Consider the following 56,539-nt stretch of genomic DNA (forward strand, 5'->3'; position numbering starts at 1 on the left):
CCGCCTCCCCCGCCCCCGCCCGCTCCGCGCGGGAAATCCAAGGACCCGGCCATCGGGTTCACTCGCGCCGGCGCCCTGTGGTTGTTTCTGATCGCCGGGTTCCTGATCCTGATCTTGTTGCTGATCTTCATAGCCCAGAACACGACGTCGACCCCGATTACGTTCCTGGCCTGGCACTGGAGCCTGCCGCTGGGCGTGTCGATCCTGCTGGCGGCGGTGGTGGGCGGCCTGATCACCGTCGCCGCGGGCACCGCGCGGATCATTCAGCTGCGCCGCGCGGCCAAGAAGCGCCCCGCCGCGCGGCCGGTCTAACTCGGCAGTTTGGCCAGCTCGGCCAGCCCACGCGAGATCAGCGGGGCCACCACCTCGGGCTGCTGGTCCGACGTGTCGTCCTTGCCCTGAGCCAGCTCCGCCATCCGCCGCCGGAAGTCGATGCCGGCCGCGATGATGGCGAGCTTGAAGTACGCCAGCGCAATGTAGAACTCCCAGTGCGCCAGCGGCAGGCCGGCCACCAGCGAGTAGCGGTCCGCCAGCTCGTCGGCGGTCGGCACCAGCGGTGAGGTCCAGGCCGCCTGGGCGTTGACGATCAGGTCCAGCGCCGGGTCGCGGTACACGCACATCAGCGCCGCGTCGGAGAGCGGGTCGCCCAGCGTCGAAAGCTCCCAGTCCACCACGGCGCGCACCCGCGTCGGATCGTCGAGGTCCAGGATGGCGTTGTCGATCCGGTAATCGCCGTGCACGATCGAGGTGCGGCCCTGCTGCGGAATGGCTTGGCGCAGACCGGAATGCAGCCGCTCGACGTCGGCGTCGCGGGGGTCGTCGGGCAGCCGTACCAGCTCCCACTGCGAACCCCAGCGTCGCACCTGGCGCTCCAGATAGCCGCTGGGTTTGCCGAAGTCGGCCAGCCCCACCGCGTTCGGATCGATGCTGTGCAGCTCGACGAGCACCCGGATCAGCGAGTCGACGCAGCCGTCGATCACGGTGTGGCTGAACGCTTCGAGCTGCTGGCGCCGCCGCACCACCTGCCCCGCCACGAATTCGACGATCTGGAACGGCGCGCCCAGCACGGAATCGTCCTGGCACAGCGCGATCGCGCGCGCCACCGGCACCGGTGTGTCCTGCAGCGCGGCGACCACCTTGTACTCGCGCGCCATGTCGTGCGCCGACGGCGTCAGCCCGTGCAGCGGCGGGCGCCGCACCAGCCAGTCCGCCGCGTCGTCGTAGACCCGGAACGTCAGGTTCGAGCGGCCACCGGAGATGAACTCGGCCCGCAACTCGCCCTCGCGTTCGATGCCGAGCGAGCGCAGATACCGGTCCAGCGAGCCCAGGTCGAGCCCTTCGAGTCGGTCAGCGGAAGTCACCGGACTTGTTTACCACCGCGTACGGCGACCACTCACCGCTGGTTCCGCGGCAACAGGTCCCACACGTGCTCGGTGCAGTTGACGCCGGCCACGCTCGCCTGGCCAGACCGCGAGAACAACAACCGCGTCACCGAGGCGTAGTCGACGGGAAACGACAACAGCCGGGCGGTACCGAGGATCTCGTGCAGCAGCACGTTGATCACTCCGCCGTGGCTGAACACCGCGACGGTGTCCTGAGGGTCGGCGGCGCAGACCAGGTCGTCGACGGCGGCGCGGACGCGCGCACGAAACGCGTCCTCGTCGACCGCGCTGGGCAGGTGTCCCTGCGCGAGCCGCGCCCATTCCTCGGGCCGTTCCTCGCGGACCTGTTCCACGGGGATGTACAGCGGGAGGTCGCGGTCGTATTCGGCGAAGCGATCGTCGATCTCGACGGCAAGCCGCCGCGCCGCGGCCACCGGCGCGGCGGTCTGAACGGCGCGGCGCTGCGGGCTGCTCACCACCCGCGAGATGGGGAACCTGGCGAGCGCCTCGGGCAATCGCTCGACCTGCTGGCGCCCCTGCTCCGACAGCTCCGGGTCGGAGCCCTCGCCGTGTTCGCTGCGCAGCGGCAGCGCGTGCCGGACCAAAAGCACTTGCATCTTTGCTCCTGTCGTCATGGGGTGGTGGGAGCGTCGTTAACTCTCTACCGCACGCGTGCCGCTCGACCGGAAGGAGGACAGATGAGCCAACCGATCATGGACTGGGACGCCGCCTATCGACAGGACACCCCGCCCCCGTGGAGCATCGGCCGGCCGCAGCCCGAGCTGGCCGCGCTGATCGAGGACGGCAAGGTCCGAAGCGACGTGCTGGACGCCGGCTGCGGGCACGCCGCGCTGTCGCTGGAGCTGGCCGCGCGCGGCTACACGGTGGTCGGTCTGGATGCCAGCGCGGCGGCGGTCGCGGCCGCGGCGGCCGCGGCGGCCGAACGGGGACTGACGAGGGCGACCTTCGCGCAGGCCGACGTCACCGACTTCGGCGGGTATGACGGCCGCTTCTCCACCATCTTCGACAGCGGTTGCTTCCATGCGCTGCCGCCCGAGAAGCGCCAGGACTACCTGCGGTCGATCCTCCGCGCGGCCGCGCCGGGGGCCTCGCTGTACATCCTGGCGTTCGCCGCGGGGGCGCTGGGGCCCCAGAGCGCTGACCGCCCCGGCCCGCGCGGCTTTACCGAGACCGAGCTGCACGGCGCCGTCGCGCAGCTCTGGCACGTCGACGACCTGCGTCCCGCCAAGCTGTACGGCAACGCCGGTGCGCTCGCGGCCGCCGGTGAGCCCTTGCCCGACGTCGAACGCGACGACAAAGGCCACTTCATGGCCCCGGGCTTCCTCCTCAGCGCGCACAAGCCCACCTAGACAGCCCGCCAGAGAATGCTATTCTCCACGGGGAGATTGGGGTGTGCACAATGACGAGTCTCGGCGAAACGCAGTTGGAGGCGGACGTCCTCGCCCGCTGGCTCGATGCGCGCGGCGCCCCGGGCGGCGGCGAACAACCGGTTCTCCGGCAGCTGAAGGGCGGGTCGCAGAACACCCTCTATCTGATCGAGCGGGGCGGCGAACGCATGGTGCTCCGCATGCCCGGCGCCCGCGCCGACGCCGCCCGCATCGACGGGCTGCTGCGCGAGATCCGGCTGGTGCGCGCGCTGTCAGGCACCGACGTGCCACACGCGGCGCTGATCGCCGCCGACGACACGGGCGACGTGCTGGGCCTGCCGTTCTACGTGATGCAGGCGATCGACGGGTGGAGCCCGATGGACGGCGGGTGGCAGGCGCCGTTCGACGCCGACCTGGCGGCGCGCCGCGGGCTGGCGTTCCAATTGGTCGAGGGCGCGGCGAAGCTGGGCCGGGTGGACTGGCGCGGTCAAGGCCTGGAGGGGTTCGGTCGGCCCGACGGGTTCCACGAGCGACAGGTCGACCGCTGGCTGAAGTTCCTCGACGCCTATCGGGTGCGCGAACTGCCCGGCCTGCACGAGGCCGCCGACTGGCTGCGCAACAACCGGCCGGCGCGCTACCGGCCCGGCATCATGCACGGCGACTACCAGTTCGCCAACGTGATGTTCGCCCACGGCGCGCCGGCGCGCTTGGCCGCGATCGTCGACTGGGAGATGACGACGGTCGGCGACCCCCTGCTGGACCTCGCGTGGGCCCTGCTGGGTTACGACGGCGAGGAGCCCCGCGCCGACGGGTTCTATCTCGACATGCGCGGGATGCCGACCCGCAGCGAGCTGCTCGAGCACTACGAGAAGTTCAGCGGGCTTTCCACCGAGAACATCGACTACTACCTGGTGCTGGCCAACTGGAAGCTGGGGATCGTGCTGGAGAAGACGTATGCGGCCGGGGTGCGCACCCAGAAGGTGGACCCCAAGCTCACCGAGACCTTCGGGGCGATGATCCCGCAGCTGATCGCCACGGCCGCCGAGCTGGCCCGGTCGCAGCCCAAGGCACGCTGAAATGGGCGCTGAAAAGGGGTACGCCGACCAGCTTTTCGACCTGACCGATCGGGTAGTGCTGATCACCGGCGGCAGCCGCGGCCTGGGCCGCGAGATGGCGTTCGCCGCCGCGCGCTGCGGCGCCGACGTGGTGATCGCCAGCCGCAACTTCGACAACTGCGTGTCCACCGCCAAAAAGATCGAGGCCGAGACGGGCCGCGCGGCCATGCCGTATCAGGTGCACGTGGGCCGCTGGGATCAGCTCGACGGACTGGTCGACGCGACGTACGCGCGCTTCGGCAAGGTGGACACGTTGATCAACAACGCGGGCATGTCGCCGCTGTACGACAAGCTGACCGACGTCACCGAGAAGCTGTTCGACGCGGTGGTCAACCTGAACCTCAAGGGCCCGTTCCGGTTGTCGGCGTTGATCGGCGAGCGGATGGTGGCCGCCGGCCGCGGCGCGATCATCAACGTGAGCTCGACCGGCTCGCTGCGGCCCAACGGCGGCATCATTCCCTACGCCGCGGCCAAGGCCGGGCTCAACGCCATGACCGAGGGGCTGGCGCAGGCCCTGGGGCCGACCGTTCGGGTCAACACGCTGATGGCCGGCCCCTACCTGACCGACGTGAGCAAGTCCTGGAACCTGGGCGACGGCGACAACTTCGGGCATCTTTTTTTGAAGCGCGCCGGAGACCCGCGGGAAATCGTCGGCGCCGCCCTGTTTTTGGCGTCCGACGCGTCCAGCTTCACCACCGGCTCCATCCTGCGGGCCGATGGCGGGATCCCCTGACAGCTAGGAGTATTCGAATGCCTTGGGACTTTTCCACCGAACCGGAGTTCGAGAAGAAGCTCGACTGGATCCGCGAGTTCGTGCGCGAGGAGGTGGAGCCCCTCGAGGTGCTGTTCCCGGGCTGTGAGTTCCTGCCGCTCAACGACGAGCGGCGCCGCATCGTCGACCCGCTCAAACAGCAGGTGCGCGAGCAGGGATTGTGGGCGCCGCATTTGGGCCCCGAGCTGGGCGGGCAGGGCTTCGGGGCGGTCAAGCTGACGTTGATCAACGAGATCCTGGGCCGCAGCCCGTGGGCGCCCATCGTGTTCGGAACGCAGGCGCCCGATACCGGCAACGCCGAGATCATCGCGCGGTTCGGCACCCAGGAACAGAAGGACCGCTACCTGTCCGGCCTGTTGTCGGGCGAGATCTTCTCGTGCTTCTCGATGACCGAGCCGCAGGGCGGCGCCGACCCGCGGGTCTTCACCACCCGGGCGGTGCGCGACGGTGACGATTGGGTGATTACCGGTCGAAAGTACTTCTCCTCCAACGCTTCCGTCGCGTCGTTCTTCATCGTCGTGGCGATCACCGATCCCGACGTGCCGGTGCATCGCGGCGCATCGACGTTTTTGGTTCCCGCCGAAACCCCGGGACTGATTCTGGAAGCCAACCACCACCTGGTCGGCGCGGCCCCGCACGAGCCGGGTCATTCGCTGGTGCGCTACGACGGGGTGCGGGTGGGCGCCGACGCCCTGCTCGGCGAGCCCGGGCAGGGCTTTCTGATCCTGCAGACCCGGCTGGCCGGCGGCCGGCTGCATCACGCGATGCGCTCCATCGGGATGGCCCAGCGCGCCGTGGAGATGATGTCGCGGCGCGCGAAAAGCCGCTTCACCCAAGGCAGTTCGCTGGCCGACAAGCAGCTGGTGCAGGAGTTCGTCGCCGACTCCTACACCGAGTTGGTCCCGTTCCGCCTCACCGTGCTGCACGCCGCGTGGCTGATCGACAACGGCGACGAGCAGGCCGCGCGCACGGAGATCGCCGCCTGCAAGATCCTGGCCTCGCAGGTCCTCAAATCCATTGCGATGCGCGCGATCCAGGTGCACGGCGCGCTCGGGCTCACCGATCAGCTGCCGCTGGTCAACGTGCTGCTCGGCGGCATCGCGCTGGGCCTGGCCGACGGTCCCACCGAGGCGCACAAGGTCAACCTGGCCCGGATGCTGCTCAAGGGTTACGACGCCGAAGAGGGCGACTGGCCGTGCGAAATGCTGGACGTTCGCCGCGAAGCGGCCCGGGCCAAGTACGGCGACCTCGTTGGCCAGTAGGGTGGCGGCGGCCGTCGAGCGGGCGCTCGACGAACGCCAGCGCGAGGCCACCGAGGAGGTGGAGCGCATCCTGGCGGCCGCGGTGCGGGTGATGGAACGGGTGGCGCCCGAGGCGCCGCGCGTCAGCGACATCGTTGCCGAGGCCGGCTCGTCGAACAAGGCGTTCTACCGTTATTTCGCCGGCAAGGACGACCTCATCCTGGCCGTCATGGAACGCGGGGTGGCGATCGTGGAGTCCTACCTTCGGCACCAGCTGGCCAAGGAATCCAAGCCGCGCGACAAGATCGCGCGCTGGATCGAGGGCACCCTGGCACAGGTCGCCGACCCGCACCTGATCACCAAGACCCGCGCGGCCGCCGGGCAGATGTCACCGGCCAACTGGCGCGCGGCCGACCACGAAATGATGCGGCCGCTGCGCGATCTGCTGATCGAACCGGTCACCGAGCTGGGCAGCGCCGACGTCGAGCGCGACGTCGAGGCGGTGTTCTGCTGCACGGCGGCGACCATGGGGCGCTACATGAATTCGACCGACCGGCCCGGTCCCGACGACATCGCCCACGTGGTGCGGTTCTGCCTGAACGGGCTGGGGGTCGACTGATGCGTGCCGCCGTCTGCCGGTCCTACGGCGCGCCGGAAGACCTGGTCATCGACGACGTGGCCGAGCCTGTCCCCGGCCCCGGCCAGGTGGTGGTCGGGGTGCGCGCGGCGGCGGTCAACTTCCCCGACGTGCTGTTGATCGCCGGCAAGTACCAGGTCAAGATTCCGGTACCGTTCGTCCCGGGCAGTGAACTGGCCGGCGAGGTGGTGGCCGTCGGCGACGGCGCGCCGTTTCGCCCGGGGCAGCGGGTCTTCGCGACCACGCCGACCGGGGCGTTCGCCGAGCGGGCCCTGCTCCATGCGTCGTCGGTGGCGCCGATACCCGACGGCGCCGACTTCGCCTCGGCCGCGGCGTTCGGCGTCACCTACCGCACCGCCTATCACGCGCTGCGGTCGATCGCCGAAGTGGCGCAAGGCGATTGGGTGGTGGTGCTGGGCGCAGCCGGCGGTGTCGGGCTGGCGGCCGTCGACCTCGCGGTGGCCATGAACGCCCGGGTACTGGCGGCCGCATCCAGCCCCGAAAAGCTCGAGCTGTGCCGCCGGCGCGGCGCCGAGGCCACCGTCGACTACGACCGCGAGGACCTCAAGGCCCGCATCCGCGAGCTCACCGGCGACGCCGCCCGGGTGGTCCTCGACCCGGTCGGCGGCGGCTACTCGGAGCCCGCGCTGCGTGGGCTCGCCCGCGGCGGGACCTTCGTCACGCTCGGCTACGCCTCGGGCGCCATCCCGTCCATACCGCTGAATCTCGTTCTGCTCAAAGGGATTGCGATCCGCGGCATGGAGATCCGCACCTTCATGGGCGATCGGCCCGACGACGCCGCGCGCGACATGGCCGAGCTGGAGCGGATGTTCGCCGCCGGCACGATCCGGCCCTACATCGGCGCGCGGTTCCCGCTCACCGAGACCGCGGCCGCGCTGCGCCACGTGGCCGAGCGCAAGGTGTTGGGCAAGGTGGTCATCGACGTGGCGCCTTAGCCCGCGAAGAAAGCTACGGCGTGACGATGTTGAAGTTGGGGTCGGGCTGGTCGAGCGCACCGAGGAACGCCTGCAGGGCCGACACGTCACCGGATATCGTGAGCCCGGGCGAGCTGAAGTCGCCCATCGCCACCCCGAGCAGCCGAATCTTGTTGTCCAGCGTGACGGTAACGGTCGCCGTGGCGGGGTCGGCGGCCACCTTGCGGTAGACGAGCACGTCGTTGCGCAGGGTGAGGCGGTAGTTCGTCGCCGCGTCGGCGAAGGTGATGTCGGTGGCGACGTCGAGGTCCCAGCTGCGCGGCCCGTCGACCCGGATGGCCAGGCTGTCGAAGATCTGCTCCGGCGTCAGCTGGGCGAGCATCGACATCGACGTGGTGGTGGTCGCGGTGCCGAAGTTGCCGTCGCGCAACTCGGTGGCGCCGCTCAAAAAGAAGTTGCGCCAGATCGCGTTCTCGGCGCCGTAGGCCAGTTGCTCAAAGGTGTCGGCGTACAGCGCGCGGGCGGCGCCGTGCTCGCTGTCGGTGAAGATTGCGTGATCCAATAGCGTTGCCGCCCAACGGAAGTCGCCGCTGTCGAAGGCCGCCTGGGCCAGCTCGACGACCCGGTCGATCCCGCCCATCGCCTCGACGTACCGCGGCGCGAGCGCCTCGGGGGGATGGGGCCACAGCCGGGCCGGGTTGCCGTCGAACCACCCCATGTAGCGCTGGTAGACCGCCTTGACGTTGTGGCTGACCGACCCGTAGTAGCCGTGGGTGTGCCAGGCCCGCTCCAGCGCCGGCGGCATTTGGAACATCTCGGCGATCTCTTCCCCGGTGTAGCCCCGGTTGAGCAGCCGGAGCGTCTGGTCGTGCAGGTAGGCGTACAGGTCGCGTTGCAGCGAAAGGTATTCCACGATGTTGTCGCGGCCCCAGGTCGGCCAGTGATGGGAGGCGAACACCACGTCGGCGCGGCCGGCGAAGGTGTCGATGGCCTCGGTGAGGTAGCCGGACCAGGCGTGCGGGTCGCGCACCAGCGCGCCGCGCAGGGTCAACAGGTTGTGCAGGTTGTGGGTGGCGTTCTCGGCCATGCACAGCGCGCGGAATCGCGGGAAGTAGAAATGCATTTCGGCGGGGGCCTCGGTGCCGGGCGCCATCTGGAACTCGATCTCTACCCCGTCGATGGTGTGCGTCTCACCGGTCCGCCCGATGACGACGGTCGGGACGATGACGGCCACCTCACCGGTCGACGTGGCCTGGCCCAGCCCGCAGCCGACATGGCCCCGCGGCCCGCGGGCGAGCAGCGTGCCGTACATGTAGGTGGCCCGGCGCGTCATCGCCGGGCCGGCATAGACGTTCTCCTGCACGGCGTGCTCGATGAAGCCTTCGGGCGCCAACACGGCCACCGCGCCGCTGTCCACCTCGGCCTGCGAGGTCACGCCCAGCACGCCGCCGAAATGGTCGACGTGGCTGTGGGTGTAGATCACCGCGACCACGGGACGCTCGCCGCCGCGGTGGGCGCGATACAGGGCCAGCGCCGCCGCGGCGACCTCGGTCGAGATCAGCGGATCGATGACGATGACGCCGGCGTCGCCCTCGACGAAGGTGATGTTCGAAAGGTCCAAACCGCGGACCTGGTAGATCCCCGGCACCACTTCGTAGAGGCCGTGCTTGGCCGTCAGGGTCGACTGCCGCCACAGGCTCGGGTGCACCGACGGCGGCGCGGCGCCGCCCAGGAAGGAATAGGCGTCGTTGTCCCAGACGACGCGGCCGTCGGCCGCGGTGACGACGCACGGGGACAGGGCCGCGATGAACCCGCGGTCGGCGTCGTCGAAATCCGCCGTGTCGTCAAGCGGCAGGACGTGGTCGCGATGGGCGGCCTCGATGACCGCGGTGGGAGGTTTGGGTTGCACCGGCAATAGCTTGCCACCGTGCGCCTCTTCGGCGTTCGGAAAGAATTTTCATCGAACCTCTCGTACGCGGCCCGGCAAACACGCATACTGCCTGGACGGCCTTCGATGCCGAGGGCCGCAACAATTGGGCAAAGGAGAACAGGTGAAGCGTGGACTGACTGTCGCCGCGGCTGGAGCGGCGATTCTGGTTGCCGGGCTATCGGGGTGTTCGGGCAACAAGTCGAACGGCATCTCGACCTCGGTGCCGGGAGGCGCCGTCTCGGCCGGCGGCAACAACTCGTCGAAGGTGATCATTGACGGCAAGGACCAGAACGTTCAGGGCACCACTGTCTGCACCAAAGCCGGCGGCAACATCACCATCGCGGTCGGCGGGAACACGACCGGGATCAGCGTCGTGCTCGCCGACGCCAGCCCGCCCACCGTGAAGGCGGTCCAACTCGGCGACGTCAACGGCGTGACCCTGCAGTACGCGCAGGGCGGTCAGGGCAACGCCTCGGCCACCAAGGACGGCAACACCTACAAGGTCACCGGCAATGCCACCGGCACCGACATGGCCAACCCGACGCAGCAGGTGAACAAGCCGTTCGAGATCGACGCGACCTGCAACTAACCCGGTGACGACGCGGGCGGTTGCCACCCGTCGAGTGGCAACCGCACCGTGAACTCGGTATGGCCGGGTGAGCTGTTCACGGTGATCGTCCCGTTGTGCGCCCGGACGACGGCGGAGACGATCGCCAGGCCCAGCCCGGTGCTGCCGCCCTTGCGGGAACGCGAGGAATCGCCGCGGGCGAAGCGCTCGAAGACCTCGGACTGCAGCGCCGGAGGAATGCCGGGCCCGTTGTCGATCACCTGCAGCACGCTGTGCGTCGGCTCGGTGCTCAGCCGGGTCGTCACGACGGTGCCGGCGGCGGTGTGCACCCGGGCGTTGGCGAGCAGGTTGGTCAGCACCTGGTGCAGCCGCGCCGCATCGCCGGTGACGACGACGGGCTCCTCGGGCAGGTCGAGTTCCCATTGATGGTCGGGCCCCGCGACGTGGGCGTCGCTGACCGCGTCCACCGCCAGCCGCGACAGGTCCACGGGTTCGCGCTCCAGCGGCCGGCCGGAGTCCAGGCGGGCCAGTAACAGCAGGTCCTCGACGAGGCGGGTGATGCGCTGGGTCTCGGACGCCACCCGGCTCATCGCGTGGGCCACGGCTTCGCGGTCGTCGCCCATCCGTTGCGTGAGTTCGGTGTAGCCGCGGATGGCGGCGAGCGGGGTTCGCAATTCGTGGCTGGCGTCGGCGACGAATTGGCGGACCCGGGTTTCGCTCGCCTGCCGCGCCGACAGCGCGGCCGCGATGTGGTCGAGCATCCGGTTGAGCGCCGACCCGAGCTGGCCGACCTCGGTGGACGGGTTCGCGTCGGATTCGGGCACCCGCACGGGCAGTTCGACCTCGCCGCGGTCGAGCGGCAATTCGACCACCTGGCTTGCGGTTTGGGCGACGCGACGCAGCGGCGCGAGCGCGCGCCGGATGATGACGATGCCGGCGGTCGTCGCCGCGGCGAGCGCGATCACGGTGACGATCCCGAGGATGACCAGCATCCGGATCATCGTGGCGTCGACGTTGGCCATCGACAGGCCGGTGACGATGACGTCGCCGCCGCTGCGGCTCGGGGCGGCGACCACCCGGTAACGACCCAGGGCGTCGAGGTTCACCGTCTGCGGCGTACGGCTGCCGGCGATGCGTTCCAGTTGATCCTGGGCGGTCTGCGTCAGCGCCGCCCGGGAACCGGAGCTCGTCAGGTAGCCGGCGTCGACCGCCTGGCCGTTGCTGATCACCGCGGCCACCATGCCGGCGGGCTGGCCCGGGGCGTCGAGGAAACGGGGACCCGGCCCCGGCCGGGGATAGAAGTGGTGCCAGCCCGGCCGTTTCGGTTCGGGGTACATAAGCGCCGAGCGGTACGACGTGCCGGCGAGTTGCCCGTCGAGCTGCGCGACCAGGTGATGCAGCAGCGCCAGCTCGGTCGCCGCGGTGATGCCCACGCAGACGGCCGCCAGCACGACGATCTGCCCGACCAGCAGCCGCAGCCGAAGGGACCAGACTCGCCGTGTCTTAGCGGGCCGGCTTGAGGACATAGCCCGCGCCGCGCAGCGTATGAATCATCGGTTCGCGCCCGTTGTCGATCTTCTTGCGCAGGTAGGAAATGTAGAGCTCGACGATGTTGGAGCGTCCGCCGAAGTCGTAACTCCACACCCGGTCCAGGATCTGGGCCTTGCTCAGCACCCGCTTGGAGTTGCGCATCATGAACCGAAGCAGCTCAAACTCGGTGGAGGTCAACGAGATCGGCTCGCCGGCGCGTGTCACCTCGTGACTGTCCTCGTCGAGCACCAGGTCCCCGACCACCAGCTGCGCCCCGCTGTCCACCGTCGTCACCCCGGTGCGACGCAGCAGCGCGCGCAACCGCAGCACCACCTCTTCGATGCTGAACGGTTTGGTCACGTAGTCGTCGCCGCCCGCGGTCAACCCGGCGATCCGGTCTTCCACCGCGTCCTTGGCCGTCAGCAATAGCACCGGCAGCTGCGGGTTCTCCTCGCGAAGCTTGTGCAGCACGTCGAGCCCGCTCATGTCGGGCAGCATCACGTCGAGAACGACCACGTCGGGGCGCTGGGTGCGGGCCGCCGCGATGGCCGCCGCTCCGTCTCCGGCGGTGGAGATGTTCCAGCCCTCGTACCGCAATGCCATGGACACCATTTCGGCCAATACCGCTTCGTCATCGACGACGAGCACGTTGATGGGGTTGCCGTCGGCGCGGCACATGACCACCCGCTCGACCGAGGCTCGGGACTGCGTCACACGTTCTAGTATCCGCAGCCGACTGAGCCGACGCTATGGCGTTGCTTTGCGTGTCCTGTGAAAAGAGCGCGTGACCGCCGAGCAGTCACGCGACCCCGTTGCGGCCGATGCCTAATACCAATAACGCCTGCCGGCGACCGGGCGGCCCACCGAACCCATGATCCACAGCACCGCGCCGATGACGAGCAGGACGATGCCGAGCACCCATAACAGGTGAATGCCGAAGATAAATCCGAGAACAAGTAGGACAATTCCTAAGATGATCATTTCGACTTCCTTTTTGTGAGGGGTTAGAGGTTGATTGCGTGCATTGAACTGGGCTTCGGGACGCGGCAATCCTTGACTTTCGGATTAACCCCCGCGTAGTTCAATGGACCCGCGACGACTGTCAACGCGATGTTTCCCGCAGTGACACAATCCGTTGACCCGCCCTTGAAGTAGTCGCGCTGGTACGCCGCGAAAACTCCGATGAGCAACCACACCAGGACAACCGCGCCGATCACTCCGCGACCACGCATGGTGACCTCCATTGTGTTCGAGAAAATTTCCCGTGGGCCTAGCGTTACCCCTTCGACTCGTGCCTAAACATCGTTGATGCCTACCGGGGCGCGCCCGGTTGAATAGACCGCGACGCTAAGAATGGTCGGCGAGCCACTTGTCGGCGCGCCTCTTCGACGCCCGCGACAGCCACGCATCCTGGATCAGTTCGGTCAATTCGGTGGTGGTGATCTCGGGCAACCGGCTCGCCCGCACCAACACCGAGGGGTGCCCGTCGAAACGGCTCGTGGTGAAGAACGGCGAGCTCGGATCCTGGACGAGCGCCAGCTTGTCGCTTTCGGACTCCACCCAGAGCATGATCACGTCGGCGTAGCGTTCGCCGGTGGGGTCGACCGCGTCGGGCTGCGGAGTACGGAAGAACACGAACGACTTCCCGCCCACCTGGTAGATCGAGTTGCCCTTCGGGCCTTCCAGACGCGCGACGTGCGGCATCGACGCGGCGATTCGATGCACGTCATCAACCCGGGCCGGCCGATCAGCCATGGCCGCGACACTACCGGCGCGCCGACGCCATCGGGCCGTCGGCCCAGATCGGTAGCATGGCGAGTGACGTTGCGGTAAAGGGGGATTGACGCGATGACGGACACACTGTTCGCCGACGTCTCGGAATTCCAAGTCCCCGTGGATGACTCGTACCCGTACCAGGTGCTTTCCATCCGGGTGTGCGACGGTACTTATCAAGATCACAACTTCGCGGCCAACTACGCGTGGATGCGCCGCGCGTTGGACAGCGGACGGCTGACGTTCGGGATCGTGTACACCTACGCGCGCCCCAACTGGTCGGCGAATGCCGACACCGTGCGCTCGATGATCGACGCGGCCGGCGGCCTGCACCCACGGGTGGCGCTGATGCTCGACGTCGAAGCGGGCGGCAACCCGCCGGGTGACGGATCGAGCTGGATCAACAGCCTGTACTGGAACCTGGCCGACTACGCCGGCTCGCCCGCGCGAATCATCGGGTACGCCAACGCATATGACTTCTCGACCATGTGGCGGACGCGTCCGCAGGGTTTGCGGGTCATCGGGGCCGGGTACGGGTCCAACCCGAACCTTCCCGGCCAGGTCGCACACCAGTACACCGACGGGACCGGCTACAGCCCCAACCTGCCGCAGGGGTGTCCACCGTTCGGCAGGTGCGACATGAATTCCGCCGACGGGCTCACACCGCAAGAATTCGCCGCCGCCTGCGGCATCACGACGAACGGAGGATGGCTGATGGCGCTCACCGACGACGAGCAGGCCGAGCTGCTGAGCAAGGTCCGCGACATCTGGGACCAGCTGCGCGGTCCCGACGGCGCCGGCTGGCCGCAGCTCGGCCAGAACAGCCAGGGCCAGAACCTCACGCCGGTCGACGCGATCGCGGCGATCAAGAACGACGTCGAAAGCCTGCAATCGCCGGCTGGCGGCTAGCGCCCCCGAAATCGCCTGCGGCGCATGCCGATCAGCGTCGCCGCTGCGCGGACACGTAGAGGGTTGGCGGCATCGCGGTGTCGGCGCCCTGCGGGATGCTGCGGTCGTATCGGGCCATCAGCTCCGCAAACGTCGCCGTCGAGACGTCCCAGCCGTGCTCGCGCAGCCAGCCGTCGACCGCCCGGCGTTCCTCGGGATACCACAGGTCGTCGAAATCGGTGATCTCGGCGTCCACCAGCCTGGCCGCCGCGGCCCGCATCCGCTGCATGTCCTCGCGCTGGCGCCGCACCAGCTCGGGGTCGGCGAAGCCCTCGCCGGGCACGTTCGAGGCCAGCCAGCTTCCGGGCGCGCTGAGCTCATGGATGCGCTCGAACAATAGGTCCTGGGCCTGCGCCGGCAGGTATCTGACCAGCCCCTCGGCCGACCAGACCGCGGGTTGCGATGCGTCGAACCCCGCGTCTCGCAGCGCCTTTGGCCAATCCTGGCGCAAATCGATCGCCACGTTGATCAGCCGCGCCCGGGGCCGGGCGCCGTGCTCGCGCAAGGTATCGGATTTGAATTCCAGCACCTTGGGCTGGTCCAGCTCGTAGACGACGGTGCCGTCGGGCCACGGCAGGCGCCAGGTGCGCGCATCCAGCCCGGCCGCCAGGATCACCACCTGCCTAACGCCGGCGTCGGCGGCGCCAAGGAAGAACTCGTCGAAAAACGCTGTACGCGTGGCCATGAAGTCGATCATCAGCTGCAAGCGGTCCCGCACCTCCGGTTCCAGCTCGACCGCCTTGGCCATCAGCTTCGGGTCGGCGTAGATGCTCCACATCCCCTGGCCGGCGGCGTCGACGAACACACGCGCGAAGGGGTCGTTGATGAGCGGGTTGGCGCTCTCGGTCTCGGCGGCGCGCGCCGCGGCGACGCCCAGCGCGGTGGCCCCCACGCTTTGGGTGATCTCCCAGGAATCGTTGTCGGTACGCGGCATCGCCATCCTCCCAGCCCGGCATCAGTTAGTTATGCAGACTATTGTTCCACCTTCGGCGGGCCCGCCGCCGCTCGCCGCCCCTGACCTAGGCTGCTGGCATGACGCGCACGCCGCAAGAAGTGTCTGCCCACCGCGGGAACCGGGTCGACGACGGTGTCGACGCCTTCGTGTTGCGCGACGCCGTGAGCAGCGCTCAGAGCATCCACCACACCCCGCGGCGCGAGGGCTGAGGGTGGACCACGTCAACCTCGAGGCGGTCGCCGACTGGATGTCCGCGCACGGCCTCGGTGAGGGGCCGCTCGAGGACGTCTCCCCCGTCACCGGCGGAACGCAGAACGTCATGCTGCGCTTCACCCGGTCCGGCCGTCCCTATGTGCTGCGGCGCGGGCCCCGGCATCTGCGGCCACGCAGCAACAGCGTGATCCTGCGGGAAACGAAAGTGCTTGCGGCGCTGGCCGGCTCGGACGTGCCGCACCCGGACCTGATCGCCACCTGCGACGACCCCAAAGTGCTCGGCGACGCGGTGTTCTACCTGATGGAGCCCGTCGACGGGTTCAATGCCGGCGAGGGGCTGCCGCCCCTGCACGCCGGCGACGCGGGCGTGCGGTTCCAGATGGGACTGTCGATGGCCGACGCGCTGGCCAAGCTGGGCGCCGTCGACCACGTCGCCGTGGGCCTGGCCGACTTCGGCAAGCCGGAGGGCTTTTTGGAACGCCAAGTGCCGCGCTGGCTTTCCGAGCTGGATTCCTATCGCGAGTACGAGAACTACCCGGGCCCTGACATCCCCGGGGTCGAGCGGGTGGCGGCCTGGCTGGAGCGCCGCCGGCCGACGGCCTGGCAACCCGGCATCATGCACGGCGACTACCACGCCGCCAACGTGATGTTCTCCCGCACCGGCCCGGAGGTGGTCGCGATCGTCGACTGGGAGATGTGCACCATCGGCGACCCGCTGCTGGACCTGGGCTGGCTGCTGGCCACGTGGCGCCAGCCCGACGGGTCCGCCGTTTTCAGCCACGCGCTGGGCGGTCAGGACGGGCTGGCCAGCACCGACGACCTGTTCGCGCGGTACGCCGCCAATACCACCCGCGACCTGTCGCACATCACCTGGTACACGGTGCTGGCCTGCTTCAAGCTCGGCATCGTCATCGAGGGCACCCTGGCCCGAGCCTGCGCGGGCAAGGCCGAAAAGGCGGTCGGCGACCAGTTGCACGCGGCCACGGTGCACCTGTTCGAGCGGGCGCTCAGGATGATCGACGCGGCGCCATGAGCGGCCGACTTAGCTTGGCACCTCGGCGAACAACCAGCGCGGCCAGGTAGCCGTCGCCTTCGGGCAGGCGCGGTCCCGCCGTGGCGTCGTCGCTTGTGGCCGGTGCGCCGCGCCTCTGCGGCCGCCGCATAGAATCCACTATTAATATCTGCCCTCGTGCCGCCCTACCCGGAAAACCCCGACTTCTACTCCGAGCCGACCCAAGCCGCGTACGGCGGGTACGGGTATGAACCGGCGCCGGAGCCCCCCGAACCGCCGACCCCGTGGTATCGGCGCCCGTTCGCGCTGGTCGCGGCCGGCGCGCTTGGGGTGATCCTGCTCGGCCTCGCGGCATACGCGGTGGTCAAGCTGGTCTCGGGTGCACCGTCGCCGGCTCCCGCCCCCGCCACGACCACGACGCCGGCTCCGACGACCACGACGACGGCGCCCGCCGCGCCGACCCGCCACCACAGCGGCGGAGGCGGCGGCCAGCCGACCCAGACGGTGACGGAGACGGCCCCGCCGCCAAGCTCGGACACCCCGACGACGACCGTGCCGCCGAGCACCGACACTCCCACCACGACCGTCCCGCCGAGCACCGAGACCAGCACGGTCACCCAGACCGTCACGATTCCACCGCGTCGGCCCTTCCAACCGCGCCCGTAGCCGCGCGCCGGCGAGGCCCGACGGGATAGCCACCCCGTTCGGCCAGCGACCGCAGCTGTCGCAGCGCGAACCTGCGGCGACGCCCCGACTCCGGGATCACGACCCCGGCCCACAGCCCCTCGGCCGCCGGCGTCAGGCAGGCATCCCGCGCGCACTGCCAGCGCCGGGGGCAGGCGCGGCACAGCGCGACGGCCTCGGCGTCGGGCTCGGTGGTCGTCCACCGATCCGGCTCGCCGGTGCACGCCGGGGCATCGTCCGGCTCCGAGCGCGGTACCACCGCCCATGCGGTCATCGCTTTCCTCCACTCTGGCACAGGCCTCACGAATGCAACGACTCTAACCGCAGCAGAGCCGTAGCGCAACGGATAAATCGTTGCCCCCGCGCCGGGTGGGACGGCGGGTGGACCGGTTGTGCGCTTTCACGGCGGGGTTCGTGGCGATCGCGGCGCCTCGGTGTCGCGGGAAACCTGTAGCATCTGACCCCGGTGGCGCTCGCGAAATGCCGTAGCAAGGAACGCCAGTCAGAGCCGAGGAGAGTCAGCCGTGACCCCTGACCAAGCCGGATCCGCTCCCCGCCTCGCGGTACAGGTCGGACAGCGCTCCTACACCCTCGACCCGGCGGCGGGCGTGGCCGTCATCGGCAGGGACCCGGGGGCCACGGTGCGTCTCAGCGACGACCGGATCTCGCGGTGGCACGTGCGCCTCGAGCCGCGTCACGACGGCTGGCAGGCCATCGACACCAGCACCAACGGCCTGTTCGTCGACGGTGTGCGGCGCAGCTCGGTGCTGATCACCGGCGCCACACCGCTGCATCTCGGGGCTCCCGACGGGATTCCGGTTCACGTCAGCCTGGTGGCTCCGCCGGAAACGACCGAGCACGTCAGCGCCGTGGATCGGCTCGCCGAACCCGACGCCGAACAGTGGTGGGACGGCGAGATGGACCCCGGCGTCGTGCGGGCGGGACGCGCGGTGGCCGCCCGCCGCACCGAATTGGAGCTCACCCAGCGCAGCCTCGCGCGCGACAAGATCATCAACGCCGGCACCCTGATCGCGTTCGAGAAAGGCCGCAGTTGGCCGCGCCGCGCCACGCTGTCCAAGCTGGAAAGGGCGCTGAACTGGCCGCCGGGCACCATCACCCGGATCCGCAACGGCGCGCCCGGAGCGCCGGGCGGCACCGACGCTCGGACGGGCGCGCCCCCCGCCGCCGTCGCCGCACGCCCCAGCGAGGAAGCCACCGAAGTGCTCACCGACACAGTCCAGGCGCCGCTGATGGCCGAGGCGGTCGAGCTGGCCATGCACACCATCACCGCGGCCGCGGCCGACCTGCCCGAACCCGCCGACCCCGGCTTCCCGGCCAAGGCCAATGGAATCCTGGCCGACCTGCGCAAACTCGAAAAGCTGGCCGCCAACGCCGCCCGCCACGCCAAGGGCAGCCCGTCGGTCGTGTTGGCGTTGAGCACCGTGCGCCGCACCTACAACGACCTGATGATGCGCGCCGCGCGATCGCCCGCGGCCACGCTGGGTCAGCGGCTCTACGCCGCCCGCCACCGCGCCGAACTGAGCCTCGAGGAGGCCGCCAACGGCGCCGGGCTTCCGATCGCCCTCCTCGAGGACGCCGAGGCCGAGCGTCCGATCGCACCGGACGCCGCGGCGGCCATCGAGAACCTCGTGGCACAGCTGGCGATGACCCCGACCAACTAGCCCGAGCAGCCATAGCGCTACGAAATAATTGTTGCGTTAGCCATAGCGGTGTGATTTTATTGCAGCATCAGCAGCTCGATCACCCGAAGGAACCGCAGCATGTCCGTTCACCCGCACCCCGGAGTCGGCTTCCCGCATGGTCGGCCCGTCGCCCCCAACGCCGCCACGGTCGCGGCACCCGTGCAATCCCCGTTCGGCGTGCCGCCGGGCCCGTACTACCCGCCCGCCGGCTGGCCCCCCGCGCCCTACCCGCCGCCGGCCCCCCGGCGCACCGCGCGCACCTGGGCGATCGTGGGCGCCGCGACCGCCGCGGTCCTGGCCATCGGCGCCACCGGCGTGTCGCTGCTCTCCGACGACGCGGCACACCCCCCGGCCACCGGCGCGTCCCAAACGGTCACCACCGCGCCACCGCCGTTCACCCCCACTGCGACGCCCCCGCCCCCGGTCGTGCCCGTGAGCGCCCTGCCGCAGATGCTGGCCGAGCCCGCCACCGTCGCCGCGGCCGTCGGCAGCCCCGCGGTGATCGTCCTGCCCGACGCCCACCCGGACGCGATGTGGAACGCCCACGTCGACAATCCGAACTGCCTCGGCGTCTACCACCCCGCCGAATTGCCGGTCTATCAGGGCAGCGGCTGGACGGCGGTGCAAGGCCAGGTTCTTCGCGAGCCCGGCGACCGGCCCCACAACACCGTCATCCAGGCCGTGGTCAGCTTCCCCACCGCCGAGGCCGCCACGGACTTCGCGTCCGGGCAACGGCGAAGCTGGGCCAGGTGCGTCGGCAGGTCCGTCACCGCCACGTACAAGGACGGCTCGGAAACGTTCAGCGTCGGCAACGTCAAAAACGACAGCGACGTCCTCAAGGCGCGGCTGATCCAGCAAGACAGCAGCGGATGGAGCTGCCAGCGCGCCCTTAACACGCGCAACAACGTCGTCATCGACGTCGCGGTGTGCAGCTTCGTCCCCGGAGACCAGGCGGTGACGATCGCCACCGAAATCGCCGGTCGCGGAACATGACAGCACCGCCGTGGGCGCCCACTACTGTGATCTGCATGCCCTCGTCTCCCACCCGAAGGTGAGCTTGCGATGCCGCTTCCCGCTGGAACCGTCGTGGCCGGCTACCGCATCGAGCGCACCCTCGGCGCCGGTGGCATGGGCACCGTCTACCTGGCGCACCATCCGTCGTTGCCGCGCCGGGACGCGCTGAAAATCCTGTCCTCCGAGCTCTCCCACGACCCGCAATTTCGGACCCGTTTCCTGCGCGAGGCCGACCTGGCCGCCACCCTGGATCACCCCAACATCGTCACCGTCTACGACCGCGGGGAGACCCCGGACGGGCAATTGTGGATCGCCATGCAATTCGTCGACGGCACCGACGCCAGCGCGGAGCTCGACAACGGAAGGGTGAGCGTCCCGCGGGCGGTGCACATCGTCATCGAGGTCGCCAAGGCGCTCGACTACGCCCACTCGCGCAAGCTGCTGCATCGCGACGTCAAGCCGGCCAACTTCTTGCTGGCCGGACCCGTCGGCTACCAGGAACGGGTCTTGCTGGCCGACTTCGGCATCGCGCGCGCCCTCGACGACGCCGCACACTTGACCGCCACCGGCCTGGTGGTCGCCACCGCCAGCTACGCCGCCCCCGAGACGATCGAGGGGCACCGGGTGGACCATCGCGCCGACGTGTACTCGTTGGGCTGCACGCTGTTTCGGCTGCTCACCGGACGCACCCCCTACGCGGAGTTCAGCGGGATGTCGGCGACCTTGATGGCCCACATGCTGCAGCCGATCCCCCGCGCGACCCACACCGCCCCGTGGCTGCCGCCCGGCGTCGACGACCTTTTCTTCCACGCCCTGGCCAAGGACCCCGACCGGCGCTTTCAAAGCGCCGGCGCGCTGGCCGCCGCCGCGGCCGCCACGCTGGGCGGCCGGCAACCGGCGCCCGTTCCCGGCGGTCCCGTCGCCACCAGGAGCTGGCAGATGCCGTCGCCGGCTCACTCGACGCCGCCGCCGTTCGGGCCGCCGGGCTGGGCGGCCCCGCCGCCGGGGCGCCGCAACCGGCGACGCTGGGGCGTGGTCGCCGGCGTCGCCGCGGTCGCCGTTGTGGCCGCGACGGCCATCGGGGTCAAATTCGCCACCACCAGCGCCGACGACCACCGCGCCGCCAGCCCCACCACGGCCACCACCGCTACGGCGCCCCCGGTGACCGCGCAAAGCGGCAACGACGCCGGCGCCGTCGGGATCATCACCGACGACCCCACGTGCGTCCCGTGGCGGTCGGCGTCGGAACCGTGGTCCGAAAGCAGCCCGCTCAGCAAATGGGACCCGAACAGCCCCGACAGCCCCATCAACATCCCGGCCAGCGCCTGGACCCCCGAGCAACGGGCGGCGATGGAAAAAAGCGGAAGCACCCTGCGCGACATCGCCACCAAGGCCGTGCCGTTGGCCCAGTCCACCCCGCACCGGGTGATGCGAGAACTCTACGAGCAGTTCATCGCCTATGCCCGCGCCTACTCCGACAGCCTGAACAACTATTTCCCCCAGCTGGACGTCAAACTCGGCGTTGCCGCCGAGGGTTCGCTCAACGCGCTGATTTCGACCTGTAACGCCGTCGGCGACGGCGCGGCGGTGGCGCGGTCGGTGCTGGTGGCGCCCGAACCCGCGCCGCCGCAAATGGCGCCGCCGCAGGACCCCGCCAACCCGCACCGCTTCATCGGCACCTCGGACAAGAGCACGTGCGGCGAATGGGCGGCGGTCAACCAGAAGTTCGACGACAACCCCGCCGTCAAGGACTGGAAGAGATTCGACAGCAAGGTTCCCATCGGCCAGTGGAGCCCCGAGCAGAAGGCGGCCGCCGACGCCGTCGCGCCATTGGCGCTGGGCAACGCCGACGACATCGTGCGCACCGCCGGGCGCAGCAACAACCCGACCATCCAGGACTTCGCCGCGTTCGCCGCTGTCTACGAGCGGGCATTCAGCAAAGCCCTGCCGACCTACGGCGCCCACGACGGGCAGCTGAGCACCGTCGCCGGTTCCGTGCGGTCGCTGATCGGCGCCGCGTGCAGCGCGGTGGGCATCTAGCAACCCACCGCCGGTCCCGCCGACTTGTACGATCCGTGGCATGCCGCTGCGCGACGGTGCACTTTTCGCCGGTTTTGCCATCGTTCGCCTGCTGGGCGCGGGCGGCACGGGGGAAGTCTATGTGGTCCAACATCCCCGGCTGCCGCGCCTGCAGGCGCTGCGTATCCTGCCCGCCGCGCTGTCGGCCGACCCCGACTTCCGCGCCCGCTTTCACCGCGAAGCCAACCTGGCCGCGTCGCTGTCGCACCCGAACATCGTCGGCGTGCACGACCGAGGCGAATTCGACGGGCGGCTATGGATCTTGATGGGCTACGTCGAGGGCATCACCGCGGCACGACTCGTGCACGACCACCATCCGCGCGGGCTTCCCCGCGCCGAGGCTTTGCAGATCGTCGGCGCCGTCGCCGAAGCCCTCGACTTCGCCCACGAACGCGGCCTGATGCACCGCAACGTCAAACCGGCCAACATACTGCTCGCCAACGCGGGCACCGCACATCGCCGAATCCTGCTGGCGGACTTAGGGATTCCGCGGCGTCTTGTCAACACCCATGCGATGGCCGCGGCGAACCTCTGCTACACGGCCCCAGAGCTGTTGCTGGACACGGCGTTTGAGGGCCGCGCCGACCAATACGCACTGGCCGCCACCGCCTACCACCTGCTCACCGGAACCGCGCCCTTCGACCACCCCAACCCCGCCGTGGTCATCGGTCGTCACCTCAACGCGCCCCCGCCCAGGCTCGCCGACACCCGACCGGACCTGGCCGACCTGGACGCCCCACTGATGCGCGCCCTGGCCAAAGATCCCGGTGCGCGGTTCGCACGCTGCCAAGACCTGGCCGCGGCGCTGGGCGCCGACACGCACACGCGCCCGGTACCCGCGTCGGCGCCGCCGCGCTGCTGGTGGTGGCGGCCACCGTCGCGGGGGTGGCGCTGTGGGCGGCGCGGCCGGGCGGCCGGGCGGAGACCCCGCCGAGCGCCGCGAGCAGCGGCGCGGCGACCGCGCAGGTGGCCAGCGCCAACGACACCGGGCCGGTCGGCATCGTCACCGACGAGCCGACCTGCTCAACCTGGGAACCGATCGGCCACACCTGGCTGGTCACCGCGCCGACCGAGCTCTGGGACAAAACGCATCCCGGCCAGCAAATACCCGTGGAGATTCCCGGAAGTTCGTGGACCCCGGCCCAGCGCGCCGCCATGCAAGCCACCGCCAGCGCCACCCGGCTCGCGGCGACGAAGACGACGGCGCTGACCCGGACCACCCCGCACCGGGTGATCCGTGAGCTCTACGAGCAATTCATCATCTACGGGCGCGCCTTCGCCGATGCCATCGAGAACAACTACCTCCCGAGCCACAGCTCGCTGGGGGGCACCGCGGAAAGCGCGTTCAACGCCTTGGTCTCGCTGTGCCAGACCGTCGACAACGGCGTCGCGGCGAGCCGGGCGTCCCTGGTCACCGCGCTCGACGCGCCGGCGCACACCGCGCCACCGCAAGACCTCGCCCAGCCGCAGCGCTTCCTCACCACGTCCGACCTTGGCACCTGCGACGAGTTCCGGTCCATCAACCGCAAGTACGCCGACAACCCGGCCGTCAAAGACTGGGACAAAAGCGACCACCTGGCACCGGCCAACATGTGGACTCCCGAACAACGGGCGCTCAATGATTCCGTGGCGCCGCTGATGATCAACCTCGCCGACGACATGCAGCGCACCGTCGCCCGCGGCAACAACCCGGTGATGCAAGACCTCGGCGATCTGGCCGCGCAATACCAGCGCGTGTTCGCCAAGGCGCTGCCCACGCACACGATCTTCGACGGCGAACTCAACGGCGTCGCCCAATACGCGCGCTGGGCGCTCAAAGACGCCTGCGACACCATCGGTCTTTGAGCCAAAGCGGCTGGGCCCCTGAGGGATTGGAGCCGAGCGAGAAGTACGCTAACCGGATGGGCGAGCCCAAAACGGATGCTCTCCCGCGGCCGCCGGCCACAGCCGCGCACCGATTAACCTGACGGCATGCTCACCGAGTTGATTGACCTTCCCGGCGGCGACTTCCTCATGGGGTCCAACAATTTCTACCCTGAGGAGTCACCCGTGCACGAAGTGACGGTGCGGCCATTTTCGATCGAGCGTCATCCGGTGACTAATGCGCAGTTCGCCGAATTCGTCGACCAGACCGGCTACGTCACCGTGGCGGAGCGGGCTCTGGATCCCAAGGCCTTCCCCGGCGTTCCCCCTGAGGATCTCATCCCCGGTGCGCTCGTCTTCACCCCGACCTCCGGTCCGGTGGATCTGCGCGCCTGGCAGCAGTGGTGGACATGGGTGCCGGGCGCCTGCTGGCGGCAGCCCTTCGGGCCCGGGTCTTCGATCGAGGATCGGCTCGACCATCCGGTGGTCCAGGTGGCCTATCCGGACGCCGCCGCATACGCAAGCTGGGCAGGACGGCGGCTGCCCAGCGAAGCGCAGTGGGAGTACGCCGCGCGCGCCGGCACCACGTCGACCTATGCGTGGGGCGACGAGGTCGCTCCCGGCGGTCAGATCATGGCCAACACCTGGCAGGGCAAATTCCCCTACCGCAATGACGGCGCTCGCGGATGGGTGGGCACCTCCCCGGTGGGAACGTTCGCGCCCAACGGCTTCGGCCTGGTCGACATGATCGGCAACGTCTGGGAGTGGACCACCACCCGCTACAGCGCCGGCCACCACCCGGGTCGCTCCGCGGCCAGTTGCTGCCCGACGCCGGCCACCGGCGATCCCTCCGTGATGCAGACGCTCAAGGGCGGCTCACACCTGTGCGCACCGGAGTACTGCCATCGGTACCGTCCGGCCGCCCGGTCGTCGCAGTCTCAGGACAGCGCGACCACCCACATCGGTTTTCGCTGCATCGCCGGTTAACCACCAGGGTGGCGAAACACGACTGATAACGCTGCGGCATATGGCCTGGCCTAACGCGTAACGCACCGGCCAGGTGGCGTAACATTCTGCTAACCGCCACCCCCCGTAATTGGTGGCACAGTGAGCCCATGCCCCGGCGGCCACACCTTCCTCCCAAGGACTTTCCCCGTCCCGTCACTCGGGAGTACGCCGGTACCCGGGCGGACGCGGCGCGTTGGGTCCGTGACGTGTTGCGCAGCCAAATACTCGAAGGCGTCTACGGCGGATTGGCCGCCGCGCGCCCGGCGCTGCCGTCGGAATCCGCTCTGGCGGCCGAACTGGGAGTCAGCCGCAACGCCATTCGCGAAGCGCTAGAGCTGTTGCGAGGGGAAGGTCTGATCACTCGCGTGCAGGGCTCCGGCACGTTCGTCACCGGCGCAAAATTGCGCCAGAACCTCGACCGACTCGAAGGCCTTGCGGAATCCCTTGCCGGGCACCGGCTTCCGGTCACCAACAAGGTGCTGTCGGTACGTGAATCCACCGCCACCCCGTTTGTGGCGGCCAAACTGCAGCTGCCCGAGAACGCCCCCATCCTGTTCATCGAGCGGCTTCGTTCGGTCGGAGGGGTGCCGCTGTCGTTGGATACCACCTCGCTGCGCATCGGGGCCGTCTCGATCGACGCCGAACTCGACAGGCAGGATGTTTTCGCCCTCATCGAGCAGGAGCTGGGCGAGCGCCTAGGTTGGGCCGAAATCAGCGTCGAATCCGTCTTGGCGGATCCCACCACCGCCACACTGCTGCAGATCCGCACCGGTGCGCCGCTGCTGTTGCTGCACCGCTTGACCCATTTGCGCGACGGCACGCCGTTCGACCTGGAGACGGTGCGCTATCGCGGTGACCGGTGCTCGCTGGTCACCACCGCCACCCGTGATGGCGCACCGCAGCCGAAGTCGGCTGATCCACACCACGACAACGATTCATCCCACACCGACTGAGAGGCGACGCAAACATGGCCACGCAACCCAACATCGTGTACTTCCACGTCGACAACCTTGGGCTCGGCGAGCTCGGCTGCTACGGCGGCGGTATGTTGCGCGGAGCCGACACCGCCCGCATCGACGCGTTCGCCGGTGAAGCGCTCAAACTTTCGCACTTCGTCGTCGAGCCCCAATGCACACCAACGCGCTCCGCGCTGATGACCGGACGCTATCCGATCCGGTCGGGAAATCACACAATTGCGTTGGGCGGCAACGACGGCGGCATTGTGGCCTGGGAGCGCACCATGGCCGACATCCTGTCGGAGGCTGGCTATGCCACGGCGTGCTACGGCAAGTGGCACATCGGCGCCGAGGACGGGCGCTGGCCTACCGATCACGGATTCGACGAGTGGTACGGACCCCCACGCACCTACGACGAATGCCTGTGGCCGGACGATCCCTGGTACGACGGCGATCGCGACGGCTATTCCTACATGTACGAGGGCACCAAGCAGGACGGCGTGCGGGCCACCGACCAGCAGTTGACCGTCAAGCTCAAAGGTGAGGTCGACGCCGAATACGACCGGCGGGCAAAGGCATTCATGAAGCGCAGCGTCGAGGCCGGCAAGCCGTTCTACCTGTATCACAACCACTCGCTAATGCACTTTCCGATGGTGGTGCGAGAGGAGTTCAAGGGCAAGAGCGCCAACGGCGAATGGGGTGACTCGCTACTGATGCTCGACCACGACTTCGGCAGCATCCTGGATACGCTGACGGAACTGGGCATCGCCGACGACACGATCGTCGTCTTCGCCGGGGACAACGGCCCCGAAGACCACCTGCTGGGGCGGGGCACCGCGGGATTCTTCGACGGATCGTATTTCAGTTCCGCCGAAGGCGGAATCCGCACCCCGTGTTTGATCCGCTGGCCGAACAGGGTCCCGGTTCGGGAGAGCAACGAAATGGTGCACGTCACCGACATGTTCCCGACGTTGTTGCGCTGGGCCGGCTGCGAGGTTCCGGCGGACCGCATCATCGACGGCATCGACCAGCGCGACTTCTTCGGTGGCGCACAGGAATCCAACCGCGAAGGCTGCATGGTGTGGCTGAACGAAGAATTACACGCGGTGAAGTGGTCCCAGTTCAAGATCAGCTTTAAACGCCAACAGCATTTCCACGATCCCGAGATTCCCCTCGGGTTCGCCCGCATCATCAACCTTCTTGAGGATCCGAAGGAACGGGAGCCGGTCAATCAGACCTTCGTGCGGTGGTGGGTCATGCAACACGCCCGACGCATCATCCGCGACTTCGAGGTGAGCGCACAGAAGGAGGAACTGATCCCCGCCGGCGCACCGATCGACTTCGTCCCCACCCGCAACGACTAGGCCGATCCGCGGATGGCGGGCATGGGAACCTCGAACGTGTAGGCGCACAATCGATAACCACCCTGGAAGGCCTCGACGTCGTCCGCAAGCGGCCGGGCATGTATATCGGGTCCACCGGGGAACGCGGCCTACACCACCTGATTGGGAGGTCGTCGACAACGGCGTCGACGAAGCCATGGCCGGCCATGCCCGCCGCGTGGACGTGACACCGTTGGCCGATGGCGGGGCGGAGTTCGCCTACTCCGACCGCGAGCGCGACGGCCTGCTGGAGGCCGGGCTCAAGGCCGGCAAGAAGATCAACGAGGACGGCATCCAGCGCTACAAGGGTCTGGGCGAAATGGACGCCAAAGAGCTGTGGGAAACCACGATGGATCCCTCGGTGCGGGTGCTGCGTCAGGTCACCCTCGACGACGCCGCGGCCTGATGGGCGAAGACGTCGACGCGCGCAGATGCTTTATCACCCGAAACGCCAAAGACGTTCGCTTCCTATACGTTTAGCGACGTCTGAACGGCCGCGGCATCAGGCGACCAGCATCAGGTAGGTGACGATCATCAGCGTCAACGAGACTACCGAAATGCCGACGAGTAGCACCGCCGGGCGCCCGTGCACGCGCTGGGACAGCGGGCGGACCGTCAAAGCGCGGCGACGCCGCGCCCCCACCGCGTAGACCGCCAACGCGAGAACACCCGCTGCCGCTGCGATCGCCACCCGCGCAGCGAGGCCGCTCGCACCGCCGAAGTTGCGGTCCTTGAGAAGCACCAACACACCCGATCCGACGACGGACAGAGAGGTTCGCGTCCAGGCCAAGGCCGTGCGCTCTGGCTGCAGGCCGCGGTCGGCGGGCGCGGCCTCCGCGGCCGTCATCGACCGCCTCCGGTCCCCGCCAGCGCCAGGACTACCGTGGCCAGGCCGATGGCAATCAGCGCCACCACCAGATAGGCCGGCGTCGCCGGTCTGGGCAGCGGTTGATCGAGGCGGATCGCGCGATCGACATGCCTCCAACGCTGCAGTCCCGCAACCGAAGTCAGCATCGCCGTTGCGCCAACCGCACCGCCGAGGACGTGCCGCACCCCCGGCACTGCGAATTCCGGCATAAACTGCACGACACCGACAGCCGCTGCAAGCAAGCCCAACGCGGTCCGCTGCCATGCCAGGAACGTCCGCTCATTTGCCAGCGTGAATCGATAGTCTGGTTCGGCGCCGGGCGCTGCCGATGCCGTTGGACGGCCTTCGGTGCCCAGTCTCGCTGCGGCGCTTGCGGTTTTCACAATCACCCAGTCTTTCGCTTGGCGCGCCGGTGTACCACGATAACCGAGGTGGCGTAACTCAGACTTCATTTGCGCGCGGACCCGACTCTCGGGTGCCCTCGTTCGGCCCCGGCGAACTTCGTCTGCAGCGTGGGCGCGCCCCACCGTGACCACCGGCGCTCCGCGGGCGCAGGTGGCGTAACGGTGGTGCAACGTCCAGTGATCGAGTGGTAACAGAAAAATCCGACGCTGGATTGCGTGCACGATGTGATTTCGACCGCCCGGCCCGGCCGACGCACCCTCTGGGGGGTTGCCACGGCAGTACTCGTGCCCGCGATGCAGGCGCTCACCGGATGCGGCGTGCTGACCGAGAACTCCGTCGTGATCAACGTCGGATATCAGTCCAAGACCATCAACACGGTCAACGCCGGAACGTTGATGCGTGACCGTGGCGAATTCGAAAGCGAGCTCAACCAGCTCGGCAAGAAGACGGGCCGCAAGTACCGCGTGGTATGGCAGGACTTCTCCTCCGGTGCACCGCTCACCGCGCAGATGATCGCGACCCACGTCGACATCGGGTCAATGGGCGACTACCCATTGCTCACCAACGGGTCCAAGACCAAGAGGTACGACGACGCTCAAACCAGATTGATCGCTATCACCGGCTATAGCTTGCGCGGTTCGCTGAACCAGGTCGTGGTACCGAACGGCTCCACAGCCCGCACCCTGGCCGACCTGACCGGCAAGCGTGTGTCGACCAGCCTCGGGTCGGCAGGCGACGGCATGATCTCAACCGCGTTGCAGCGCAACGGTATCGACTCCCATTCTGTGCACAGAGTCAACCAGGATCCGTCGATCGGAGCGTCGGCCATCGAGGGTGGGCAGGTGGACGCGTTGGCACAGTTCGTGCCGTGGCCACAACTGGTGATTTTCCGCAACCAGGGCAGGCTGCTCTACGACGGCGGCGACAACAACGTGCCGACGTTCCACGGCGTCGTCATCCGTAGACAGTTCGCGGATGCCAACCGCGACGTGACGGCCGCATTCTTGCGGGCGATGAGGACGACCACCCATTACATCGTCACGCATCCGCTCGCGGCCGCCCTCCGGGTGAGTCAGTTGACCGGCATCGAACCCGAAGTTGTCTACCTCTATAACGGCCCCAACGGGCTGGTGTCGTTCGATATGACGTTGAAAGACCAGCTCGTGAAGGCCCTCGACACAATCAAGAGGTACCTGGTCGCCCGAGGGTCGGTGAGCAAGGACTTCGACGTCGCGTCGTTCGTCGACGACGGATACCTGCGACGGCTGTTCGGCGGCGACTATGACCGCTTGCGCGCCGACGTGACCAACCGCAGCGTGCTGAGCGGATACGACGACATGTGTCGGTCGCCCGTCAGCGATCCGGCGCTGGCCTCGGAATTGTGGGTCAAAGGCGCCGACGCCACTGCCGTGGCCGCGACACCGACCTGCTTACTGCGCCGAGTGGCCGCCACCGCCGCGGTGCGGGCCGCGTACGTCCCGGACACCCTGACCGGCACCCGTTTGTTCGCCAACCACGCTGTGTGGCTGAAGGACCCGGACGCGCCACCCACTCAACGATACAAACCATTCGCCACCGGTGCCGGCGCCGACGCCTATCGCGCAAGCCATCCGACAGCCTCACCAGTCGCCTACCCGGCGGCCGTAACACAGTCGCGGTCGCCGCAATAGCCGACAACTGAAATCAGAAAGTAAGGAGCTCCCGTGACAAGCACATTGAGTCGCCTGGAAGCGGCCGTCGCGCCCGCGCCGGCCACGACGGTCTCGGCGCCCACGCTCAGACCGGACCGAGGGATGGCTACCCGCATTCCAACCGCAATCCAGCGCCGCACCGCGGCCTTGGTGCTGCCGCTGATACCGATCGTCGCGTTTGTCGCGCTGTGGCAAGTGCTCACCGCTCACAACGTCGTCGCCTGGCTGCGATTCAACCGGATGCCCGCCCCCATGCGTGTCGTCGAGAGCCTCGGCGCGCGGATCAGCTCCGGCGGCTACTACGACGACTTGCTGGCCAGTCTGCAGCGGATCTTGCTCGGGTTCGGGCTCGCCGCCGCGGTCGGTATCGCCCTGGGCATTCTGGTGGGCCGCTCACCGATAGCACGGATGACGTTGCGGCCCTTCATCGAAATCGTTCGGCCCATCCCCGCGATCGCTCTGGTGCCGCTGACCATCCTGCTGTTCCCCTCCAGTGAGCAAGGCATCGTGTTCATCACCTTCTTCGCCGCGTTCTTCCCGGTCGTCGTCAGCACCATCCACGCCACGGAGTCGCTGCCCAAAGTATGGGAAGAAGCTGCGAAAACGATGGGTGCGGGCCGGATTTCGCTCCTGTTGCATGTGATCCTTCCGGGGGCGCTGCCCGGCATCTTCGCGGGCCTTTCCGTCGCCATGGGCGTGGCCTGGATCTGTGTGGTCAGCGCGGAGATGATTTCCGGGCAGTTCGGTATCGGCTACTACACCTGGCAGTCCTATGGCCTGCTGGATTACCCCGGAGTCGTCGTCGGCATGATCTCGATCGGCGCGCTGGGGCTGATGACGGCGTGGGCGGTGGAGCGCGTCGGCCGCCGAATCAACCACTGGTTGCCGAGGGCGAGCAGATGAGCGTCGGCGCCGTTCACCTCGACCGGTTGAAATTGGGCTTCAACGGAGTCCTCGCCGCCGACATCACGCTGGACATCGATCCTGGCGAGGTCGTCGTCTTTCTGGGCCCGTCGGGGTGCGGTAAGTCCACGATTCTGCGAGCGCTGGCCGGGCTGCTCACCCCGCTGAGTGGGGACGCCACGGTCGACGGTTCACCTGTGGTGGGCAATGCCGCCCAATGCGCCATGGTGTTCCAAGAGGATGCACTGTTCCCGTGGCGCACGGCGCTGAAAAACGTCATGTACCCGATGCGGCTGCGGGGCATCCGCGGCAGAGATCTGAAGACCGCGGCTCAAGATCGCCTCGCGCAGGTGGGCCTGGGGTCCTACGGCGGTCATCTGCCCAGCCAACTGTCCGGCGGCATGCGCCAGCGGGTCCAGTTGGCCCGCACTCTCGCGTGCGAGCCGAAGGTGATGCTGATGGATGAACCCTTCGGCGCCCTGGATGCCCAGACCCGACTGGACATGCAGCGGCTGCTGATGACGGTGTGGGAGCAGCAGAAGATGACCATCCTGTTCGTCACCCACGACGTCGACGAGGCGCTGCTGCTCGCCGACCGGATCGTGTTGTTGAGCCACCGGCCCGCGACCGTCGCGGACGTCATCACGATCGACGAACCTCGCGCCCCGCAAGCCCAATTCACCGACGCCTATCAGCGCCGCCGCCAAAACATCCTCGCGTTCCTCGGGCACGACCCGGCCGCGACAGCATAGACCGCGCTCACCGACGGTGGCTGGTGAAAAAACGCATGGATCGCCTCCACTTCACCGGAAGGTCAGCAGGAGTGATGACAGAGACCGATCGGCGAGCAACGGGAGAGCTCACCGGAAATGCGTCCGGCATACGCCATCGTCCGTACTACTACTCCGGCCGTGAACGACTGGTCGGCACGACGGGAGCGACGTCCCCCACACACCACGCGGACGTGGCCCAGGCCCGGCTGTTCGCCGACCTGTTGCGCGCAGAGCACGCCGAACTCGGCGCCGCCGCGGGTCTCGGGCCGCAAATGAGTCCGCATCCGTGCACTCCCGAACAATTCCGGCAGTTGCAGGCACGCATGAAAGAGATCCGCCGACTTCTCCATGCGCTCGAAAGGCGCTTTTGCTGTTGATGATCGCCATGCGCTTCGCGGCTTTCGGCATCGGAGCATTTGTAGAACGGAGCCAACCACGATGAGACCCGAAGCTTTTGTGGCACATCGCCGCGGCGCGACTGCGACTGCCGGGGCGACTCGGTCCTCGGCGCGCTGCGCAGCCTGCCCCGGTTGCGGACCGAGGTACTCACCGGACTGGTGGTGGCGCTCGCGCTGATCCCCGAGGCCATTGCCTTCTCGGTTATCGCCGGGGTCGATCCCCGGATCGGCCTGTTTTCTTCGGTGACCATGGCGCTCACGGTGGCCGTCGTGGGAGGCCGACCGCGACAAAATGATCGGCCGCAAAGGCAGCGCAGCACAAACCTTCATCGATCTCGGCATCGGGCTGTGCGATCCAACTCCGACGATCGGCTCGTCGCCGGCGCGCAGCCTTACTCCGGCCCAAAGCGACAAGTTACTCTCAGCTAACACGACGACGGCGGAGTCCCGCGAAGCCGCAGTCGGCCTGTGCGCTGCCGCCACGACCCACGCCGGACAGGAGCGCGCCGGACGCCGACGTTGCGATGGTCCAGCGCCAGCTCGGCGTGACGAAAGAACTGCGGCGACGGCTCGCTCCGTGACGTCTGCGCCCCGCGTCAGATGCAACTTGCCGACATCGGTTCGGGCCTCAGGGGTGCCCGACCACCGACTCGCGGGGCCCCGGTTGCATTGGCCGAGAACTTCAGCCGTCTGCATACGCATCGATTATCGGGCTGGAATATCCTATAATCGTGCCTAGAAAATCTGCATTGGCGTCTGATCGCGAAGCTCTTACAGATACCGATTCCAAGTCGGCCCGCACACGTGCCCGCATCCTTGATGCGGCGGCGCACGTCCTGAGCTCGAAAGGGTTTGCCGGGACCAGGCTCTCCGATGTCGCCGAACACGCCGAGATTCAGGCACCCGCGATCTACTACTACTTCCCCTCTCGCGAAAAACTTATCGAAGAGGTGATGTATTGCGGCGTAGCCGAACTGCGCAAACATGTGCAAGATGCCCTCAACGATCTTCCACCTGAAACGCCGCCTCTGGATCGCATAATGACCGCAGTCGAGGCCCACCTGCGGCATGAGCTCGAGATCTCCGACTACGCCACCGCCTCGATCCGCAATTCCGGGCAGATCCCACAGCACCTGCGCGCCCGACAGCTCAAAGAGGAGACAAGTTATGGACGGGTGTGGCGCCGACTGTTCAACAGCGCTGTGGCAGAGGGGCAGATCCGTGCCGACCTCGACCCACGCTACGTGCAGCTGTTGGTGCTCGGGGCGTTGAACTGGGCAGCCGAATGGCGCGACCCGCGACGCGACTCCGTCGACGACATCGTCGCCAACGCCCAGTCCCTAGTCCGCCACGGGTTGGGCGTGAACGAGGAATCCCGGACCCGAGGTATGAGAAGCACGCGTAAGTCACCCGGCAGACGCTGAGGGAAGTGCAGTTCTCGACAGGTCGCTTAATTTTGACTTCATGTTAAATTATCGTAGTGACAGAAGCCTACATTGTTGACGCGGTTCGCACGGCGGTCGGCCGACGGGGCGGGGGTTTCGCCAATGAGCACCCGGCAGACATGGCCGCCAACGTCATTCGCGTCGTCGTCGGTCGACACGACCTCGATCCCGAGGCAATCGACGATGTAATCCTGGGCTGCTTGGATAACATCGGCTCCCAGGCCGGCGATATCGCGCGGACGGCGGCCCTCGCAGCGGGCCTGCCCGAGTCGGTGCCAGGTGTGACGGTGGATCGACAATGCGGATCCGCTCAGCAGGCAGTACATTTCGCGGCGCAGGCCGTGATGAGCGGCACTGCGGACTTGATCGTCGCCGGCGGTGTCCAGAAGATGAGCCAGTACCCGATCTTGAGCGCCTTCACCGCCGGCGAACCATTTGGCGCCAGCGATCCGTGGACCGGATGCCGCGGCTGGGAGGCTCGGTATGGTAAGCAAGAGATTTCGCAGTTCCGTGGCGCGGAGATGATTGCCGGTCAGTGGGGGTTCACCCGCGAGGACAACGAGCAATTCGCGTTGAGGAGCCACCAGCGCGCGGTAGCCGCCACTGTTGACGGTCGTTTTGAGCGCGAAATCATCCCCTACGCCGATGTCACGGTCGACGAAGGGCCGCGCCCCGACACCTCCTTGGAAAAGATGGCGCAGTTGCCGACGCTGATCGAGGGTGGCGTATTGACTGCGGCGGTCGCCAGCCAAATCTCCGACGGGGCGGCCGCACTGCTGATCGCCTCACAGGAGGCCGTCGATCGATTCCAGCTGACACCGCGGGCACGGATTCACCACATGTCCGTGCGCGGCGCTGATCCAGTGATGATGCTGACCGCCCCAATCCCGGCCACCCGGCATGCACTCAAACGCACTGGGTTGTCAATCGACGATATCGATCTTGTCGAAATCAATGAGGCGTTCGCTCCGGTGGTACTTGCCTGGCTGGCCGAGCTTGACGCCGACCCCGCCCGTGTCAACGTCAACGGGGGAGCTATCGCTCTCGGGCACCCAATCGGATGCACCGGCGCACGCTTGATGACCTCCCTACTCCATGAACTGGAGCGCACCGGCGGCCGCTATGGGCTGCAGACGATGTGCGAGGGCGGCGGACAGGCCAACGTCACGATCATCGAGAGGCTATGACCAGTGCGGCGCACACTGTATGGCCCTGACCACGAAGCCTATCGAGGGACGGTCCGGGAATTCCTTGCCCGGGAAGTCGTTCCCCATCAGCATTATTGGGACCGCGACCACCGGATCGACCGAAACGTTTACGTCCACGCCGCCAAGGCGGGCATTTACGCGTTGGAGGTCGATGAGCGGTACGGCGGCGCCGGTGAACACGACTACCGCTACCGGATGGTGGTCTGCGAGGAAGTCGCGAAGGTCAACGCCCTGTCGTTTGGCGTCACGATCAGCCTGCAGGACGATCTGGTGCTGCACTATCTGCTCGATCTGACCACGGAGACTCAGCGGCAGCGATGGCTGCCGGGCTTCGCGTCCGGCGAACTGATCGGCGCGCTTGCGATGACCGAACCTGGCGCAGGCAGCGATCTCAGGGGAATCCGCACCACAGCCACCCGCGACGGTGATCGCTGGATTCTCAACGGACAGAAGACGTTCATCTCCAGTGGCATCATGGCCGACCTTGTCATTGTCGCCGCACTTACCGACCCACAGGCCGGCTCACGTGGTTTCAGCTTGTTTGTCGTGGAACGCGACACGCCCGGGTTCCGGCGCGGACGCCAGCTGGACAAGATCGGGCTGCCCGCCCAAGACACCGCCGAGCTCTTCTTCGATGACGCGGCCGTACCCCTCGACAATCTTCTGGGGGAAGAAGGCCGCGGGCTGCAGTATCTGATGAGCCATCTTCCCCGGGAACGGCTGGGTGTTACCGCACAGGCGATCGCGACCGCGCGCGCCATTTTCGACCAAACCGTCGAGTATTGCCAGCAACGCAACGCGTTCGGCCGGCCGCTCGCCGCGCTCCAACACGTCCGTTTCGAACTCGCCGAGATGGCCACCGAACTGGACATCGCGGAGGCATATGTCGATAAATCAGTCCAGGCATTCAACGCGGGTGAACTCTCCCCCGTTGACGCCGCGAAGGGGAAGTGGTACGTCAGTGAGCTCCAACGCACAATCATCGACCGCTGCCTGCAGCTGCACGGAGGCTACGGCTACATGGTCGAGTACCCGGTCGCCCGCGCCTACCTCGACACCCGCGCTCAGACCATTTATGGCGGGACAACAGAAGTCATGAAGGACCTCATCGGCCGTGAGATTGCCGGATGAGTTGCGCATTCATGTGGTAGACGCCAATCCAGCGGATTAATCCGCCCAGGTCGGTTCAGCCCGGCCACATGTACGTCGGCAGATGGGCCTTCGAGGTTCCGATGATGCCCAGCCAATTGAATGGCAGGTGATAAATCAATATTGTTGCAGCACAACAGAATCCAATGACCGCGAGGGTGCTTATCGTCGACTGCATGGCCGGGCTCCACCGGTCGAATCCGCGTTCGACCGGTGAGCGGCCGCCGCAGGGAATGGCCTGCAACCGCATCCAGGTGTAGAGCAGCCCGAGTGCGGCAACCAAAAATGGCTCGTACAGCGGGAACTGGAACTGGCTTCCCGCCCACAGCGTCAGCGGCCCGTAGGTTTGGGCGTAGGCATAGCCGTAGGTCAATCGGATCGCCAGGTTCTCGACCACGAAATCGAACACGAACTCCCCGACGAAGACGATTGCCAGCAACGACACGTTCGAAAGCCGTGGCCAGCGCGACCGCAACGCGAAATAGGCCGGGCAGCCGACGATGGCCACACCGGCGCAGAAATAGACGTACATCGGTGGCCCCCACAGCAATGACTCCGCGTAACGCGACGAGGCCGCCGGATTGTGAAACGGGAGATACGCCGTCCAGACACCCAAGTTGACGTTGTTGGCGTTCCATGCGAACAGGTAGGTGTAACAGTTCAAAAATGCGTCAGCGACGAAGGCGGCCATCCCGCCGAGGACGAACTTGCCGTCCAGGCTCAATGCGCCGGACCGGCGCCACGGCAGCACCACACAGGCCCAGACGAGGTAGGCCAACAATGCGATGCTGAGACCCTCGAATATTCGCAACGCCACCAAATTCGACAGCGGCATCCGGTCCGGTCCTTTAAGCGGTGCCGGGCCGAAATCACTGGAAACAATCCATCGAATTAGCGCTTGAACGGCTATTACCAGCCATGCCAAAGCGATTGCGGCCCAGACGGTGGCGCCACCTGAGCGGGACGGCTCCGTGGTCCTGGTATGGCTCTTTCGGCGAGGCGTCGATTCGGACACCACAGCAACCACCTTTCTTAAATTTAATTCAGAGTAAACACCTCGGAGACCGAGGGTCGCAATGCCGATTCGAATATCTCGCCCGAGCGACTGTCGCCCAGACGATGGTCTGCAAGCGATTTCCAGTTCGAAGACTCGCGAAGCGGTCAGCCGTGATGGCGCTGCTGGACGGACGGTAACAACGCCCTACGCCACCCGGGTCTGACATCCCGGCGGAACGCGATTCGCGTTCCCAGACAACCATTTATCGTGGCCGAGCGGCAAGGCGGGCGAACGCCGGCCACCAGCATCGTGTCGTCCACCTTGCCCTTTCGGGGAAATTTGACCTTCGATCGAACATGAACTGCGAGCGCCCCACGTTGATGTCGCACGACCGCTTCCGGATCCCGAGACGCTGCCGTCGCGGCGGACATCGATGTCGGATTACTACGGTGACGACATCCCGGGCGGCGCCCCGCTTCTATGGCCGGTCAATATGCGCCGCGTCGACCAAAACCAGTCGCTTGGGCAGTTTGTGGCGCGCCAGTCGCTGTGCCGCAAAGGCGTCGAACGAGTCGAGCGTGACGACCGCCGCGGGTTCGGCGACCACGGCGGCCAAGCCGACCTCGCCCCACTGCTCATCGGTGACTACGACGACACCGACATCGTGCACGTCCGATACGGCGCAAGCACACATTCGACCTCGCGCGGGTAGGCCCAGAACCCCCGGGCCGTGTTCGCCGGCAGGCGGGGAATGGGATGTCAGGCGGTGCCGCGGACCGGCCGCCGATAGTGCCGGCGCGGAGCGCCACCCACACCGGTCGCGTACGAACGCACCCCTCTGTGGCGTTTTCATGCGACCGGTGCATTGCACGCCAGCATTCCCGCCGCGTCCTAGGTGGACAGTGCGGGCAGCACGAGTGTGTCGATGACTCGACGCAGGAAATCCGCGTCGGCGGTTTGTCCGCTTAGCACCCGCAGCAGGCTCATCGCTGTGAGTACGTCGGCGACCAGCGACCAGTCCCGTTCGGCGGAGATTTCGCCACGGGCCGCGGCCTGCGCCAGCACAGCAGACATGATGCGTCTGCCTCTCAGCAGCAACAGGTCATCAAGCGCCGTGGCGAGCTGGGTATCGCGGGTGGCTTCTAAGGCGACGCGGAGCACCAGATCGTTTGTGATCAAGGTATTGTCGTTGCGCACCGCGCGTTCGATGAGGGCTTGTAGGTCGCCAGTCAGGCTGCCGGTATCGGGGGGGTCGTCGGTGCGCAGATCGGGCCGCCAATAGACCAGAACGTCGGTCATCAGTGCGGCTTTCGACGACCACCGTCGGTAAATGGCGGCCTTGCCGACGCCGGCGCGTGCGGCGATGTCGTCCATGCATGTGGCGTCGTACCCGTGTTCGGTGAGCGCGGCGAGGGCGGCGTTGAGGATCGCGGGATCACGCGATCGGTCCAGCCGGCCGTCGGTGCGTTGGCGCAGCTTGGATTCCATCTCACTCATCTGCCCGATGCCTGCCTGATCCCACCATGCCCCATCAGCGCTACACGCTTGTCAGTTGCGGCATGGGCGCGGTGTCGCTCTCCGGCTCAGGGTTGCCCTTCTTCCGCATGCCAAAGGTGTCAAGCGGCCACCAGAACCAGCGGCCGAGGACGGCCGCGATCGCGGGTGTCATGAAGGCCCGCACGATAAACGTGTCGACGAGTAGGCCCATCCCGATCGCGGTGCCGAACTGCCCGATCACCACCAGGTCGCTGACGATCATTGAGGCCATGGTCGCCGCGAATATGAGGCCGGCCGCGGTGACCACCCGGCCGGAGGCGCCCATGCCCCGGATGATGCCGGTGTTGAGACCCGCCGGGATTTCTTCTTTCAGCCGGGAAACCAGCAGCAGGTTGTAGTCGGAGCCGACTGCCAGCAGGATGATGACCGTCAGCGGCAGCACGATCCATTGCAAGCCGATCCCCAGGATGTCTTGCCAAAGCAGCACGGAAAGACCGCATGCGGTGCCCAGCGATGCAAGCACCGTACCGACGATGACCAGGGCTGCCACCAAGCTGCGGGTGATCAGCAGCATGATCGAAAAGATGAGGATCAGCGTTGCGATGCCGGCGATCGTCAGGTCGATGACGACTCCGTCCTGCATGTCGCTGTACAGCGAGCCGGTGCCTGCCAGCGACACCTTCGCGGATTCCAGGGGGGTTCCCTTGATCGCGTCGGCGACGGCCTGCTTGATGCCCTGGACGTGCCGGATCCCATCCACCGAGGCGGGGTCACCCTGGTGCGTGACGATGAACCGAACGGCCTTACCGTCCGGCGAGACGAACATCTTCAGCCCGCGCTTGAAGTCGGGGTTTTGGAAGACTTCCGGCGGCAAATAGAAGCTGTCGTCGTTCTTGGCTTGGTCGAAGTAGTTTCCCATCATCGTTGAGCCTTCGGCGCCCTCCTGCATATGCCGCTGAATACCCGCCATGGCGCTGTGGGTGGCCAGCATGTAATCGCGCATCCGTGTCATCGACTCGATGGTTCTTGGCAGATCGGCCAACATTTGCGGCATCAGGGTGTCGAGCTTGTCGACGTCTTTAACCGTCTTCCCAATGTCGTCGGCCATGAGGTCGATGTCGTCGAGCGTGTCGAATATCGACCGCAACGACCAGCACACCGGGATGTCGAAACAGTGTTTCTCCCAATAGAAGTAGGAGCGAATCGGGCGCCAGGTATCTTCGAAATCGGCAACGTGCTGGCGCACTTGCTCGACATCGGCCTGCAATGTGTGCATATCGCGGGTCATCTCGTGGGTAGTGTCGGTCATCTGCTTCATGACGCCATACATGTGCTGCATGACTGAGATCGTTCTGCCCATCTCGTCGGCCTGCTCGAGCATCGCCGCCATGCTGTCGTTCATGAATTTTGCCGTCTGCAAGGTGTTGGAACTGTTCATGGCGATCACGAATGGGAGCGAACTGTGCTCGATCGGCGCTCCCAGCGGCCGCGTAATGGTTTGCACCCGCCCGATGCCACGCTCATGGAAGACGCTTTTGGCGATCCTGTCGATAATCAACATGTCCGCCGGATCGCGCAGATCATGGTCGGCTTCGACCATCAGCAATTCCGGATTCATGCGCGCCGTGGTGAAGTGCCGTTCGGCTGCGGTCTGCGCAACGTTGGCCGCGATGTCCGGCGGTGTGAACTTCCTGTCGTTGTAAGTCGGGACGTAGGTCATCAGACTGACGAATCCGATCACCGCGATGAAGGTCGTCACGACGATGATCGGTTTCGGCCATCTCGTCACGAGAGTGCCGACCTTGCGCCAACCCCGCTCCGATACTTGACGTCTCGGATCGAAAAAACCGAACTTAGATGCGACGGCCAGCAACGCAGGGGCCAGCGTCAGGCCTGCCAGCATCGTCACCACCAAGGCGATGGCGCACGGTATTCCCATGGTCTGGAAATACGGAAGCTTCGTCGCGGTCAGGCACAGACAGGCGCCCACGATCGTCAGACCCGACCCCAGGATGACGTGCAGCACGCCGTTGAAGGCGCTGTAGTACGCCTGTTCTCGATCTTCGCCGCGGGATCGGGCTTCGTGGTAGCGGCCCAACAGGAAAATGAAATAGTCGGTGCCCGTGGCGATGGTCAGCATCGTCACCATGCTGACGGCGTACGGGGTCAGGCCGATGATGTCCAGATTGCCGGCGGTAGCCACGATGCCTTCTGCGGCATAGAGCTCGAAGCGAACCAGGATCAACGCGAGGATCGCGTTCTTCAGGGAGCGATAGATGATAAGCAGCATCACAAAGATGACGCCGATCGTGATCGCCGTCATCAAATCCATGCTGTTGTGCGCGGCGATGAGCGTGTCGGTGTTGAGCACGGTGTTGCCGGTCACGTAGGCCTTGACACCAGGCGGAGGTGGGACACTTTTGACGATCTTGCGGACCTCGGCGACCGACCTGTGGGCGGGGGTGGTGCCTTGCGCACCGTCGAGGAAGAGCTGCACATAGGCGGCTTTACCGTCCGGGCTTTGGGAGCCGGCGGCGGTCAGCGGATCACTCCAGAAATCCTGGAGGAACTGGACATGCTTGCTGGCCTTGAGCTTCTCGACGATCTTGTTGTAAAACACGTGCGCGCTGTCGCCGAGCTTGTCGTCGCCTTCCAAAACGACCATCGCCGAGGAATCGGTGTCGAATTCCTGGAACTTGTGGCCGATCTTCATCATGTCCTTGAACGCCACCGCATCCCTCGGCGTCATGGGCACCGAGTGCTTTCCCGCTACCTCGCCGAGTTCGGGGGTGAACAGTGTGGTGCCGAGCGCGACGAGGAGCCAAAACAAAATGATCGGGACCGCCAGGACACGCACCAGGCGGGCGACGCGCGACCGTGGGGCGAGCTCGTTACTCATACAGATTTCACCAGACAGTAGATGAACGGTTCGTATTCATCGATGCTGCGGTCGTCGCGGACATGACCGTCGACGATGACCCGGCATCGAAGGTGGCGAATGTTGGTGTCTCCCTGGGCAACGATGTTGGCCGACATCGACGGCAGGGTCGTCACGATGGTGTATGACCACGGCAAAGGGGCGTTCTCTACGAGATGAGGTTGCCCGTTCTCATCGAGATAATTTGCGTTCACAGTGCCCCCCGATGCTCCCGTGATCTCGTAGGTGATGTGCTTGGGGTTGAACGGCTTCGTATCGGCGTTCACATCGCCTCGCGCAATGCCGCCGTTAGCGCCGAAACTGTCGCGGACGCGTAGGACGACGTAAGAGCCCAGCGCGACGACGACGACCAGAAGTAGCGGTATCCACGCTCTCTTGAGCAGTCGAAACACCCACTCTCCCTTCCCCTACCAGCCACCGCGGGCATCGCGCGACACCATGATCGTCGGTACGTCGTGTCCATCAGAGTCGACTTGGCGGACCGCAACTCATGGCGGAACTCGAGTTCCACTACCGGTCGCTGAGGACGATACCGCATCGCAGGCAACTCCGCCGACCAGGGTTGTCCAATGCTCTTCGCCGGCCGCTCGGTCGCACGTGAACAACCGTTCTGAACGGTAGCGCCAACGTTCAGCAGGAAGGTTCTAGGTAGCTGCGACTGCTCGGCGGTGCCTTGCGGTCGGCGAGCGAGGCGAAAAGCCCGCTCAGAGCTCGCCGATCAGCGGCATCGAGCTCGCAGAGCCAGTCCCGTGGCCAACAGTTCCCGATACGCCTCGACGGTAATCGTCTGAAAACCGGCGGCGCTGGAACGTGCCGGTTTCAGCGTCGTCAAGATAATGTGATAACGATCGCTTACGAAAAGCCTCCAGAACCGCTTCGGGAGCGTCATCGCCTGCTGCGGCCTCGATGTGCCAATCGAGACGAATAACGGCGGTGACCAGCGCATTTAAGACGCATGATCGGTTCTGACAAACCGACCTGAGCCTGATGCTGGCCGACATTCCGATCCTGCGCCGCTTACGACATCTGCAAGTGATCGTTTTCAAAACGGCGCCGCCGCGCTAGTATCGTCAGCATCGGCACCCCGGATACGGGGCACGCCGGCAAGCTATCTGCCAAGAGATAAGGAGCCAGCAAACCATGGGCTACTCCATTCCCGACACGGTGACCACCAAAGGGCCCTTTCAACCGATGCGTTTTGAGGCCACGGTCGAGGAGTGCATCGTCACCCACGGCGAGATCCCCAAAGATCTCGCCGGTGGCATTTACCGCACCGGACCGTGCTGGAAACGGCCGACCAGCCAGGGAACGACTCCTCTGCTGGCGATGGACGGAATGGTTCAGGGCCTGGTCTTTGAAAACGGCCGGGCTGACTTCCGTAACCGCTGGGTACGCACCCCGAAGTACGTGCTGGAAGACAAGCACGGCCGCGGCATGTTTGACTACACCGACGGCGGGTTCGGCGACTACCGCGACTACGGGATCGGCGAGGTGTTGCGTACCCCGGAGAACGCCCACACCCCACAGGGCACCGCCAGCATCAACATCTTCCCGTTCGCCGGCGAGCTGGTGGTTTCCGGCGAATACGGCTGTCCCCCGCAGGTCATCGACCCAATCACATTGGAAACCAAGGGCATCGTCGATTGGGCACCGGCTTTGTCCAGCGGGCCCCACAAACCGGTGTGCTTCGGTGACGGCACGTTCTGCGCCCACCCGAAGTGGGACGAGGACACCGGCATTCTCTACGGCTGGTCATATAGCGACACGGCGCCCTACGTGTCGATGAAGTACGTGCACCCCGACGGCACGGTGGAATCCCGCGATCTGTGGGATGCCCCGTATAACACGGTGGCGCACGACATTTGGCTGACGCCGGAGTGGGTTGTCATGCCGTTCCAGCCGTTCATCATCGACCTGCAGCGCAATGCCAAGGGGCTCGCCGTCTTCGGCTGGGATCCGGAACTTCCCATCACCCTCGCGCTGATCCCGCGCCATAACCTGCAGGGCGAGATCCGTTGGATCCAAACCGGTCTGCCTGCGCAATACGTCATGCACACGATGACGGCCAACGTCCGGGGTGACCAGCTCATCCTCGACGCGCCGATTTTCGACAAGCCGCCGTTCCCGATGGAGCACGACTTCAAAGAAGGTGACCAGGTCGCGCTGTTCTTCAGCAACGCGGCCAGCTACCTGGGGCGGTGGACCGTCAACCTCACCACGGGTGACACTAAGTCAGAGCAGCTGTCGGAGCTGCCGTCCGAGATATGCAAGGTCGACCAGCGCTTCTACGGGAAAGGACACCGGTACGGCTTTCAGATCGGGGGCCGGCCCAAGAAGAGGGGCATGCGGATGGACAGCCTCATCCGCAATGACGTCGACAAGGTGACCGAGCAGGTCTATCAGATCCGTGGAGAAGGCGAATTGGCCGCGGTGCTCGAGGCCTCGTTCGCGCCGCGCACCACCGACTCTCCCGAAGGCGACGGCTACATCATCGTGCCGGTTTCATGGTGGGGCGATCGTCGCGGTGAGTTCCAGATCTTCGACACCGACGACATCACCGCCGGTCCCATTTGCAAGATCGAGCTCCCCTTCCACATGGGTTGGACCCCGCACGGTCACTGGATGGACTTCCGCTGAGGCGGCGCGTCCGTCACGTCCACGGGACGGACGCGAGCGGGCCGGTACAGCGTGTTCCAGAAGATGTCGGTGTAGCCGTCAAGGTGCTCCGCGTACTCGGCGTCGTCGAGCGGCGGGGATGCCGAGAGGCTGCGATGCACCATGCTGGCGAGCCAGGTTGCGACTTGAAGCGCAGGGAGTGAGGGCTGGATCCAACCCCCCGTTTGCCCATGCTCGATGTGGTCGCGCAGGCCATCGACGCTCTGGTGTACTAAAGCCCGGTAGGCGGAGTCGGCCCGCGCCTCAAATAGCGCGGTGTCGCGCAGGGCGGCAAGGACACTCGCGTGTGGCCGGTAGCGAGCCAGGGCCTCGTCGATGCGCTGACGCAGCTCGGCGCGGGTAGGCGCGGTGGGGCCGGCGGCCCAAGTCGCGGGAGCGGCCCCCACATCGTCGCGGACATCGTCGAGCCAGGCGAGTAGCAGGTCGACTTTGTCCTCGAAGTATGCGTAGAAGGTAGTGCGCGTCAGGTCGGCCGCCGCGCTGAGCTTCTCAACGCTGATCTCGGTGTAACGCAACCCTTGCGCGTGAAGGTTTTCCAGCCCCCGGCGTAGTCTCTGGCGGGTGGCGGCGCGCCGCCACCCTCGGTCGCTCTGGCGGCTACGCGTGCTCGGGGGCATCGTGGACCGCGGCGTAGAGGTTGTGCCACACAATCGTGGTGAGGCTGTCGATCCAGGGGTCAGGGTCGTCGAGGCGCCCGGTGGCCGTGAGTTCGTAGAGGCCGCTCTGGGTGAGCGAGGCGAGCAGCCTGGCCGTGCGCTGCGCCTCCAGCGACGGGTCGAGCGCACCATCAGCCTGCGCACGCGCGAGCTCGGTCGAATAGCCTTTCAGGGCAGCGTTGAATAGCGACGAAAAGTGCTGGCGCACAGTGGAGTCATAGGTGGCGACCTGCTCCACGGCGGTGAGCAGATGACGATGACGCAGGTAGGTCGAGAAGATCCGTTCGGTGACCACGCGTAGGTCGCTCCAAGTCCCGTCCGGAGGCAAGGCCCACCACGCCAACGTCGCTTCGAACAGCTCGACGACGGCATCTTCGGTCAGGGCGCGGAGCAGGTCTCCGGTGTCCTCGAAGTAAACGTAGAAGCGTGAGCGCGAGATACCCGCCGCCCGGCCGAGCTGCGCCACAGAGAGATCCGAATAAATCGCGCCCTGCCCGAGAAGTTCTTCCAGTGCCGGCGCGAGCCTCGCGACGATCGCTCGGCGCCTATCCTCTCTGACGTGCCCCGCTCGCCTCACAGGAGCGGTCAGTTTGCCGGGCATCGTGGACATCCTATGCGCTCCCAACATCGGCAGGCATGGCCACGGGCCGCCGGTCAGGTCGTTCGGGCAGCTGGGTGCCGGCGGGCGGTCGCGGCGTGAGCCGGCGTGCCGAGCGCTTCGCCGAGTTCGCGGGCCGCCCGTTCCCCCGCGGCGACGGCGGTGTTGACGTTGCCCGAGGAATTGTAGGAGCCCGCCAGGTGGATGCGGCTGTTGCGGCGGCGGGTGGCGTGGAAGCGGCCGAGCTCACGGTACAGACCGGGATGGCTGTAGACCAGCACGGGATACCAGCGGTTCACGCGAGCGAACTCGATGTCGTTGTCGAGGCCGGGCATCAGGGGCTCGGCGTCGCGCAGCAGACCCGCGAGCAAGGTGTCGTCGTCCTCATCGGCATGCTCGACTGCCCACTCGTTCATTGAGTACAGGCCGATCAGCCCCTTGCCGGGCGGTGTGCGGCCGGGAGCCTTGTTGTGCTCGGCGATGATCGCGAACAACGCGTCCGAGGCCGGCCGGGGAAAGACGACGAACGACGCGGGCATGTTCGCTGGAGGGCGCGCCAACCCGACGTTGATGTTGATGCACGACGTGTACCGCAAATCACGCAGGAATGCGGCGCGATCGGGGTCGAGCTGCGGCAGCAGGTCGGGTACCTCGTTGCCCATCGAGCTGACGACGGCGCCGGCCCCCCGCTCGGTGTGCTGGCCGTCGGGTCCCGTCCAGGTGATCTCGACGCCGTCGGCGTCTTCTATCACCTGTTCGACGGTGACTCCCAGGCGTACATCCAGCGGTGCCGCAATGCGCTCCATGAAGGAGGAGTAGCCGTCCCGGAAGGCGTATAGCTTTGTGCCGAGAACCTTTTGCCAGAGGAAAAAGAACTCCACCACCGAGATGACGTCGCCGGGCACCCCGGCCCCGGCCCGAACGGTCGGCTCGATGAGGAAGTCGTACAGCTCGCCATCGATGCCGCGCCGCCGCGCGTACGCCGCCGGTGATTCGACGTCGTAGGCGCTGGCGACGGAAAGGTCCTCATAGCTGAGCAGCTTGCCGATCCGCATCGCGTCGAAAGCCAGTTTGCCGACCTGCAACTTGGCCCGGGTGGAAAGCAATTTGGTGCGAGCGGCGTCGATCGCGAGGTTGTCGGCCCGCAGCAAGTGCAGCTTGGCGTCGCGAACGAAGCCCATCAGCGAGTTGGACGGGATCAGCTCATCGCGCATGCCGATCTCGTCCACCAGCGCCATCACCGACGAGTACGCCTCAGGCAGCACGGTGGCCCCCGTCTCCATCAGGAAGCCGTCACGCCGGACGGTCAGCAACTGCCCGCCAACCCGGTCCCGCCGCTCGAGGACGACCACGTCGACACCCCGCCGGGTAAGCCGGTGAGCCGCAGCAAGCCCGGACGGGCCGGCTCCGACAACGAATACGGGTCCCTGTGATCCGGCTTCCGACATTGGCGGCCTTTCCTTGGGCAATATCCGGCTGACCCGCCGCTCGGGACAGCTTGCCAGCACATCTAGACAGGACATAGTGTAAAGATGTGTGCTCTGGAACACAAAGGGCACTGCGAGTGGCGCAAAACACGCCCAACGCCGACTGGGAAGCCCGAACCGAGAGGTAACGATGAATTCGCCTGTTGACGTGCTGCTACTGGATGACGCCCGCGCCCAAGAGGCCGAACTGACCGGCGGCAAGGGGGCGAACCTGGCCGCGTTGAGCGCCGCCGGGTTCCCCGTGCCGAAAGGGTTCGCGGTGACGACCGCGGCTTACGACGCGTTCATCGACGGAGCCGGACTGCGTCCGCGCATTGCGGATCTGCTCGCCCATGCGGACTACAAGGACGCCGTCGCACTGGAGGAGACGACGGCCAAGGTGCGGCAAACGATCATCGATGCCCCGTTGCCGCAGGAGCTCGCCGACACGATCGCCGCTTCCTACGCAGCGCTCCCGGCGGACAGCTATGTGGCTGTGCGGTCGTCGGGAACGGCGGAAGATCTTGCGGACACATCGTTCGCCGGGCTGCACGACACGTACCTCGATGTGCGCGGCCCGGATGCGGTCGCACACGCGGTCAAGAGATGCTGGGCGTCGATGTGGACCGCCCGTGCCACCCACTACCGCCACAACGCCGGGATTGACCACGCGGGCGTACGCATCGCGGTGATCGTCCAGCAAATGGTCGAGTCGGTGGCTTCCGGCGTGCTGTTCACCGCCAACCCGCTGACCGCCCAGACCGAGCAGCTGGTAATCAACGCGAACTGGGGGTTGGGCGAGAGCGTGGTCTCGGGCATCGCCACGCCGGACTCGTGGGTGCTCGACACCGGGACGCTGCGGCCCGTGGAACGGACTCTCGGGGCCAAGGAGCTCATGATCGTCCGGGATCCCGACGCCGCGCATGGCACGGTAACCCTCGAGACACCGGCCGAGGACCGCAAGCGTTTCACGTTGACCGACGACCAGCTGGCAGAACTCGGTGAGCTGGGACGCCGAGTGCAGGCGCACTACGACGGGTTGCCGCAGGACATCGAGTGGGCGCTCGCCGACGGCCGTGTATATCTGCTGCAATCGCGACCGGTCACCGGGGTGAACCTGGCGTGGGACACCGACGTCGACGACTGGCAGACGCTGCCCGACCGTGACGACATCGTCTGGACACGCACCTGGGCCGACGAGCAGTGGACGGGCGCGATCACTCCGCTGTTTTACTCCTGGCGGGCCGAGATGTTCACCCGCGCGTACAGCCGGTGCGCCGACCTGTGGGGCGTCCCGGAGATGAAAACCGGTCGGATGTTCAAGTTCCACAAGGCCGAGGCGTACTTCAACGCTGGTCTGGAGCGCGCGATCATCGAGCACACGGTCTTCCCGGCGTTCCGGCCCGGCCCCAACGTGCTCAACCACGTGCCGCCGTGGTGGCACGACGAAATTCTCTCGTCCCCGTTCAGCATCGCCCGTTATCTCAAGATGCACGCCCGGATCACGGCGGCCGGCGATCCGGCCAACACTCCGTACGCGTTTCTGCGGACATTCGACAACTGGTTCTATAACCGGGTCGACGAAGCGCAGGGCCTGCCGGATGAACAGTTGCGCAAACTGTCCGATCGTGCGCTCGAGCGCCACGTCGAAGAGCTGTTGGAGTTGGAATTCCGCTTCGCCGAGGAACTTTGGGCGGGCTACTACCTGTATGCGCGCGATGCGTTCTCCGCCCTCGGGTGGATGCTCGCCAAGTGGTACGACGGAAACAATCCGCTGGCTTTCGGCGAGCTGCTGTCGGGGGCGGCGCGCCGCACCGCCACCCTGCAGGAAAACATCGAGCTTTTGGCGTTCGCTGAGGAGATTCGCGAATCACCCGAGCTGCGCGCGCTTTTCGAAGCCTACGAGGGTAATGCCTTTTTCGCCGCACTCGAGGACTCAGAGGCGGGCCGTGACTTCTTGGCGCGGTATCGGACCTTCGCGCAAGCCAACGCCCACCGCGGACAAGCCGAGCGCGATATTTACTATCCGCGCCGGTTGGAAGACCCGGCCACGGACTATCGAGCCTGGAAGACGATGCTGTCCAGCCCGGAGCCGCTGGACCCCGAGGAGAACGAGCGCCGGATCAACGCCCGGCGCGACGCGGTCCTCGCCGAGGTCGTCGAGAACATCAAGAAACGTCCGTTCGGGTTCGTCCGCGCGGAATTGTTCAAACTGGTGCACGACTGGCTGCTGAAATTTCTGATCGTCCGCGACGACGAGCGCTACTACATCGACCGCTCGACATGGGCGGCCAAGCGGGCGTTCCTAGAGATCGGCCGCCGGCTGTTGCAGCGAGGGGTCTTCGACTCCGAACGCGACCTGTACTTCCTGAGCCGCCACGAGCTCTACGACGTCCTCCGCCGAAACCACGCGACCCCGTTGGTGAAGGCGAAGATCGCGGGCCGGATGCGCGACTTCGACCGCTTCGTCGCGCGCGAGACGCGGCTGCCCGTGTACATGCAAGGCGGCCATCCGGTGAACCTGTCCGACGCGACCGAAGGTGACGACCTGGTCGGCATCGGCACGAGCCGCGGCAGGATCACCGGGCGCGCGCGGGTGCTGCACGGAGTCGAGGAGATCGGCCGGGTGCAGAAGGGGGACATCCTCATCGTCAATCACACCGACCCGGGCTGGACTCCGGTGTTCCTGGTGATCGCCGGGATCGTGCTCGAGACGGGCGGCATGCTGGCCCATGGGTCGCTGCTGGCGCGCGAGTATGGCTTCCCGGCCGTCCAGATCGCCGGCGCCACAGAGTTGATCCCCGACGGCGCATTGATCACCGTCGACGGCGACACCGGCACCGTCCACCTCGAGGACGGGCAAGAAGACAGCAGTGAACTCACCCTCGCGGAGGCCAACCGATGATCGAGACCGACCCCGTTCGCGACGAGCTGCACCTGCCGGATCCCGTGCCGGCCGAGTACAGCGAGAACCTCATCCTCATGGGATTCGACGAGGCCAGCGGCCACGCCTTCTATTGGCATTGGAGCCGCATGCATACCGATCCCAACCGCTGGGAGGGACTCATCGCGATCTACCGACCCGGTGGAGAAATCTTGTGCCGCCGCGAGTTTGGGGCCCACGGCAACAACGTCGACGTGGCAAGCTCGGGCAACTGTTCGTTTACGGTCGAAGAGCCCCTGCGCCGCTGGCACGCCCGCTACAGCGGACACGCGACCCGCACCACCACCGACGCGGCGGCCAGCGGCCTGGTGCCGGACGGGCCGACGACGGCGCTCGAAGTGGATCTGGTCTTCACCGGCGTCTTCGACACCTTCAGCGCCGGCGCGGCCATGGACAACCAGGACTGGGGCGACGGCCACCTGGAGCAGGGCGGCCGGGTCACCGGCACCATCAACGTGGCCGGCCAGTCAATTCCGGTGGACTGCCTGGCATTTCGAGACCACACCTGGGGACGGCGCAACTACCTCACCCTCGATCGCCATGCTTGGTGTTTCGGTTTCTTCCCCAGCGGCCGGGTCTTCCTCGTGCTCGAAGCCTGGCACGAGGGCGACGAGTACGCACGTTTCGGTTTCGTCGTACAGGATGGAAAGATGCTTCCCGCCGTCCCGTCGAAAACCCCTGGGCTGGACGACCCGACGGGCGAGCCGCGCCGGTTTACCGTGGAGCTGGATTCCGAGCTGGGGGCGATGTCGATCGACGTGCAGATGAAGCACGCCATGTCGTTCCATCTGGCGCACCCGCTCGAGATGCCGCTCGGCACCAGCTGGTCGGATGACCGCAACACGATCAATGTCGAGGGGCCCACGATCGTCGAGTGGAACGGTGAGCGGGGCACGGGGTGGATCGAGCGGACCAACCGCGCCGGGCGCCTGGCCCGCCCCCAGCCGAAGGCGGCGAACGCAGATCGGCCTGACGCCGCGTTGACAATTTGATATTGGGCGTTTCATTATCGGATTCATGGCAACCACGGCCGCCACCGGGACCACAAACCTGAGGTCGACCGGGGCCGATGCTCAGCTGAGCGCGCCACTGCGAGAACCACACCGGATGGTTCCGGTGAAATGGTGGGCCGCCCTGGGTGCGATGATCTTGGCCTTCATCGCCTACGTGTTGATCAAGTGGGTCACCGGCCCGTTCTTCAAGCGGGTGCCGACCGGCCCCATGGACCCACCGACATACATGAAGGTGGCCATGGTCGTGTTCCAGGCCGTGTCGATTCCGGTCGGCATCGGCCTCATCGGGTGGTTCGTGCTGCGTCCCATCATCCGGCAACGCCGGCTGACCCTCGACGGCATGCTGGTACTGGCCTTTTCGACGCTGTGGTTCCAGGATCCGTTGTCGGCGTACGGCGGGCACTGGTTCACCTATAACTCGTGGCCCATTAATTACGGCTCGTGGGTGCATGGCGTCCCCGGTTGGCTGTCCAACGGGAAGCCGGGCGCGATGTTGGTCGAGCCGATCCTGATCATGCCCGGCCTATACGTCTACGTTTTCGTCATCACTATGTTCCTGGGCGCGGCGGTCATGCGGCGGGCCAAGGTCAGGTGGCCACGAATCGGGACCGTCGGGCTGATCGGTGTGTGCTTTGTCGCGATGGTGGCCTTCGACATCATCCTGGAGGGCGTGATATTCATGCCGCTCGGTATCTGGGAGTACCCGGGCGGACGCGGCTTCGCCATCTTCAACGCGACCTACCATGCCTTTCCGCTGAATGAGGTCGTCACTGTCTCGGCGACTTTCACCGCCGTCGCATGCCTGCGGTACTTCCGCAACGACAGAGGGCAGACACTCGTCGAACGCGGCACCGAACGCCTTCGGACGTCCGAGCGCACCCAGCAGGTGGTGCGGGCGCTGGCCGTGCTGGCGGGCGTGCACATGGCGCTGTTCCTCACCTACAACGTGCCGAATTACTGGGTCGGCACTCACTCCAAGGAGTGGCAGCGCGACCTCGTCGACCGGTCGTATTTCACGGACGGATTGTGCGGAGGAGGTACCGATCGGGCGTGCCCCGGGCCGGGTATCCCCTTGAGCCGCAACGACAACACCGACTCGGGCAAGGGGTCTGTCTACATCACACCGGACGGCAAGGCCGTCATACCGCCGCACACCCGCCTGCCGGCGCGGTACCCGTTCCACCGATCGAACGAAGCTGCCCCTCAGGGCTGACTCATTCCTGCTCCTGCAGCTCCAGCGCAAATTCGTCGGCCTTCCGCATCTTCAGAGTGTGGGCGTAGATCCAGCGTGCCGACCCATCGAGTATTGCCAAACCAATTGCGCAGGAAGCAAATGCGCCCGCCCACGTCACCCAGGCGGGGGCACCGGGCGTGTGCAGCGCGTTGTACACGGGAAGGCCCACCGCAGCGCTGCAGCCGGCGTCGGTGACGAGCGGCAAGAACAGCACGAGGCCCGCCCGCCAGCCAGTGAAGTAGGCCGGCGCCGCGAACAGGATGGCCGCGCAAAGGACCGGACCCGTCGTGTTGATGAACAGCCAGTACAACGGAAACCCACCGATGCTCATCGGGACTTCGCCGTAGCCGAAGTACGTGTAGAGCCGAAAATGCAACAGCGGCAACTCGATCAGCAGATCGGCCACGAAAGTGAGCGTGATCCCCGTCCAGAACGCGCGCGGGGTGAAGGTGAGCCTGCGCAATTCCAACAGCAATACGTAAGCGATGCCGCCGAAGAAGATGATGTACGTGGGCAGCCCCCAGTGCGGTATTGGGCCCATCGTTTCGAAGACCACGTCTTGACCCGGCCGTGGATGATGCACCAGTCCCAAAACGTCGTCGAGCGGTTCGTTGAACAGCGCGATGCCGCCACCCGCTAGCAACACCAGGCCCAGCGGCGCCCCGGTCCGCCGCCACTGGTGTAGCGCGAAGGCAACGAACACGACGACGACCATCCACAGGACGACCTCGGCGACGGTCTGCGGCGTCCGCGGGAAGACCATCGCCGGCGGAGTCGGAATGTTGAACTGGGCCATCTCGATCACCGAGTCAACGCGACGGACGGCGAAAGTGCCTGTAACAGTTCGCGAGCGGCCCGCTCGCCCGCCGTGGTAGCCGTGTTGACGTTTCCCGACGAATTGTAGGAACCCGCGAGGTGGATGCGGCTCTTCAGATCTCGGGCGGCGTGGAAGCGGCCGAGTGCGCGATACAAGCCGGGGTGGCTGTAGACCAGCACGGGGTACCACCGGTTGATTCGCGCGAACTCGATCGCTTCGCCCAGGCCCGGGATTGCCTTCTCCGCATCGGGCAGCACGTCGGCCAGGATCTCGTCGTCGGCGGCGTCCATGTGGTCGACGGCCCACTGGTTCATCATGAAAAGGGACACCAGGCCTTTGCCCGCCGGGGCGCGACCAGGTGCCTTATTGTGCTCGAGGATGACCGCGAACAGCCCCTCGGAGACCGGCCGGGGAACGACGATGAATGAGGCTGGGCAGTCGGGAACCCGGTCCAGCGCCAGGTTGATCGACATGGTCGAGGTATAGTTCAGCTCCCGCAGGAACTTCGCGCGGTCGGGCTCCAACTGGGGAACAATGTCGGGCACTCTGTTGCCCATGGAGCTGACGATGGCACCGGCTCCGCGTTCGGTGTATTGCCTGCCGTCGGGCCCGGCGCACGTGATCGTCACGCCGGCGGGGTCTTCGACGACTTCCACCACTTCAGTGTTGAGGCGCACGTCGGGAATGGCGGCGGCCAGCCGCTCGGGGAACGACGAGTACCCGTCGCGAAACGCGTACAGCTTGGTGCCCAGCACCTTCTGCCAGAGGAAAAAGAACTCGACCACCGAGATCACATCGGCGGGGACGCCGGCTCCCCCACGCACGGTGGGTTCGATCAGGTAGTCGTACAACTCACCGTCAAGACCGCGCCGCCGGCAATACTGTTCGGGCGTCTCGGTGTCGAAGGCGCCGGCCATCGACAGGTCTTCGTAGCTGAGTAGATTGCGCAGCCTGAATGAGTCCGCGGCTAGCTTCGTGACCTTCATCTTAGAGCGCAGCGACAGCAGCTTGGTCCGTGCCGCATCGAGGATGAGCCGGTTCGCCCGCAGGTAGTGCAGCCGGTCGCCGCGCATGAACCCCATCAACGAGTTTGCCGGTATCAACTCATCGGTCATGCCGATGTCGTCGACCAGGCGCATCACGCTGTCGTAGGCGGCGGGCAGAATTGTGGTCCCGGCCTCCATCAGGTACCCATCGCGTTTCACCGACAAGAGTTGTCCGCCAACACGATCCCGGGACTCCACCACCACGACGTCACGGCCGGCCTCTTTCAGCCGCCAGGCCGCCGCCAGCCCCGACGGGCCTGCGCCGACGACGTAAACCGTCGAATCAGACATGCTGTGTACCTTATCTAACAGATCGTCTACAAGCCAGACATTCTGTATGGTCGCTTGTACAGCGCGTATACTTCGTGGCGTGGATGCATCTCCCCCTCGACCCCTGCAACTGTCGCGGCCCCAGCGTCGCGGCATGCTCAGCCGTCATTTCGTCAGCGTGGTCGAGGGCCTGGTCGAGAACGGTGTCAGGTTCGCCGATTTGAGCGTCGAGGCGATCATCACCGCGGGCGGGATCTCACGTTCCACGTTCTACGTCTACTTCGCCGACAAGGGCGATCTCCTTGTCGCTATGGCGCAGGATGTCATCGGCGATCTGCTCGCCGATGGTGCGTCGTGGTGGGGCTTGCCCGTCGATGCCACGCGCGAGGATCTGCGCAGGGCCTTACGAGTGCCGATCGACACCTATCGCAAACACCGGACAATTCTGGGAGCCATCGCCGAGACAGCGGCCTACGATCCGCGGGCGGCAGAACAGCAGCAGAACCTGATCGGCCAAGTGGTGACCGCGCTGACAACCTATATCGGAGACGCCCAGCGGGCCGGAGTTGCCGATGCCCATCTTGACGCCGCGCGCACGGCGCAGTGGCTGATCTGGATGATCGAACGCGGGCTCTATCACCTGGTCGGTACCGCCCACGACGAGGAGGTCGAGCGACAGCTCGATGCCCTCGTCGAGATCGTATGGCGGGTGGTCTATCGCAGCGGCGAGGGCGCCGCGACGCGAACGCCAGCGCCGCCACCCAAGGCGGCCCTCAGGAACAGGCGGAAATCACCAAGTTAGTTCGACGAACCGCAACTTCCGTCCGGATACGATTCCGTTCGCAGCAAGTGCTTTTGGACCTTCCCTGCTCCGTTACGCGGGATGGCCGCAAACACGAACTCGCGCGGGATCTTGTAGTCGGCGATCCGCGAGGCGCAGTGCTGCCTGATCGAGACCGGCGTGAGGTCGGACCCCTCGACCGTGGTGAGGAACGCAACGACCGTCTCGCCCCACTCCGGATTCGGGCGGCCGACCACCGCGACGTCGGTCACATCGGGGTGATCGGCGATGGCCTGCTCGACTTCCGCCGAGTACACATTGCGCCCCCCGGTGATGATGACGTCTTTCAGTCTGTCGACCAGGCGCATAGCGCCGTCGTCATACACATGCATCAAGTCACCCGTATGCAGCCAGCCGTCGCGCATCACCTCCCGAGTGGCTTGCGGTTGGTTCCAGTAACCCTTGGTGATGGCTTCGCCGCGAAACACGAGTTCTCCAACGTGACCGGGAGGCGTGTCGTTACCGTGCTCGTCGACGACACGCGCCTGAACGAAGGGCTGCGCGAGATGGCCCGATGACAGCGGCCGAGACCGCACCTGGTCCATCGTCGAGTAGATCCCGGTTGGTCCGGCTTCGGTCTGCCCGCATTGCTGGAAGAAGGACACGCCCGGAAAAGCTGCTAACAACCGCTCGATGGCCGCCGCGGGCATCGGGGCGGCACCGAATACTCCGACGCGCCAGGACGCCATGTTGCAGCTGTTGCTCTCATAACACCGCAGGATCTGCTGATACATGGTCGGAACAGCGAAAAGCCAGTTGACGCTGTGCCTTTCGATCGTTGCCAGCACAGAACCCGGGTCGAACTTCGGGACGACGATGTGGGTGCCACCCAGCAGGGTCGTCGCGTTCAAGAAGGTCATCCCCCCCGAGTGATACATCGGTGCCAAGTGCAGGTAACGATCGCCGTCGCGCAGACCCAACGAGACGATCTGGGCCATTGCCGCCCATACGGCGCGGTGGTGGTCCAGGAGTACACCTTTGGGCTTTCCGGTGGTACCGGAGGTGTAGAGGATGAATGCGTCGTCGTGCTCGACGGCGCGATCCTCACGCACCGCATCGCCATGTCCGCCGGCGAGCAGATCGGGATGGGCCGTCGACGGCCCCAGGGAGAGCAGCGTGGTGGATGTCGCCTTGCCGCCTGCGGCCTCGGCCAGCTGGGAGTGGCCCGGCGTGAACGCCAATACGGAGCTGCCGGAGTCGTCCAGGATATAGGCGAGCTCCGGTGCGGCCAATCTTGTGTTGACCGGCACGATGATCGCACCGAGCCGCGAGGCGGCGTGGCAGGCGATGATGAACTCCGGCGAGTTGGACGACAAGATCGCGATCCGATCGCGTTTCCGCAGGCCGAACGCTTCCAGGGCCGATGCGGCCTCGGCGATCTCCGTCTCGAGTTCGCGCCATGTCCAACGCCGCTCGCCGGTAACGATCGCCTCGCGTTCGCCAACCCGCTGCGCGTTGAGCAGCGCCGTCCCTCCGATGGTCGGCATGAGGTGCCCTCGCCTACATTCCGTATTATTGATACCGACGATTTCAAATATAAAGCTTGTTTTTGCGGCAGTCGACTCCCCGTGTGTCGCACGCCGCCTCAGTACGAACGCGGCAAGCCCAGAGCGTGCTC

57 protein-coding genes and 2 pseudogenes (1 of these 59 cut by a window edge) are annotated in these 56,539 nt (G+C 66.4%); 33 read left to right on the forward strand and 26 right to left on the reverse strand.

The window, feature by feature from the left end; translation table 11 throughout:
* Positions 1–312: LapA family protein (locus AWC19_RS15335; RefSeq protein WP_142281208.1), on the forward strand; the 312-nt coding region annotated here is incomplete at its 5' end.
* On the opposite strand, the gene AWC19_RS15340 is transcribed toward AWC19_RS15335, so the two are convergent.
* Both AWC19_RS15340 and AWC19_RS15345 read right to left on the reverse strand, forming a co-directional pair.
* Positions 309–1,361: a phosphotransferase family protein gene (locus tag AWC19_RS15340; RefSeq protein WP_085078920.1), complete on the reverse strand. Its 1,053-nt coding sequence runs from the start codon at positions 1,359–1,361 to the stop codon at positions 309–311. The genes AWC19_RS15335 and AWC19_RS15340 overlap by 4 nt on opposite strands.
* Before the next feature lie 32 nt (positions 1,362–1,393).
* A complete protein-coding gene (locus AWC19_RS15345; protein ID WP_085078921.1) occupies positions 1,394–1,999 on the reverse strand; it encodes a histidine phosphatase family protein in 606 nt (201 codons plus the stop codon).
* Between the two features lie 81 nt (positions 2,000–2,080).
* On the opposite strand from AWC19_RS15345, the gene AWC19_RS15350 reads away from it, so the two are divergent.
* Genes AWC19_RS15350 through AWC19_RS15375 form a run of 6 tightly spaced genes read left to right on the forward strand, consistent with a single transcriptional unit; the run spans position 2,081 to position 7,491 of the window.
* On the forward strand, positions 2,081–2,752 hold the full coding sequence (locus AWC19_RS15350) for a class I SAM-dependent methyltransferase (protein WP_085078922.1): 672 nt from the start codon (positions 2,081–2,083) through the stop codon (positions 2,750–2,752).
* A gap of 50 nt (positions 2,753–2,802) precedes the next feature.
* On the forward strand, positions 2,803–3,846 hold the full coding sequence (locus tag AWC19_RS15355; RefSeq protein ID WP_085078923.1) for a phosphotransferase family protein: 1,044 nt from the start codon (positions 2,803–2,805) through the stop codon (positions 3,844–3,846).
* Position 3,847: 1 nt separating this feature from the next.
* Positions 3,848–4,618, forward strand: a complete 771-nt coding sequence (locus AWC19_RS15360; RefSeq protein ID WP_085078924.1) for an SDR family NAD(P)-dependent oxidoreductase — start codon at positions 3,848–3,850, stop codon at positions 4,616–4,618.
* Positions 4,619–4,635: 17 nt separating this feature from the next.
* Complete coding sequence (locus AWC19_RS15365) at positions 4,636–5,919, forward strand: acyl-CoA dehydrogenase family protein (RefSeq protein ID WP_085078925.1); 1,284 nt, start codon at positions 4,636–4,638, stop codon at positions 5,917–5,919.
* Positions 5,909–6,517, forward strand: coding sequence for a TetR/AcrR family transcriptional regulator (locus tag AWC19_RS15370; RefSeq protein ID WP_085078926.1), 609 nt, complete (start codon positions 5,909–5,911; stop codon positions 6,515–6,517). Before AWC19_RS15365 ends, AWC19_RS15370 begins: the two co-directional genes overlap by 11 nt.
* Positions 6,517–7,491: an NADPH:quinone oxidoreductase family protein gene (locus tag AWC19_RS15375; RefSeq protein ID WP_085078927.1), complete on the forward strand. Its 975-nt coding sequence runs from the start codon at positions 6,517–6,519 to the stop codon at positions 7,489–7,491. The genes AWC19_RS15370 and AWC19_RS15375 overlap by 1 nt, the downstream gene beginning before the upstream one ends.
* A gap of 13 nt (positions 7,492–7,504) precedes the next feature.
* On the opposite strand, the gene AWC19_RS15380 is transcribed toward AWC19_RS15375, so the two are convergent.
* The gene (locus tag AWC19_RS15380; protein WP_085078928.1) at positions 7,505–9,385 is read right to left on the reverse strand and encodes an alkyl/aryl-sulfatase; all 1,881 of its coding nucleotides are present in this window, start codon (positions 9,383–9,385) and stop codon (positions 7,505–7,507) included.
* Positions 9,386–9,521: 136 nt separating this feature from the next.
* On the opposite strand from AWC19_RS15380, the gene AWC19_RS15385 reads away from it, so the two are divergent.
* Positions 9,522–9,989, forward strand: coding sequence for a lipoprotein LpqH (locus AWC19_RS15385; RefSeq protein WP_085079010.1), 468 nt, complete (start codon positions 9,522–9,524; stop codon positions 9,987–9,989).
* On the opposite strand, the gene AWC19_RS15390 is transcribed toward AWC19_RS15385, so the two are convergent.
* From AWC19_RS15390 to AWC19_RS15405, 5 genes are all read right to left on the reverse strand, one after another.
* Entirely contained in the window at positions 9,986–11,494 is a 1,509-nt protein-coding gene (locus tag AWC19_RS15390; protein ID WP_085078929.1) for a sensor histidine kinase, read from the reverse strand. The genes AWC19_RS15385 and AWC19_RS15390 overlap by 4 nt on opposite strands.
* The gene (tcrX, locus tag AWC19_RS15395) at positions 11,472–12,176 is read right to left on the reverse strand and encodes a two-component system response regulator TcrX (protein ID WP_085079011.1); all 705 of its coding nucleotides are present in this window, start codon (positions 12,174–12,176) and stop codon (positions 11,472–11,474) included. Before tcrX ends, AWC19_RS15390 begins: the two co-directional genes overlap by 23 nt.
* Before the next feature lie 147 nt (positions 12,177–12,323).
* Positions 12,324–12,479 carry a DUF6131 family protein gene (locus AWC19_RS29895; protein WP_169718119.1) on the reverse strand — a complete coding sequence of 52 codons (156 nt, stop codon included), beginning with the start codon at positions 12,477–12,479 and terminating at the stop codon, positions 12,324–12,326.
* Positions 12,480–12,502: 23 nt separating this feature from the next.
* Entirely contained in the window at positions 12,503–12,742 is a 240-nt protein-coding gene (locus tag AWC19_RS15400; RefSeq protein ID WP_085078930.1) for a hypothetical protein, read from the reverse strand.
* Between the two features lie 103 nt (positions 12,743–12,845).
* On the reverse strand, positions 12,846–13,253 hold the full coding sequence (locus AWC19_RS15405) for an MmcQ/YjbR family DNA-binding protein (RefSeq protein WP_085078931.1): 408 nt from the start codon (positions 13,251–13,253) through the stop codon (positions 12,846–12,848).
* A 93-nt stretch (positions 13,254–13,346) separates the two neighbouring features.
* Between AWC19_RS15405 and AWC19_RS15410 the strand changes: the two genes are divergently transcribed.
* Complete coding sequence (locus AWC19_RS15410; RefSeq protein WP_085078932.1) at positions 13,347–14,180, forward strand: glycoside hydrolase family 25 domain-containing protein; 834 nt, start codon at positions 13,347–13,349, stop codon at positions 14,178–14,180.
* A 31-nt stretch (positions 14,181–14,211) separates the two neighbouring features.
* On the opposite strand, the gene AWC19_RS15415 is transcribed toward AWC19_RS15410, so the two are convergent.
* The gene (locus AWC19_RS15415; protein ID WP_085079012.1) at positions 14,212–15,153 is read right to left on the reverse strand and encodes a class I SAM-dependent methyltransferase; all 942 of its coding nucleotides are present in this window, start codon (positions 15,151–15,153) and stop codon (positions 14,212–14,214) included.
* Between the two features lie 98 nt (positions 15,154–15,251).
* Between AWC19_RS15415 and AWC19_RS31205 the strand changes: the two genes are divergently transcribed.
* Positions 15,252–15,383: a hypothetical protein gene (locus AWC19_RS31205; RefSeq protein WP_264072811.1), complete on the forward strand. Its 132-nt coding sequence runs from the start codon at positions 15,252–15,254 to the stop codon at positions 15,381–15,383.
* 38 nt (positions 15,384–15,421) lie between these two features.
* A complete protein-coding gene (locus AWC19_RS15420) occupies positions 15,422–16,420 on the forward strand; it encodes a phosphotransferase family protein (protein ID WP_085079013.1) in 999 nt (332 codons plus the stop codon).
* Between the two features lie 185 nt (positions 16,421–16,605).
* Here the strand turns inward: AWC19_RS15420 and AWC19_RS30075 are convergent, their stop codons facing one another.
* On the reverse strand, positions 16,606–17,028 hold the full coding sequence (locus tag AWC19_RS30075; protein ID WP_211284933.1) for a hypothetical protein: 423 nt from the start codon (positions 17,026–17,028) through the stop codon (positions 16,606–16,608).
* Positions 17,025–17,357, reverse strand: a complete 333-nt coding sequence (locus AWC19_RS15430; RefSeq protein ID WP_085078934.1) for a WhiB family transcriptional regulator — start codon at positions 17,355–17,357, stop codon at positions 17,025–17,027. The genes AWC19_RS30075 and AWC19_RS15430 overlap by 4 nt, the downstream gene beginning before the upstream one ends.
* 250 nt (positions 17,358–17,607) lie before the next feature.
* Here AWC19_RS15430 and AWC19_RS15435 point away from each other — a divergent pair, with 250 nt between their 5' ends.
* From AWC19_RS15435 to AWC19_RS15475, 9 genes and pseudogenes are all read left to right on the forward strand, one after another.
* Positions 17,608–18,765 (forward strand): FHA domain-containing protein, encoded by a 1,158-nt coding sequence (locus AWC19_RS15435; protein ID WP_085078935.1) that lies wholly within the window; start codon positions 17,608–17,610, stop codon positions 18,763–18,765.
* 99 nt (positions 18,766–18,864) lie between these two features.
* On the forward strand, positions 18,865–19,779 hold the full coding sequence (locus tag AWC19_RS15440) for a sensor domain-containing protein (protein ID WP_085078936.1): 915 nt from the start codon (positions 18,865–18,867) through the stop codon (positions 19,777–19,779).
* A gap of 69 nt (positions 19,780–19,848) precedes the next feature.
* Positions 19,849–21,840 (forward strand): serine/threonine-protein kinase, encoded by a 1,992-nt coding sequence (locus AWC19_RS15445; RefSeq protein WP_085078937.1) that lies wholly within the window; start codon positions 19,849–19,851, stop codon positions 21,838–21,840.
* Between the two features lie 40 nt (positions 21,841–21,880).
* Positions 21,881–23,089: a serine/threonine-protein kinase gene (locus tag AWC19_RS15450; RefSeq protein WP_085078938.1), complete on the forward strand. Its 1,209-nt coding sequence runs from the start codon at positions 21,881–21,883 to the stop codon at positions 23,087–23,089.
* Entirely contained in the window at positions 23,035–23,724 is a 690-nt protein-coding gene (locus tag AWC19_RS15455; RefSeq protein ID WP_085078939.1) for a hypothetical protein, read from the forward strand. Before AWC19_RS15450 ends, AWC19_RS15455 begins: the two co-directional genes overlap by 55 nt.
* 126 nt (positions 23,725–23,850) lie before the next feature.
* Entirely contained in the window at positions 23,851–24,729 is an 879-nt protein-coding gene (locus AWC19_RS15460) for a formylglycine-generating enzyme family protein (protein WP_085078940.1), read from the forward strand.
* Between the two features lie 227 nt (positions 24,730–24,956).
* Positions 24,957–25,703, forward strand: coding sequence for a GntR family transcriptional regulator (locus AWC19_RS15465; protein ID WP_085078941.1), 747 nt, complete (start codon positions 24,957–24,959; stop codon positions 25,701–25,703).
* Between the two features lie 14 nt (positions 25,704–25,717).
* On the forward strand, positions 25,718–27,070 hold the full coding sequence (locus AWC19_RS15470; protein WP_085078942.1) for an arylsulfatase: 1,353 nt from the start codon (positions 25,718–25,720) through the stop codon (positions 27,068–27,070).
* Positions 27,071–27,299: 229 nt separating this feature from the next.
* Positions 27,300–27,568 (forward strand): annotated as a pseudogene (locus tag AWC19_RS15475) (DNA topoisomerase IV subunit B); the annotation flags it as partial.
* 22 nt (positions 27,569–27,590) lie between these two features.
* On the opposite strand, the gene AWC19_RS15480 reads toward AWC19_RS15475, so the two are convergent.
* Entirely contained in the window at positions 27,591–27,935 is a 345-nt protein-coding gene (locus AWC19_RS15480) for a DUF202 domain-containing protein (protein WP_085078943.1), read from the reverse strand.
* Entirely contained in the window at positions 27,932–28,312 is a 381-nt protein-coding gene (locus AWC19_RS15485; protein WP_245849022.1) for a YidH family protein, read from the reverse strand. The genes AWC19_RS15480 and AWC19_RS15485 overlap by 4 nt, the downstream gene beginning before the upstream one ends.
* A 342-nt stretch (positions 28,313–28,654) precedes the next feature.
* Between AWC19_RS15485 and AWC19_RS15490 the strand changes: the two genes are divergently transcribed.
* From AWC19_RS15490 to AWC19_RS15520, 8 genes and pseudogenes are all read left to right on the forward strand, one after another.
* On the forward strand, positions 28,655–30,031 hold the full coding sequence (locus AWC19_RS15490) for an ABC transporter substrate-binding protein (protein ID WP_085079014.1): 1,377 nt from the start codon (positions 28,655–28,657) through the stop codon (positions 30,029–30,031).
* A 123-nt stretch (positions 30,032–30,154) separates the two neighbouring features.
* Entirely contained in the window at positions 30,155–30,955 is an 801-nt protein-coding gene (locus AWC19_RS15495; protein WP_085078945.1) for an ABC transporter permease, read from the forward strand.
* Positions 30,952–31,707 (forward strand): ABC transporter ATP-binding protein, encoded by a 756-nt coding sequence (locus AWC19_RS15500; protein WP_085078946.1) that lies wholly within the window; start codon positions 30,952–30,954, stop codon positions 31,705–31,707. The genes AWC19_RS15495 and AWC19_RS15500 overlap by 4 nt, the downstream gene beginning before the upstream one ends.
* 74 nt (positions 31,708–31,781) lie before the next feature.
* Positions 31,782–32,105 (forward strand): hypothetical protein, encoded by a 324-nt coding sequence (locus tag AWC19_RS29200; protein ID WP_142281210.1) that lies wholly within the window; start codon positions 31,782–31,784, stop codon positions 32,103–32,105.
* A gap of 135 nt (positions 32,106–32,240) precedes the next feature.
* A pseudogene (locus tag AWC19_RS29205) lies at positions 32,241–32,411 on the forward strand (SulP family inorganic anion transporter); the annotation flags it as partial.
* Positions 32,412–32,857: 446 nt separating this feature from the next.
* The gene (locus AWC19_RS15510) at positions 32,858–33,550 is read left to right on the forward strand and encodes a TetR/AcrR family transcriptional regulator (RefSeq protein ID WP_085078948.1); all 693 of its coding nucleotides are present in this window, start codon (positions 32,858–32,860) and stop codon (positions 33,548–33,550) included.
* A 56-nt stretch (positions 33,551–33,606) separates the two neighbouring features.
* On the forward strand, positions 33,607–34,758 hold the full coding sequence (locus AWC19_RS15515; protein ID WP_085078949.1) for an acetyl-CoA C-acetyltransferase: 1,152 nt from the start codon (positions 33,607–33,609) through the stop codon (positions 34,756–34,758).
* Positions 34,759–34,761: 3 nt separating this feature from the next.
* On the forward strand, positions 34,762–35,910 hold the full coding sequence (locus AWC19_RS15520; RefSeq protein ID WP_085078950.1) for an acyl-CoA dehydrogenase family protein: 1,149 nt from the start codon (positions 34,762–34,764) through the stop codon (positions 35,908–35,910).
* 55 nt (positions 35,911–35,965) lie between these two features.
* On the opposite strand, the gene AWC19_RS15525 is transcribed toward AWC19_RS15520, so the two are convergent.
* From AWC19_RS15525 to AWC19_RS29210, 6 genes are all read right to left on the reverse strand, one after another.
* Entirely contained in the window at positions 35,966–36,955 is a 990-nt protein-coding gene (locus AWC19_RS15525; RefSeq protein ID WP_142281211.1) for a spirocyclase AveC family protein, read from the reverse strand.
* A 448-nt stretch (positions 36,956–37,403) separates the two neighbouring features.
* The gene (locus AWC19_RS31400; RefSeq protein ID WP_342743795.1) at positions 37,404–37,778 is read right to left on the reverse strand and encodes an AMP-binding enzyme; all 375 of its coding nucleotides are present in this window, start codon (positions 37,776–37,778) and stop codon (positions 37,404–37,406) included.
* A gap of 38 nt (positions 37,779–37,816) precedes the next feature.
* Complete coding sequence (locus AWC19_RS15535; protein WP_085078952.1) at positions 37,817–38,422, reverse strand: TetR/AcrR family transcriptional regulator; 606 nt, start codon at positions 38,420–38,422, stop codon at positions 37,817–37,819.
* 40 nt (positions 38,423–38,462) lie between these two features.
* Positions 38,463–41,321, reverse strand: a complete 2,859-nt coding sequence (locus AWC19_RS15540; protein WP_085078953.1) for an MMPL/RND family transporter — start codon at positions 41,319–41,321, stop codon at positions 38,463–38,465.
* Entirely contained in the window at positions 41,318–41,752 is a 435-nt protein-coding gene (locus tag AWC19_RS15545) for an MmpS family transport accessory protein (RefSeq protein ID WP_142281212.1), read from the reverse strand. Before AWC19_RS15545 ends, AWC19_RS15540 begins: the two co-directional genes overlap by 4 nt.
* A 312-nt stretch (positions 41,753–42,064) precedes the next feature.
* Entirely contained in the window at positions 42,065–42,361 is a 297-nt protein-coding gene (locus AWC19_RS29210) for a hypothetical protein (protein ID WP_142281213.1), read from the reverse strand.
* A 139-nt stretch (positions 42,362–42,500) separates the two neighbouring features.
* Between AWC19_RS29210 and AWC19_RS15550 the strand changes: the two genes are divergently transcribed.
* Entirely contained in the window at positions 42,501–43,997 is a 1,497-nt protein-coding gene (locus tag AWC19_RS15550) for a carotenoid oxygenase family protein (protein WP_085078954.1), read from the forward strand.
* Here AWC19_RS15550 and AWC19_RS15555 read toward each other — a convergent pair.
* The 3 genes from AWC19_RS15555 to AWC19_RS15565 form a co-directional block, all read right to left on the reverse strand.
* Positions 43,976–44,551 (reverse strand): TetR/AcrR family transcriptional regulator, encoded by a 576-nt coding sequence (locus AWC19_RS15555; RefSeq protein ID WP_158090881.1) that lies wholly within the window; start codon positions 44,549–44,551, stop codon positions 43,976–43,978. The two genes, AWC19_RS15550 and AWC19_RS15555, sit on opposite strands and share 22 nt — an antisense overlap.
* Before the next feature lie 82 nt (positions 44,552–44,633).
* Positions 44,634–45,293, reverse strand: coding sequence for a TetR/AcrR family transcriptional regulator (locus tag AWC19_RS15560; RefSeq protein ID WP_158090882.1), 660 nt, complete (start codon positions 45,291–45,293; stop codon positions 44,634–44,636).
* A 53-nt stretch (positions 45,294–45,346) separates the two neighbouring features.
* On the reverse strand, positions 45,347–46,813 hold the full coding sequence (locus AWC19_RS15565) for an FAD-dependent oxidoreductase (protein ID WP_085078957.1): 1,467 nt from the start codon (positions 46,811–46,813) through the stop codon (positions 45,347–45,349).
* A gap of 94 nt (positions 46,814–46,907) precedes the next feature.
* On the opposite strand from AWC19_RS15565, the gene AWC19_RS15570 reads away from it, so the two are divergent.
* From AWC19_RS15570 to AWC19_RS15580, 3 genes are read left to right on the forward strand one after another with little or no spacing between them, the layout of a single operon-like run.
* The gene (locus tag AWC19_RS15570; protein ID WP_085078958.1) at positions 46,908–49,661 is read left to right on the forward strand and encodes a PEP/pyruvate-binding domain-containing protein; all 2,754 of its coding nucleotides are present in this window, start codon (positions 46,908–46,910) and stop codon (positions 49,659–49,661) included.
* Complete coding sequence (locus AWC19_RS15575; RefSeq protein WP_085078959.1) at positions 49,658–50,692, forward strand: DUF7065 domain-containing protein; 1,035 nt, start codon at positions 49,658–49,660, stop codon at positions 50,690–50,692. Before AWC19_RS15570 ends, AWC19_RS15575 begins: the two co-directional genes overlap by 4 nt.
* A gap of 25 nt (positions 50,693–50,717) precedes the next feature.
* Positions 50,718–51,926, forward strand: coding sequence for a spirocyclase AveC family protein (locus AWC19_RS15580; RefSeq protein ID WP_085078960.1), 1,209 nt, complete (start codon positions 50,718–50,720; stop codon positions 51,924–51,926).
* A gap of 1 nt (position 51,927) precedes the next feature.
* On the opposite strand, the gene AWC19_RS15585 is transcribed toward AWC19_RS15580, so the two are convergent.
* Positions 51,928–52,752 carry a hypothetical protein gene (locus AWC19_RS15585; protein WP_085078961.1) on the reverse strand — a complete coding sequence of 275 codons (825 nt, stop codon included), beginning with the start codon at positions 52,750–52,752 and terminating at the stop codon, positions 51,928–51,930.
* Positions 52,749–54,101, reverse strand: coding sequence for a protoporphyrinogen/coproporphyrinogen oxidase (locus AWC19_RS15590; RefSeq protein ID WP_158090884.1), 1,353 nt, complete (start codon positions 54,099–54,101; stop codon positions 52,749–52,751). Before AWC19_RS15590 ends, AWC19_RS15585 begins: the two co-directional genes overlap by 4 nt.
* Positions 54,102–54,180: 79 nt before the next feature.
* Between AWC19_RS15590 and AWC19_RS15595 the strand changes: the two genes are divergently transcribed.
* Positions 54,181–54,882, forward strand: a complete 702-nt coding sequence (locus AWC19_RS15595; protein WP_158090885.1) for a TetR/AcrR family transcriptional regulator — start codon at positions 54,181–54,183, stop codon at positions 54,880–54,882.
* Here the strand turns inward: AWC19_RS15595 and AWC19_RS15600 are convergent.
* Together AWC19_RS15600 and AWC19_RS15605 are read right to left on the reverse strand one after the other, a co-directional pair.
* Positions 54,879–56,408, reverse strand: coding sequence for a class I adenylate-forming enzyme family protein (locus tag AWC19_RS15600; RefSeq protein ID WP_085078963.1), 1,530 nt, complete (start codon positions 56,406–56,408; stop codon positions 54,879–54,881). The genes AWC19_RS15595 and AWC19_RS15600 overlap by 4 nt on opposite strands.
* A gap of 98 nt (positions 56,409–56,506) precedes the next feature.
* Positions 56,507–56,539, reverse strand: partial view of an acyl-CoA dehydrogenase family protein gene (locus AWC19_RS15605; protein WP_085078964.1) — the end only. Its footprint extends 1,140 nt past the window's final position; only the last 33 of its 1,173 coding nucleotides appear in the window; its start codon lies beyond the right edge, outside the window — the gene reads right to left on this strand; it ends in the stop codon at positions 56,507–56,509.

Origin of the sequence: Mycobacterium palustre (genome assembly GCF_002101785.1) — a bacterium.
Taxonomy (GTDB): Bacteria; Actinomycetota; Actinomycetes; order Mycobacteriales; family Mycobacteriaceae; genus Mycobacterium; species Mycobacterium palustre.

What these genes read in the sequence shown, in the direction of transcription:
- AWC19_RS15345 (WP_085078921.1), bottom strand. Translation starts at nt 1,999, where the DNA reads ATGCAAGTGCTTTTGGTCCGGCACGCGCTGCCGCTGCGCAGCGAACAC.
- AWC19_RS15350 (WP_085078922.1), top strand. Translation starts at nt 2,081, where the DNA reads ATGAGCCAACCGATCATGGACTGGGACGCCGCCTATCGACAGGACACC.
- AWC19_RS15355 (WP_085078923.1), top strand. Translation starts at nt 2,803, where the DNA reads ATGACGAGTCTCGGCGAAACGCAGTTGGAGGCGGACGTCCTCGCCCGC.
- AWC19_RS15360 (WP_085078924.1), top strand. Translation starts at nt 3,848, where the DNA reads ATGGGCGCTGAAAAGGGGTACGCCGACCAGCTTTTCGACCTGACCGAT.
- AWC19_RS15365 (WP_085078925.1), top strand. Translation starts at nt 4,636, where the DNA reads ATGCCTTGGGACTTTTCCACCGAACCGGAGTTCGAGAAGAAGCTCGAC.
- AWC19_RS15375 (WP_085078927.1), top strand. Translation starts at nt 6,517, where the DNA reads ATGCGTGCCGCCGTCTGCCGGTCCTACGGCGCGCCGGAAGACCTGGTC.
- AWC19_RS15390 (WP_085078929.1), bottom strand. Translation starts at nt 11,494, where the DNA reads ATGTCCTCAAGCCGGCCCGCTAAGACACGGCGAGTCTGGTCCCTTCGG.
- tcrX (WP_085079011.1), bottom strand. Translation starts at nt 12,176, where the DNA reads ATGTGCCGCGCCGACGGCAACCCCATCAACGTGCTCGTCGTCGATGAC.
- AWC19_RS29895 (WP_169718119.1), bottom strand. Translation starts at nt 12,479, where the DNA reads ATGATCATCTTAGGAATTGTCCTACTTGTTCTCGGATTTATCTTCGGC.
- AWC19_RS15400 (WP_085078930.1), bottom strand. Translation starts at nt 12,742, where the DNA reads ATGGAGGTCACCATGCGTGGTCGCGGAGTGATCGGCGCGGTTGTCCTG.
- AWC19_RS15405 (WP_085078931.1), bottom strand. Translation starts at nt 13,253, where the DNA reads ATGGCTGATCGGCCGGCCCGGGTTGATGACGTGCATCGAATCGCCGCG.
- AWC19_RS15410 (WP_085078932.1), top strand. Translation starts at nt 13,347, where the DNA reads ATGACGGACACACTGTTCGCCGACGTCTCGGAATTCCAAGTCCCCGTG.
- AWC19_RS15415 (WP_085079012.1), bottom strand. Translation starts at nt 15,153, where the DNA reads ATGCCGCGTACCGACAACGATTCCTGGGAGATCACCCAAAGCGTGGGG.
- AWC19_RS31205 (WP_264072811.1), top strand. Translation starts at nt 15,252, where the DNA reads ATGACGCGCACGCCGCAAGAAGTGTCTGCCCACCGCGGGAACCGGGTC.
- AWC19_RS15420 (WP_085079013.1), top strand. Translation starts at nt 15,422, where the DNA reads ATGTCCGCGCACGGCCTCGGTGAGGGGCCGCTCGAGGACGTCTCCCCC.
- AWC19_RS15430 (WP_085078934.1), bottom strand. Translation starts at nt 17,357, where the DNA reads ATGACCGCATGGGCGGTGGTACCGCGCTCGGAGCCGGACGATGCCCCG.
- AWC19_RS15440 (WP_085078936.1), top strand. Translation starts at nt 18,865, where the DNA reads ATGTCCGTTCACCCGCACCCCGGAGTCGGCTTCCCGCATGGTCGGCCC.
- AWC19_RS15445 (WP_085078937.1), top strand. Translation starts at nt 19,849, where the DNA reads ATGCCGCTTCCCGCTGGAACCGTCGTGGCCGGCTACCGCATCGAGCGC.
- AWC19_RS15450 (WP_085078938.1), top strand. Translation starts at nt 21,881, where the DNA reads ATGCCGCTGCGCGACGGTGCACTTTTCGCCGGTTTTGCCATCGTTCGC.
- AWC19_RS15455 (WP_085078939.1), top strand. Translation starts at nt 23,035, where the DNA reads ATGCAAGCCACCGCCAGCGCCACCCGGCTCGCGGCGACGAAGACGACG.
- AWC19_RS15460 (WP_085078940.1), top strand. Translation starts at nt 23,851, where the DNA reads ATGCTCACCGAGTTGATTGACCTTCCCGGCGGCGACTTCCTCATGGGG.
- AWC19_RS15470 (WP_085078942.1), top strand. Translation starts at nt 25,718, where the DNA reads ATGGCCACGCAACCCAACATCGTGTACTTCCACGTCGACAACCTTGGG.
- AWC19_RS15480 (WP_085078943.1), bottom strand. Translation starts at nt 27,935, where the DNA reads ATGACGGCCGCGGAGGCCGCGCCCGCCGACCGCGGCCTGCAGCCAGAG.
- AWC19_RS15490 (WP_085079014.1), top strand. Translation starts at nt 28,655, where the DNA reads ATGCAGGCGCTCACCGGATGCGGCGTGCTGACCGAGAACTCCGTCGTG.
- AWC19_RS15495 (WP_085078945.1), top strand. Translation starts at nt 30,155, where the DNA reads ATGGCTACCCGCATTCCAACCGCAATCCAGCGCCGCACCGCGGCCTTG.
- AWC19_RS15500 (WP_085078946.1), top strand. Translation starts at nt 30,952, where the DNA reads ATGAGCGTCGGCGCCGTTCACCTCGACCGGTTGAAATTGGGCTTCAAC.
- AWC19_RS29200 (WP_142281210.1), top strand. Translation starts at nt 31,782, where the DNA reads ATGACAGAGACCGATCGGCGAGCAACGGGAGAGCTCACCGGAAATGCG.
- AWC19_RS31400 (WP_342743795.1), bottom strand. Translation starts at nt 37,778, where the DNA reads ATGAAAACGCCACAGAGGGGTGCGTTCGTACGCGACCGGTGTGGGTGG.
- AWC19_RS15535 (WP_085078952.1), bottom strand. Translation starts at nt 38,422, where the DNA reads ATGAGTGAGATGGAATCCAAGCTGCGCCAACGCACCGACGGCCGGCTG.
- AWC19_RS15540 (WP_085078953.1), bottom strand. Translation starts at nt 41,321, where the DNA reads ATGAGTAACGAGCTCGCCCCACGGTCGCGCGTCGCCCGCCTGGTGCGT.
- AWC19_RS29210 (WP_142281213.1), bottom strand. Translation starts at nt 42,361, where the DNA reads ATGTCGGCCAGCATCAGGCTCAGGTCGGTTTGTCAGAACCGATCATGC.
- AWC19_RS15550 (WP_085078954.1), top strand. Translation starts at nt 42,501, where the DNA reads ATGGGCTACTCCATTCCCGACACGGTGACCACCAAAGGGCCCTTTCAA.
- AWC19_RS15560 (WP_158090882.1), bottom strand. Translation starts at nt 45,293, where the DNA reads ATGCCCGGCAAACTGACCGCTCCTGTGAGGCGAGCGGGGCACGTCAGA.
- AWC19_RS15565 (WP_085078957.1), bottom strand. Translation starts at nt 46,813, where the DNA reads ATGTCCTGTCTAGATGTGCTGGCAAGCTGTCCCGAGCGGCGGGTCAGC.
- AWC19_RS15570 (WP_085078958.1), top strand. Translation starts at nt 46,908, where the DNA reads ATGAATTCGCCTGTTGACGTGCTGCTACTGGATGACGCCCGCGCCCAA.
- AWC19_RS15575 (WP_085078959.1), top strand. Translation starts at nt 49,658, where the DNA reads ATGATCGAGACCGACCCCGTTCGCGACGAGCTGCACCTGCCGGATCCC.
- AWC19_RS15580 (WP_085078960.1), top strand. Translation starts at nt 50,718, where the DNA reads ATGGCAACCACGGCCGCCACCGGGACCACAAACCTGAGGTCGACCGGG.
- AWC19_RS15590 (WP_158090884.1), bottom strand. Translation starts at nt 54,101, where the DNA reads ATGTCTGATTCGACGGTTTACGTCGTCGGCGCAGGCCCGTCGGGGCTG.
- AWC19_RS15600 (WP_085078963.1), bottom strand. Translation starts at nt 56,408, where the DNA reads ATGCCGACCATCGGAGGGACGGCGCTGCTCAACGCGCAGCGGGTTGGC.